We start from the raw sequence: 57098 nt of genomic DNA, 5'->3' as shown, positions 1-57098 counted from the left end.
GTCAGCAGGACGGCCTTGCCCCGGATCCTGCGCTCCCGCAGGTCGACCAGGGTCTTGGCCGTTTCGGTCCAGTCGGCGATCCGGCCGATCTCCGGGTGCAGCCGGCCGCGCTCCACGAGGCCGACCAGGGCCGCGAGATCCGAGGCGTACGGCGCGCCCGCGTAGTGGAAGTGCCGGATCGTGACGCGTTCGGGCCCGCCGAGCAGCCGGAAGAAGTCGAGCGTCACCGGGGTGCGGCTGGCCTGGCCGAACCAGACGAGCGTGCCGCCCGGGCGTACCTTCGAGAGCGCGACCGGCAGGTCCGGCCCTCCCGTGGACTCCAGCACGATGTCGAACGGCCCCTGGGCCGCCGCCACGTCGTGCACGACCCGAGCGCCCAGCTCGGCGAGCCGCTCGCCCCGCGCGGGTGTGGCCGTCACGGCGGTCACCTCGGCTCCGGCGCCCACCGCCAGCTCGGTGACGTAGTGGCCGACCCCGCCGGAGGCGCCGGTCAGCAGGACGCGCAGGCCCGCCGGCGAACCGGCCGTGCGCAGCAGGCGCAGGGCGGTGATCCCGGCCAGCGGCAGGGCCGCCGCCCGTACGCTGCCGAGGCCGTCCGGGAGGACGGCGAGGGAGTGCGTGGGCACGGCGGCGTACTCGGCCCAGCCGCCGTGCGCGGGGTGCCCGACCACGCGGGTGCCGATGGCGGGGCCCGTACCGTCGGCTGCCTCCTGCACGACGAGGCCCGCGACGTCCTTGCCCGGGAGCAGTCCGGGCCGGGGGTGTTCGAGGAGGAACGTCTCGCCGCGGTTCGGCGAGAACGCCTCGACCTTGACCAGCGCCTCACCGGGCTCGGGGACGGGCTGGGGGAGTTCGGCGAAGGCGACCGGACGCGCCGCCTCCCCCGTGGGAATCAGTCTTCGCATGGGCACGATGCAACCCCCGCGCCCGTCCCGCGGGCCAACAACAGACGGACGATGCCGACAACACTTGGTTGTCACCTATGGTGAGAGCTGTGGATCTCGACATGGCACAGGTCCGTGCCTTTGTACGCACCGCCGAGGAACTGCACTTCGGGAGAGCCGCCGGGACGCTAGGCGTCTCCCAGCAGGCGCTGTCCAAGCGGATCGCGCGGCTGGAGTCGCTGCTCGGTACCCGGCTGTTCGAGCGCGGCGGCAACGGCGTGCACCTCACCCCCGCCGGACGGCGTTTCCTCCCGCCCGCCCGGCAGGCGCTGACCGCCGCCGACAGCGCGGTCGCGGCGGCGGTGGGCGACGACCGCCCCCTGCGCGTCGATGTCTGGGGGCACCTCTACGCGCCGATGAGGACCTTGGCCCAGGTCGCGGGAGAGGCCGGGGAGTTGGTATCGGGGCACGGGCGCGACCTGCCGTCGGTGACGAACGCCCTGCTGCGCGGCGACATCGACGCGGCCTTCGGCCGGGTCCACCCTCCGCTGCACGCCGGTCTGACACACCGCCTGGTCCGCCTCGAACCGGTCGACGTCGTGCTCGGCGCGGACCACCCGCTCGCGGCCGAACCGGCGTTGCGCCCGGACCGGCTGCGCGGCAGCGTGCTGTGGGCACCCGGTGCGCTGGACCGGCTCGACTTCCTCCACCGGTTCGCCGACAGGTTCGGCATCCGCGACACGGGTACGAGTGTCAACCTGGGCCTCGCCCACCTCCTCGGCGAGGTGGCGGCGGACCCGCGGCGCTTCACGCTGCTGCCCGCCGACGTGCCCCTTCCGGAGATCCCCGGGCTCCGCTCGGTCCCGCTCGTCGACCCCACACCGCTGTACGCCTGGTCGCTGCTGTGGCGCACCGGCAGCGGGCACCCGGGGCTGAGCGGCCTCACGGCGGCCTGCGCCGCGGAAGCGGGCCGCAGCCGATGGCTCGAGTACGACCCCGCTCGCGATTGGCTGCCCGAGCCGCCCTCGTCGGCCGCGCCGGCCGCGTAAGACCGGCACTGAGCCCGGCGCTGAGCCCGGCGCTGACACCGGAGCGCTCCCGGCCCGCTGCTCGCGCACGGCTCCCTCACCGCGTCGCGACGACTCCCCGGAGCAGGGCCACGTCCACGTCCAGCAGGCTGCGGACCACGGTGCGGCGCGGCGCCGGGGTGATGGTGGTGGTGAGCGCCGGGACGGCCACGACCCCGCAGCCGGCTCCCTCCGCCGAGGCGATGCCCGTCGGGGTGTCCTCGACGGCGACGCAGGAGGCCGGGGCGGCGCCGAGGGCGGTCAGGGCCGCCAGGTAGGGGTCGGGATACGGCTTGGTGCGCGCGGTCTCGCCCGCCGCGACGGTCACCGTGAACCAGTGCCGGCCCAGCGCGTCGAGGACGGTGTCCACGACCTGCCGCGGCGAGGCCGAGACCAGTGCCGCGGGGATGCCGGCCGCGTGGATCTCCGCGAGGAGTTCCACGGCCCCGGGAAGGGGGACGACCTGCCCGCGTACGAGGTCCGTGAAGCGGCGCTCCAGCGAGTCGCCGATCGCCGCCGCCTCCCCGCGACCGTCCCCGCGGCCCTCCGCGCGGGCGGCGAGGTGCGCGGCGCAGTCCTCGACGGCGCGGCCGAGCACGAACGCGAGGTCGGCGTCCGTGAGGGCGATGCCCCGTCCGACGGCTTCCTCCTCGACCGTCCGCCGCCAGAGACGCTCGGTGTCGACGAGTGTGCCGTCCATGTCGAAGAGGACCGCTCGGAGTTCGGTGCGCACGGGCACGGGGGTGCTCCCTGGTGGTGGGCTCGGGTGAGGACGGTGACGTCCCCGCGCCCGCCCTGAGGACGGGCGCGGGGACGTACGGACGAGGATGGTGCGGTCGGTTCTCGGGGGTTTCCCTAGGCGAGCGGGCGGCACAGCAGGGCGTCGGGGACGCCGCCGTGGTTCCACTTCCAGGTGAAGGCGACGCCGGCGAGGTACTCGCCGTCGGCGCACTGGCCCTTGTAGTGGCCCGGTGCCCAGTCGCTGGCGTTCGAGCCGCCGGTGGCGGGCCGGTTGTCGCCCTGGTCGAACCAGAGCACGCGGCCGGTGGTGGGGAGGGAGGCGGTGGCGGGCGCGCACAGCAGGGCCGACATGGCGTTGTTGCGCGTGCTGTAGCCGACCGCGAAGGTGCGGTCGGGGCACTGGAGCTTGTTGTAGCCGCTCGCCCAGTCGCCCCCGGTGACGAACCGCTCGTCGGTCACGACGGTCCAGGGGCCGCTCGCCTTGGCCGGCTGCCCGGCGTCGGTGCACAGGCCCCGGCCGCCACTGCGGCCGAGGCCGACCAGCCTCTGGGTGTCCGGGCAGTTGCCCTTGCGGTTGCCCGGGGACCAGTCCGGCTTCGCCAGCATGGTGGCGGAGACGTCGTAGTCGGCGTAGTCGAGGTTGAGCATGTTCCAGCGCGGGGCAGGGGCGATCCGGCCGCTCCTGCCGGGGGCGTTCACGAGCTTGTTCCAGTCGGTGGCACGCCAGTCACCGGCGTCCATGACACCGAGCCGGGTGCCGTTCGCGCTGTAGTTGACCAGGGCCCAGTTGTCCTGCGGGATGCCGTTCGGGTCGGTCCAGCCGACGAGGGGCCAGATGGCGAAGTCGGTGTCGTTCTTGACCAGGATGTCGGTGAAGTGGGTGAACCAGGCGCGTTCCTTGGCGTCGATCTCCCCGCGCCCGGCGGCGCCGAACTCGCTGATCCACACCGGTGCGGTGAAGTGCTGGCCGGACCGGGTGACGAACAGCGCCTGGTCGTCGACGACCTGGGCGAGCTGTGCGGGGGTGAACTCCTCGTAGCGCGGGTCGTGCGTCTCGCCCGTGCCGGTGGCGCCGGTGTGGTTCGGCCCCGTGTAGCCGTAGAAGTGGGCCGCGTAGACGAGCTTGTCGGAACGGATCAGGGTGTTCGACAGGGTCGCGACGGGAGTCAACGTCGGGCGGCCGTGGGGCGTCAGGTCGGTGGGAATGCCCTGCCAGTTGATGCCCTCCATGACGACGAGCATGTCCGGGGCGGCCTGCAGGATCTTGTTGCCCGCTTCCTCCATGGCCTTGTTGAGGTCGTGGTCGTTGCCCCAGCCCCAGTTCGGGTCGTTCCAGGTGTCGCGGCGTACCTCGTTGCGCAGATCGGCTCCGACGACCCGCTTGTCCGCCTGGTAGCGCTTCACCAGGAACACCCAGTCGTCGATCCACTGCTGGGTGGACTGGCCGCTGTTCCAGCGCTCGTTGCCGTCCAGGCCGCAGCAGAAGCGGTAGCTGGTGGTGTGGTTGTTGAGGATGACGGCGAAGCCGTCGGTGGTCATGGCCGCGACGACGGCGTCGAGCACCTGGAGCGGGGTCTTGCCCTTGAGCTGGGGGTTGGCGGCCACGGCCGAGTCCGGGACGACGCTCGTGTCGCGGATCATCGCGTTGGCGAAGGGCAGCCGGATGCTGTTCAGGCCCAGGGCGTGGAAGTCGGCCAGGATGTCGGCGATCGGCTTCCGGTCCAGGCCGAGCGGGATGTTGTGCGACATCTGCCGCGCCTGGTGGTTGGCGACGTCGCCGACGTCGCCGCTGCCCTGCCAGGTGCCCTGGGCGCCGGCCCAGTTTCCGGACTTGAGCTTGAACCGGTCGCCGTCCGCGTCGACGACGTATCGGTCCCGGGTCGACAGGGGGGCGGTCCACGAGGCGGCGAGCTGGGCGCCGGTGAGGACCGGGGGCGGCGCCGTCCCCGTGTCCGCGGCGGCGTTGGGGGTGAGGGTGCCTAGGAGGAGCAAGGAAGAGGCCGCGAGGCCGGTGGCCGCGCGTCGGAACAGGGCGAAGCGGGGTGTCACAAGGACTCCTTGGAGGTGGAGGGGGGTGCCTGCCTTGTGCGTGGGGCGGGAAGGGGCTTTGAGGGAGGACGCCATGAGCGATCCCCCACAGCGGGCGCGGTGACCAAGGGCTGTGGGTGATCTCGAAACACGGGAGCAACGTAGAGCAAATAAATAACTTCTTCCAGTATTGATTAGGGAGTTGAGGTCGCTCTACGCTCAGCCCCGCCTCCGTGCCCATCACGTCAGGGGACTCCTCCGTGCGCGCCACGCTCCCGCCCGTCACCTTCGATCCCGATCTCCGCCTCGCGTCGCTGCGGACGCCGAACAGCCTGTACGCGCTGCGCGTCGGCGCCGACGGCAGCCCCCGGCACCTGTACTGGGGCGCTCCGCTCGACACCCTCGCCCTCACCGCGCTGCCCGAGGCGGCCTCCCCAGCGGCCGGCAGTTTCGAGGCCGACGCCGCTCCCGACGAACTCGCGCCGCAGACCGGGGCGCGGTTCGGACCGGCCGGAGTTCAGATCCGCTTCGCCGACGGCACCCGCGGCACGCAGTGGCGATTCGCCGGCCACACCGTGGACGGCGGGGAACTCCGGCTGCACCTCGAGGACCGGCACCGCCCCCTGCGGACGGACCTCTGTTACCGCGTCCGGCCCGACACCGACGTCATCGAGCGCTGGACGGAGTTGACCCACACCGGAGCCGCCGGCGGTCCGCCGGATCCGGTCACCGTCGGCCGGCTGGACTCGGCCGCCTGGACCGCTCCCCCGCTGTCCGAGTACCGGCTGAGCCATCTGACAGGCGGCTGGAACAGCGAGTTCCAGCTCCAGCGCGACCGTCTGCCCGTCGCCGAGACCGTGTTGACGAGCCGTCGGGGACTCACGGGTCACCATGCGAGCCCGTGGCTGGCGGTCGACGACGGCACCGCGACCGAGGAGGCGGGCGCGGTGTGGAGCACCGCGCTCGCCTGGAGCGGGAGTTGGCGGGTGACCGTCCACCGCGACCCGGTCGGCCGCACCACCTGGACCGGCGGCTTCGGTCACGAGGGGATCGCCTGGACCCTGCTGCCGGGCCAGACCCTTCGCACACCGGCGTACGCGGGCCTCTACTCCCCCGACGGCTTCGGCGCGGCCAGCCGAACCTGGCACGCGTACGTACGCCGGCATGTGCTGCCGGAGCCCGAGCGGGACCGGCCGGTGCTCTACAACTCGTGGGAGGCCACCGGATTCGACGTCGACGAGGCCGGGCAGCTCCGCCTCGCGCGGCTGGCGGCCCGTGCCGGCGCCGAGCTCTTCGTCCTGGACGACGGCTGGTTCGGCACGCGCCGCGACGACCGGTCCGGGCTCGGCGACTGGACGCCCCGCAAGGAGGCCTTCCCGGGCGGGCTGCGGCCGCTCGCCGACGAGGTGCACCGCCTGGGCATGGACTTCGGGCTGTGGGTGGAACCGGAAATGGTCAACCGCGACAGCGAGTTGTACCGGTCCCATCCGGACTGGGTCCTCCACGCCCCCCGGCTCGACGCGACGGAGCTGCGCAACCAGCTGGTGCTGAACTTCGCCCGGCCCGAGGTCGAGGAGTGGGCGCTCCGGACCCTGGACCACCTCGTGCGCGCCCACGACGTCGACTGGCTCAAGTGGGACGCCAACCGGCCCTTCACCGAGGCCGGCTGGGGCGGGCACCCCGACCCCGACCGCCTGTGGATCGACCACACCCGGGCCGTCCACCGGATCATGGACCGGCTGCGCGCCACCCATCCCGGTCTGCGGATCGAGGCGTGCGCGGGCGGTGGGGCGCGCGTCGACCTCGGCATGCTGGCTCGCACCGACCAGGCCTGGACCTCGGACAACACCGACCCGGTCGACCGGATCGGCATCCAGCACGGTTTCGGTCAGCTGTTCCCCGCCACGGCCATGGCCGCGTGGGTCACGGACAGTCCCAACCCGGCCACCGGCCGGCGGACCCCGCTGCGTTTCCGCTTCCATGTCGCCATGGCCGGGGCGCTGGGGCTGGGCGGTGACCTGACGTCCTGGTCCGAGGAGGAACTCGCGGAGGCCGCCGAGCTCGTCGCCCTGTACAAGGAGATCCGCCCGCTCGTCCAGCGGGGACACCAGCACCGGGTCGCGACGGGCGGACCGGTGACCGCCGTCCACTACGCGGCCCCGGACGACAGCGAGCACGTGATCCTCGTCTGGCGCCCCACCACCCGCTTCGGCCACCGCCCCGACCCGGTGCGGCTGCCGGCCCTCGATCCCGAGGCGCACTACCTCGACCCGGAACGGGACCACGTCCACAGCGGGGCCGTGCTGGTGCGCCGGGGCATCGACCCGCGGCTACCGGCCGGCGACTACGCCAGCGGCCTGATCCGGCTCCGCCGCGTCAGCCCCTGACCGGCCCGCTCCCCTCCCCTTTTCCTCACCTCCCTCCCATCCGCTCCACGACAACCTGGACCACTCCATGAACACTGCCACGGACACCGCCCGCGTCCTGGTGATCGGCATCGACGGCGTACGCCTCGACCTGCTCCCCGCACTCGACACCCCCCATCTCGACGGCATCGCCCGCGCGGGCTTCCTGGCGCCCGTCCAGGTGGACGACGAGACACCCACCATGTCCGGACCGTGCTGGACCACCATCGTCACCGGCGTCGGCGTCGCCAAGCACGGCGTGTGGGCCAACCGCTTCGACGGCAACCGGCTCGACCTCTTTCCCGACTTCACGACCCGCCTCGCCGCCGAGTGCGGGCGCCGGACCTTCGCCGTCGGCGGCTGGGCACCGCTCTTCCTCGCCCGGCAGGGCGGTCCGCTGTTCGTCGCCCCCACCCGGCTCGGCTACGTCGCTCCCCGCGAGGACACCCCCGAGGCGTGGGAGGAGGTGGACGAGAGGGTGACGGCCGACGCGGAACACCTCCTCGGCCTGGACGAGGAGCTCCACGCCGGCTTCGTCTATCTCGGCGCCGTCGACGAGACCGCCCACTTCCTCGGCTGCGGCGAGGAGTACCGCCGGTCGATCGAGGCCGCGGACCGCCGTCTGGGACGGCTCCTCGCCGCCGTACGCGATCGGCCCGGCCACGCGGCGGAGCAGTGGACGATCATCGTGGTGACGGACCACGGCCACCGCGACGAAGGAGGCCACGGGGGCCGCAGCGAGCTGGAGCGCACGGCCTGGATCGCCGCGAGCGGCCCCGGGCTGCCCCCCGGCGCCGTGCCGCCGGCCCTCCACCACACGGATGTCGCCGCGCATGTCTACACGGCCCTCGGGATCCCGCCCGACCCCCACTGGACCTTGGACGGCGCCGCTTTTCACAGCCCTCACCGCCGACACGTCGGGGGAAATCCGCCCGAGCGTCGGAAGTTGACAGCAGATCACTAAAAGTCAGGCATTACTGGGCGCATTGATGGATGACTCTGCTCAATCCTGAGTACAAATCCGCTCGGGAGAGTTCCGAACCGATCAAGATCGGTTCTATAGTTCCGTCGTTCAACCTTCTTCCCCCGTGTGCCTGCTCTCGAGAGTCTGGTTGATGTCGGCGTCGCCCACCCCGTTCCGCCCTGCCCTGATCGCCTCCCTGCTGACACTCGCCGCGGGTGGTGCGCTCGCCGTGGCGGCGACGACCGCGGCGCCGGCCGGGGTTCGCCCCGCGCTCGGCTGGTTCGCGGCGTGCGGAGTCCTGTTGCTGTCCGCCTCGGCCTTCGCCGTCACCTGGTACGCCCGCACGGCGCGGGTGCTCGCCCGGCGGGCGGAGGTCCTGGCCGCCGAACTCGCCTCCCGTGACGCCTACACCGGCCGGTACAAGGCCACCGCCGAGCGCGAGGCGGCGGCGCTCACGGCGCGGTACGAGGAGGAGGCCGCCGATTCGGCGGCCCGGCACACGGCGCGTACGGAGGAGCTCGTACGGTCGCACGCGTCCGAGACGGCACAGCTCCGCGCGACACTGGCGGCGGACACCGAGCGCCTCGAAGGCCGGCTGCGCCGCGCGGAGTCCGCCCGGTCCGCGGCCATGGCCGCCGCCGCCAACGCGGCCGGACGGATGCAGGCCCTGGCCACGAGCATGATGGCCGACCTCCGGGACATGGAGCACCGGCACGCCGACGAGGACGTCCTCACCGACCTCCTCCACCTCGACCACCGCACCGCCCAGGCGGGCAGGCTCGCCGACTCCATCGCCGTACTGACCGGAGCCCGTTCGGGCCGCCGCTGGACGCGCCCGATCGTCATGGAGTCGATCCTGCGCGGCGCCATGGGCCGGATCGGCGGCTACCAGCGGGTGCGGCTGCACTCCGGCAGCGAGGCGGCGGTGACCGGTCACGCCGCCGAGGGCGTCATGCACGCCCTGGCCGAGATCCTCGACAACGCCGCGAACTTCTCCCCGCCCAACGCGGAAGTGCACGTGTACGTGGAGGAGGTACCGGCGGGCCTCGTGATCACCGTCGAGGACAGCGGTCTCGCCATGAGCGACGTACAGCTGAGGCGTGCGGAGGCCGCCGTCGGCTCGGCGGCCCAGGACCTGGCCGGGCTCTCCGGCACCCGCCTCGGCCTGCACGTGGTCGGCCGGCTGGCGCGCAAGCACGGCCTGACCGTGTCCTTCCGCCCCTCTGCCCGCGGGGGCACCGGCGTCCTGCTGATGATCCCTCAGGAGCTCATCAGCCGCGTGCCCGAGGAGCGGACCGGCGCGCCCGCCGAGCCGACCCCGCCGGTCGCCGGCCGCGCGGTGACCGCCCCGGCCGCCGAGCGAACGCCGCCTTCCGCCGAACGCCCCGCACCCGCGTCCGGGCCGGCCCACGAACCCGAGACCACGCACGAGCCCGTCCACGACGGCGCCCCCGCCGCGTCCGGCGCCGAGGAGGCGCCGGACGGGATCGTCCTGCCCCGCCGCCGCCGCGGCCAGACCCTGGCCGCCCAGCTCAAGGCCGGGGAGGCGCCGGCCGAGCCGCGCCAGGAGGCACCGCGCACCGGCCCGGCCGCCGCGGCCCCGCCGCGCTTCGGCAGCTTCCACCGGGCCGTGCGCGGCGCGGGAGGCCGCGCGGCCGACGACCGGCCGGCCGACACGTCCGTACCGTCCGACCCCCAGGACCCGGCGGCCGCACCACACCCGTCGGCCTCCTCGAACTCCCCGTATTCGGAAGGCAATCCGCGATGACCGGCACCACCACCGACGAGAAGCTCAGCTGGCTCCTGGAGGGCCTGCTGGAACGCACCCCGGGCACCCGCCACGCCCTGGTGCTCTCCCGCGACGGCCTCAAGCTCTGCCGTACCTCCGAGCTCTCCGTCGACCAGGCCGACCAGCTCGCCGCGATCTCCGCGGGCATCCAGAGCCTGTCGCACGGTGCCTCCGTCGAGTTCGGCGACGGCACGGGCGGGGTCCGCTCCGCCATGGCCGAGTTCTACGGCGGCATCCTCTTCATCGTGGAGGCGGGCGACGGCGCCCACCTCGCCCTCGTGGCCGACGAGGACGCCGACGCCGGACTCGTGGGCCACAACATGACGGAACTGGTCGAGCAGCTGGGCGAGCACCTCGTCGCCAGGCCCCGGGGATGAGCCGGGCCAGGCCGGGCCGGGACGACTCGCCCGACCGCCTCTACACCGTCACCGGCGGTCGTACCCGCGCCGGGTCCGACGCCTTCGACGTGGTGACGCTGGTGGTCTCCGAGAGCGACCCGGTCCCCGGCATGCAGTCGGAGCACGCCGCGATCCTGCGCATGTGCCGGTTCCCCACGGCGGTCGTCGAAGTGGCGGCCGGGCTCGGCCTGCCCGTGTCGATCACGCGGATCCTCCTGGCCGACCTGCACGACACCGGCCGGATCAGCGCACGGCATCCCCGGCCCTCGTACCGCCTTCCCGATCACGACATCCTGGAGCAGGTGCTCGTTGGACTCCGTAGCCTCTGACATTTCTGACGTCTCCGACGTCCCTGACGTCTCCGAAGCCGCTGAATCGTCACACCGTCAGACCCTGCGCAGCACCGCCGACAACGGGCTGAAGATCGTCATCGTCGGCGGATTCGGAGTCGGCAAGACCACCCTGGTCCGCTCGGTCAGCGAGATCCGTCCGCTGAACACCGAGGAGACGATGACGCAGGCCGGCGAGCACATCGACGACACCGGCGGCGTCGCCGCGAAGAAGGCCACCACCGTGGCGTTCGACTTCGGCCGGATCTCCCTCGACGCGCGCAACGTCCTGTACCTGTTCGGTGCCCCCGGCCAGGAGCGGTTCTGGTTCCTGTGGGACCGGCTCTTCGCCGGCACGCTCGGCGCCGTCGTCCTCGTCGACACCCGGCGGCTCTCCGACTCCTGGTACGCCGTCGACCGGCTCGAACACCACGGCACCCCGTTCGTCGTCGCCTGCAACGACTTCGGCGGCCCCGCCCACACCCCCGACCAGATCCGCGAGGCCCTCGACCTCGCCGACGAGGTCCCGCTGGTCTTCTGCGACGCCCGGTCGCGCGAGTCCGGCAAGCAGGTCCTCATCTCGCTCGTCGAGCACCTGCGCACCCTCGTCACCTCGGCCCCGCGGTCGATCCCGCAGCCGATCCCGCAGACCGTTCCGGAGCCCATGCTGTGACCCACCCCGCGTACCCACCCGTCCCCCTGAGCGGCCCCCGGTTCCAGACCGACCCCGTCGAGCTGTACCGGCGGATCCGGCGCGAGCACGGCGCCGTCGCCCCGGTCGTGCTCGACGGCGACGTGCCCGCCTGGCTGGTCCTCGGCTATCGCGAGCTGCACCAGGTCACCAGCGACCCGGTCCTCTTCTCGCGCGACTCCGAGCTGTGGAACCAGTGGGACGCCATCCCCGCGGACTGGCCACTGCTGCCCATGATCGGCCGCAAGCAGCCGTCCATCCTCTACACCGTCGGCGAGCGGCACCGCGAGCGGGCCGCCGTCATCTCCGACGCGCTGGAGGCCGTCGACCCCTTCGCCCTGAAGGAACGGGCCGAGCGGTTCGCGGACGAACTCATCGACGGGCTCTGCGGCAAGGGCGCCTGCGACATCATCGCCGAGTACGCGATGCTGCTGCCGGTACGGGTCCTCGCCAGCATCTACGGCTTCGCCGACGAGCAGGGACCGGCCCTCGTGACCGCCCTCAACGACATGATCAACGGCCAGGAGGGGGCCCTGGCGGGCCAGCGCCATCTCGCCGAGTCCATGTTCGCGCTGCTCGCGGCCAAGGCCGAGACGCCCGGTGACGACGTCGCCTCGCGCATGGTCGCCAACACCGCCGGCTTCTCCGTCGAGGAGGTCGCCCAGGACCTCATGGTGATGCTGGCCGCCGGTCACCAGCCGACCGCCGACTGGATCGGCAACTCGCTGCGCCTCATGCTCACCGACGACCGGTTCGCGGCCTCCCTCTCCGGCGGCCGCCACAGCGTCGGCGAGGCGATGAACGAGGTCCTCTGGGAGGACACCCCCACCCAGAACGTCGCCGGCCGGTGGGCCTCGCGCGACACGCACCTCGGCGGGCGCCGGATCGGCCAGGGCGACCTGGTCCTCCTCGGCCTGGCCGCCGCCAACTCCGACCCCCATGTCCGGGCCGACTCCGGCGCCCTCACCGGCGGCAACAACGCCCACCTCTCCTTCGGACACGGCGAGCACCGCTGCCCCTTCCCCGCGCAGGAGGTCGCCGAGACCATCGCCCGGACGGGCATCGAGGTGCTCCTCGACCGACTGCCGGACGTGGACCTCGCGGTGGCGGAGGACGGCCTCACCCGCCGCCCGTCCCCCTGGCTGCGGGGCCTCACCGCGCTCCCCGTGACGTACACCCCGACCCCCGCCCTTGGAGCCTTCGCATGAGCTGCCCGTACGACCACACCGCCGCGCCCGACGCCGACGTGATCGTCCTCGATCCCTTCGTCGCCGATCTCGACGCCGAGAGCGCCCGCCTGCGCGAGGCGGGCCCGCTGGCCCGCGTCGTCCTGCCCGGCGGCGTGCCCTGCTGGTCCGTCACCCGCCACGCCGAGGCCCGGAAGCTCCTCACCGACGCCCGCCTGGTCAAGGACATCGACGTGTGGGGAGCCTGGCAGCGCGGCGAGATACCGATGGACTGGCCCCTGATCGGCCTGGCCAACCCCGGCAAGTCGATGCTGACCGTGGACGGCGAGGAGCACCGGCGGCTGCGCACGCTCGTCGCACAGGCGCTGACGGCGCGCCGGGTGGAGCTGCTGCGCTCGCGCATCGAGGCCCTCACGACCGAGAGCCTCGACCGGCTCGCGGAGCGGCCGGCCGGCGAGGTCGTGGACCTGAAGGCGGAGTTCGCGTACCCGCTGCCGATGAACGTGGTCAGCGAGCTGATGGGCGTCGACCAGGCCGACCACCCCGTCATGAAGGCCCTCTTCGAGAAGTTCTTCTCGACGCAGACCCCGCCCGAGGAGGTGCCGCAGATGATGGCGGACCTCGGCGCCCTCTTCTCCGGGATCGTGGCGGCGCGGACCGCGCAGCCCGGCGACGACCTCACCAGCGCGCTGATCGAGGCGTCGGAGGGCGGCGACCGGCTCAGCACGGAGGAGATCACCAACACCCTCCAGCTGATGGTGGCGGCCGGCCACGAGACGACGATCAGCCTGATCGTCAACGCGGTCGTCGCCCTGGAGACCCACCCCGAGCAGCGCGCCCTGGTACTGAAGGGCGAGGTGCCGTGGGAGAACGTCATCGAGGAGACCCTGCGCTGGTCGACGCCCACCTCGCACGTACTGATCCGGTTCGCGAGCGAGGACATCGAGGTCGGCGACCGGGTCCTGCCCAAGGGTGACGCGCTGATCGTGTCCTTCGGCGCGATCGGCCGGGACGAGGAGCAGCACGGTGCGACGGCGGGGGCGTTCGACGTGACCCGTACGCCGAACCGGCACATCGCCTTCGGCCACGGTCCGCACGTCTGCCCGGGAGCGGCGCTGTCCCGACTGGAGGCCTCGGTGGCACTGCCGGCGCTGTACGCGCGCTTCCCGGAGCTGCGGCTCGCGGTGCCGCGCGAAGAGCTGCGGAACAAGCCGGTCGTGACGCAGAACGACCTGTTCGACCTGCCGGTGTTCCTGGCCTGACCCGGCCCGGGGATTCCTTCTGTCGGGCGGGCCGCGGCCCGCCCGACAGAGGGGATGATCTGGTGTCCAAGGGGGGACTTGAACCCCCACGCCCGATAAAGGGCACTAGCACCTCAAGCTAGCGCGTCTGCCATTCCGCCACTTGGACCAGGTGAGTGTCGTGACGCGGAGTGACCCCTGCGGCGACAGAGATCAATCTACCAGCACTTCGGAGTGCTCTTCACCCACGTTTCCCGTGGTCAGAGCCGTGCGGCCACACAACCGTCCGATTACTCCACGTCATGGACGTGCTGCGGGACGTGACGGAGAGTGCTTCACTGGCGGTATGCCTTTCGCTCACTACGGTGTGCTCGCGGGAACCCTCCACCGCCACTTCCGCGACCAGCCCGACAACCAGGGCCGCTGGTTCCACATCAACCTGGAGGTGGACGCCCCCTACGGGCGCTACCACTGCGCCGTCGACGTCGACAGCCACAAGTCCAACGTGGGCGTGCAGTGGAAGAGCTTCACCGTGGACGCCGCCGCCCTCGGCCCGGCCGCGGCGCTCGCCCCGGGCTATCACGAGCTCGCCTCCGCACCCGACTCCGGCGCCCTGGACTATCTGCGCCACCCGGAGCTGACGGACCGTACGGGAGTCCTCTTCCAGCGCCGCCCGCCCACCTGGCTCCAGGAGCTCCTGGACCTGCTCGGTTCGCGACCGTGGCACGCCGGGTCCAACATCGACGCCGCCGCCGCGCTGGAGGCGGTGCTGGTGCCGGGGCAGCGGGTCCTCGTCTTCGGCGAGCCGTTCACCGACGATCCCGAAGGCGACCTCGGCATGCACAACATCCACCAGAACCAGGGTGATCCGGCGGGCTCGCAGTGGTGGCCGGAGAACGGGATCTGGCAGGACGGCGCGACGCTCGCCCGGCGCGACGACGGGAAGTACGACGTCTTCCTGAACAAGTTCTCCAGCCAGGCGGGCCACACGGACAGCGGGGGCCACCCCGTCGGGTGACCCACCGCCGAACCGCAGCTAGCGGACCCGCTCGGGCGTCGGCGCCGTGATCAGCAGTCCCGCGAGGAGGCTCGCGAGGAGCATGAGGCCGGCCCCGCACCACAGGGTGACGGAGTAGCCGCCGAGGACGGCCGCGTCCGTCTGCGCGACCACGTCCGACAGCGAATCCGGCAGGCCCTGCCCGCCGAGCAGGAACCCGTCCTTCACCGCTTCGACCAACCCCTCCGGAACGTTCGCAATGCCGTCCAGCCGGGCCGAGATGACCCAGCTGAGGATGCCGGCGGTCATCGGTGCGGCGATCCGGGCGCCCAGGTTGTGGGCGGTGAGGGCCATCGCCGCGGTCCCACCCGAGTACTCCGGGGCCGCCCCGCCCGTCGCGGTCGCGAGGAGCGGCACCAGGGCCACACCGAGACCGAGACCGACGAGGAGAAGGCCGGGCAGGACGATTCCGGCGTACGTGCTGTCGCCGTCGAGCAGGGCCAGGAGTGCCACTCCCGCCGATGCGAGCAGCAGCCCCGGGACGACCAGCAGGCGGGGTGCCAGCCGGTGCTGGAGGCGGGCGGAGATCTGCGTGGAGCCGACCAGGAGCGCGCCGGCCATGGGCAGCAGGGCCAGGCCGGTACCGGCCGGGCCGGCGAAGGCGAGCCCGACCATCAGGTACGGGTGCAGGACGAGGATCATGGTCAACGTCCCCATGCTCACGAGGGACAGGGCGAGGCGGGAGCCGACGCGCTGACGGTCCTTGATCGCGTACGCCGGGACGAGAGGGGTGCCGGTCCGGGTCTGCCACCACAGGAAGGCCAGGAACAGCGCGGTGCCGACCACGAGGAGGGCCAGGGCCAGGGGGTCGGTCCAGCCGTCGTCGCCCGCGGCCCTGTCGAGGCCGTAGACGAGAGCGGCGAGCCCGCCGGTGCCGAGCAGCAGGCCCGGTACGTCGGGACGGATGCGGGCCGCGGGGTCGCGCGCCACCTGGCTCCCGACGAGGGCCGCCACCCCCGCGAGCGCGGAGACGGCGTACAGGCACATGCGCCAGCCCATGACGTCGACCAGCCAGGCGCTCGCGAACACCCCGATCGCCAGCTCGCCGCCGACGAGCACGGCGTAGATCCCCAAGGCCCTGCCGCGTTCCTTCGGTTCGGTGAACCCCCCGCTCACCAGCGCCAGGGCGGCCGTCGAGAGCAGCGCGGCGAACGCGCCTTGCAGGGCGTGGGCCCCGATGAGCAAGGCGGCGCTGGGGACCGAGCCGGCGAGCGCGGCGGCGGCGGCGAATCCGGCCAGGCCGACGAGCAACGTCCGTTTGCGGCCCAGGAGATCGGCGAGGTGACCGCCGAGCAGCAGCAGTCCGCCGAACGCCAGTCCGTAGGCGAGGAACATCGCCAGGAGGGCGTCGACGGCCAGACCCAGGTCGTGCTGGATGACGGGTGCGGCCGCGGTCATGGTCGCCGCGCCGATCACCACCGCGACCTGGGCAAGGACCGCGGCGGTGAGTCCCCACCACCGTCCGGGGGCCGGGCCGGACGCGACGGTCGGAAACGCGGGAGGCGCCCAGGCTCCCGGCACGAGATCCGCGGGCGGCCCGAACCCCGGCGGCGGCGGGAGGTTGTCCACGGGAGTGGTGGGCGTGTAGGCAGGCGGCTGCGGCAGTCCGTGGGGTGCGGCGGGCTGCGCCTGGGCCGGGATCCGCGGATCCGGGGCGAAGTCGAGCAACTGCGCCGCACGGCGCCCGAGTTGCGCGAGGACAGAGCCCGGCAGCCACTCGTCGGCGCCGTCCGGCTCCGTGCGGGCGGCCACGTCGAGGGGCGTCGGCCGCCGCGTCGGATCCTTGTCCAGGCACGCGCGCACGAGGCCGACGAGCGACTCCGGTACGCCCGTCAGGTCGGGTTCCTCCTCCGCGACGCGGAAGAGGTGCGCGTTCAGCCCGGTCTCCGACGCGCCGAAGAGGAGACGGCCCGTGGCGGCGTACACGAGGACGGCGCCCAGGCAGAACACATCGCTGGCCGGGGTGAGTTCGAGTCCGCGGACCTGCTCGGGCGACATGAAGCCGGGAGAGCCGATCAGCATGCCCGTACGGGTGTGAAGGCTGTCCCCGGCGAGGCTGTCCATGGCCCGCGCGATGCCGAAGTCGATCACACGCGGCCCGTCGACCGTCACGAGGACGTTGGACGGTTTGAGGTCCCGGTGGATCAGACCCGCCGCGTGCACGGACCGCAGGGCGACCGCGAGCCGGTGCGCGAGAACACGGACCGAGCGCTCGGGCAGCGGCCCGAAGTCCCGGGCGACCACGGTGGTCAGGTCGGGTCCGGGGATGTACTGGGTGGCCACCCACGGCACGACCGCCTCGGTGTCGGCGTCCAGGACCGCCGCGGTCCACTCCCCTCCCACCCGACGCGCCGCCTCCACCTCGCGCGCGAAACGCCTGCGGAACTCGGGGTGTTGGGCGTGCTCGGCCTGCACCACCTTCACGGCGACCGTCCGCCCGCCCTCCGACCTTCCGAGGTACACCAGCCCCATGCCACCCGCCCCCAGGCGGCCGATGAGGCGGTACGGGCCTATGCGTGTCGGGTCTTCCGCGATCAACTGTTCCACGTCGGTAACATAGTTGAGCCGACCTCCGCCCGGCACGGGATCACCGCGAACGACCGAAGGACGGAAGACTCGTATGCACCCCGTCTTCGACGCCCACCTCCACATCGTCGACCCGCGCTTCCCCCTGATCGAGAACGACGGCTATCTGCCGCCGGCCTTCACCGTCGGGCAGTACCGCGAGCGCGTCTCCGGGCTCGACGTCCGCGGCGGCGCGGTCGTCTCGGGTTCCTTCCAGGGCTTCGACCAGGAGTACCTCCGCGACGCGCTGGCCGCGCTCGGCCCCTCCTTCGTCGGTGTCACGCAGGTGCCGGCGAGCGTGACGGACGAGGAGATCGTCGGCCTCGACGCGGCGGGGGTGCGCGCGGTCCGCTTCAACGTCCGCCGCGGCGGATCGGCCACGCTCGACCAGCTGGACCGCCTCGCCCGTCGCGTCCACGACGTCGCCGGCTGGCACACGGAGCTCTACATCGACGCCCGTGACCTGCCGGACCTGGCCACCGCCCTGGCCGCGCTGCCCGCCGTGAGCATCGACCACCTCGGTCTGCACCGCGACGGACTCCCCCACCTGCTCGCCCTGGTCGAGCGGGGGGTCAAGGTCAAGGCCACGGGGTTCGGGCGGGTCGACCTCGACCCCGCCGAGGCCATGACCGCCGTCCTGAAGACCGATCCCACCGCCCTCATGGTCGGCACCGATCTGCCGTCCACCCGGGCCCGCCGCCCGTTCGCCGACGACGACCTCGCCCTCGTCGCCCGGACCGTCGGCGAGGAACACCTCGACGCCGTGCTGTGGGACAACGCCGCCGCGTTCTACCGCCTCCCCGGCACGGCCACGAACCGGTAGGGCTCTCCCCGAAGCCCCGGGGAGGGCGCGCCTACCGCTCCGGCGTGCTGCCGCGTACGACCGGCTCCGCCGGGAGCAGCAGGCCGCTCGTCGGGGTGGCGGCGGGGTCCTCGACGGCGGTGATCAGCCGGTCGACGAGGGCGTGGGCGATGCCGGACAGCGGCAGCCGCACGCTGGTGAGGGCGGGCTGGAGCACCGTACAGAGCGGCAGGTCGTTGAAGCCCGTGACGGCGACGTCGGCGCCGACCCTGAGACCGGCGGTGCGGACGGCCTGGTAGGCGGTCAGGGCGAGCCAGTCGGTCGCGCAGACCAGGGCCGTCGGGCGGTCGGGGCCGACGAGCAGGCGCTGGACGGCGTGGGAGAGCGCGGCCGGGTCGTCGCCGGGGACGCCGACCTCGAAGGCGCCTTCGGGCGCGGCGGCCGCGGCCTGGAGCAGGCCGACCCGGCGGTCGGCGAGCCAGGGCAGGGAGGCGGCGGAGTTGACGTAGCAGATCCGGCGGTGGCCCTGGTCGAGGAGGCGGCCGACGAGGGCGGCGACGGCGGCGGCCGAGTCGATGTCGACCCAGTTCTGCGGTCGGCCGGGGGCGGTGCGGCCGAAGGCGGCGAACGGGAAGCCGGCCTCGGCGAGGACGTCGACGCGGGGGTCGTCGTGGATGACGTCGGAGAGGATGAACCCGTCGACCTGGCGGGCCGCGATCAGCCCGTTGAAGGACTTGGCGACAGCGTCGGCGCCGTGCTCGGGGTCGCAGCGGAACAGCAGGATGCGGTGGCCGACGGCGTCGGCGGCGCTCACGAGCGCCTGGAGGAAGCCGCCCATGAGGGGGTTGGGGTCGGCGGGGTTGTCGGCAGGTGCGGGATAGCCGATGACCTTGCGGGTGCCGGTGCGCAGGCTGCGGGCGGACTGGTCGGGCTGGTAGCCGAGTTCGTCGATGGCGGCGGTGACCCGGGCGAGGGTGGTGGCGCGGAGCCGGTGGGGGGCGTTGAGGGCGTTCGAGACGGTCTGGCGGGAGACGCCCGCCGTGCGCGCGACGTCCTCGATGGTCACCTGTCGAGCGGTCATCGTTCCTCTGTGTGCGGTGGTCGGCGGGCCGGGGCGGCCGCCCCGGCCCGCCGGTCGTCAGTGCTCGCGGGTCAGGGTGAGCAGGCCGCCGGTCGGCACGGTCACCGGGTTCACCCCGGCGACGAGATCGAGCACGGTCTCGGACAGGATCTCACCACGGCAGTCCTGGACGCGGGCGAGGGCCCGTTCCGGCCGCCCGGTCGTCAGGAGCACCACGGGGTCGCCGTCCGCGTTGGCGACGAGCAGGGTCCCCGGGCCGTCCGTGGCGTCCCGGTCCGGGAGGGCGACCGGGAGCGGCGCGTAGCGGGCGACGATCGTGGTGCGGTCGTCGCCGGCGCGGACCTGGGGGTAGCCGAGGTCCGGGCGGGAGGGTTCGAGGCTGCCGAGCTGGAGGACGTCGGCGTGGCGGCGGAAGACGCCGAGCCAGAAGCCCAGGGCAGCGAGCTGGTCGGGGGTCTGTGCGGCGAGGTCGACGGAGATCTGCGGCACCGAGAAGAGGGCGTTGACGAGGTGGACGGCCACGGACTCGGGCGTCTCGGCGGAGTTCCACATGATCATGTCGGCGTGGACGGCGAGCGGTCCCGCGGTGAGCCGGCAGTCGACGATGCGCTGGCGGTTCTCGGCGGGGCTGAGCGGGCAGTCGACGGTGCGGACCATGGTGGCGTACGGCCAGAGACCGGGGCTGACGTACGGCTGGCGGTGCTCGACGATCACGTCGGGCCGGGTGCGGCGCAGCCGGGCGTCGAGGTCGGCGAGGAGTCGGCGTACGCCTTCGTGGACGGTGTCGTGGTCCGCGCCGGCCGGCGCGGGCGGCGGGTCGGCGCGGGCGAAGAGGTCGATGAAGTCGAGCTTCACGCCGTCCATGCCCCACTCCTCGACGGCGCGGGAGACCTTCTCGATGAGGTAGCCGCGGACCTCGGGGTGGCGGGGGTCGAGCACGGCCGCGTCCAGTTCCGGCACCTCGCGGAGGATCATGCCCTTGAAGCGGTCCCAGGCGTCGTTGTGCCGGCCGATGAACGGCAGCGCGTACCAGAGCAGGTAGGCGAGGCCGGTCCTGTGGACCTCGGCGACGTGGGCGGCGAGGTCGGGGAAGGCCTCCGTGTGGGGCTCCCAGTCGCCGCAGTGGCCGTAGCCGCGGGTCCGGTCGGCGGTCTGCCAGCCGTCGTCGACGATGATGCTCTCGCAGCCGAGCCCCGCGGCGAGGACGGCCTGGTGTTCGACGACGGCCGCGTCGACGTTCTGGTGGAGGCTGTACCAGGTGGAGTACGCGGGCATCCGCGCCGCGGGGGCGACGCCGGGGTGGTCCAGGCCCTCGGCCCACCAGTCGGTGACGGCCCGCAGGGTGGTGGCGAAGTGCCGGCCGCTGAGGTCGATCCGCAGGCGCGCCGGCGGCCCGCCGGGGGTGAGCTCCTGCTCCACGGTGAACGCGAACTCCCCGCTCTCCTCCACCACACCGGCGCCGACGCGTACGGGCGCGGCGGTCTCCCCGGCGGCGGCCGTGCACAGGGCGCGGTCGTGGGTGCCGACGAGGGCGGCGACGGGCGCGCCCAGGGCGAGCGAGACGGTCCGCGGTGCGGTCCAGGAGGGCGGCAGCCAGCGGGAGGCGTTGGTGTCGGGGGTCCAGTAGGCGGTGGCCCCGACGCAGGGGACGCGCCATTCGGCGCGGAGGGTGACGGCCTCCGTCGCCGTGACCTCGATCAGGGCCACGCCGTCCTCGGGCAGGGTGACGGTGGACTCCCACGCGTCGCTGCCGAGCCCGGTGAGGTGGACGGTGAGGGGGTCTCCGGTGGGGTGGTGGAGACCGGTGACGACCTGCCGGTGGACGACGGTGTCGGGCAGGTCCCCGGCCGCCTCGTTGGGGCGCCAGGCGGGGACGGGCGGCTGCGGAACCGCGGTGTCCTCCGTGTTCTCGGGAGTGCCGCCCTCGGGAGTGGCGTTCGGTGGTGCGGTGGTCACGGTGGTCACTCCTTGGTGGCCCCGGCCAGCAGGCCGGAGATGAACTGGCGTTGCAGGACGAGGAAGAGGGCCATCACGGGGATGGCGGCGATGGCGCCGGCCAGCAGGACCTGCGCGTAGTTGGTGGTCGCCAGGCCCTGGAGGGTGGCGGTGGCGACGGGCAGCGTGTACATCTCGGGGCTGCGGAGCGCGATCAGTGGCCAGACGAACTGGTTCCAGCCGCCGAGGAAGACGAAGAGCGCGAGCGCCGCGATGATGGGCCGGTTGACCGGGATGACGATCCGCCACAGGACCCGCAGTTCGCCGGCGCCGTCGACGCGGGCGGCGTCGAGGAGTTCGTCGGGCATGGAGCGCAGCGCCTGCCGCATCAGGAAGATGCCGAACGGGGTGACCAGACCGGGCAGGATGACGGACTCGTAGGAGTCGATCAGACCCAGGTCCATCATCATCTGGAAGATCGGGATCAGCATCACCGTGTCGGGGATGACGAGGGTGCTGAGGAGCAGGACGAAGAAGAGGTTGCGGCCGCGGAAGTCGAACTTGGCGAAGGCGTAGCCGGCGAGGACGGAGACGACGACCGCCCCGACGGTCTGGAGGCCTGCCACCAGGAGGGTGTTGAGGAGGACGCGGGTGAGGCCGATGGACTCCTGGAGGCCCTGGAGGTTCTCCATGAGGTGGCCGCCGGGGAGCAGTTTCGGCGGCCAGGAGAAGACGTCCTTGTTGTCCTGGGTCGCGGCCATGGCGAGCCAGTAGAACGGTCCGACGCAGAGCCCGAAGGCGCCGGCGAGGAGCACGGTGAGGAGGGTGCCGCGGAGCTTCATCGGCGCTCTCCCATCAGGCGGACCTGGAGGATGCCGAGGAGGGACACGATCAGGGCGAGCGCGTAGGCGAGGGCCGAGGCGTAGCCGAAGTCGAAGTACTTGAAGCCGTTGTTGTAGAGGTACATGGTGACCGTGAGGGTGGCGTTGTCGGGGCCGCCGCCGGTGAGGACGTACGGCTCGTCGAAGAGCTGGAGGGTGCCGATGGTGGAGAGCACCACGGTGAGGAGGAGGATCGGCCGCAGCTGGGGCAGGGTGATGGAGAAGAAGCGGCGGACCGGACCGGCGCCGTCGACCATCGCGGCCTCGTACAGCTCCTTGGGGACGCCCTGGAGGCCGGCGAGGTACATCACCGCGTTGTAGCCGGTGTAGTGCCAGGTGATGACGAGGACGACGCCGACGCGGGCCCAGACGGGGCTGCCGAGCCAGTTGACCCGGTCGACGCCGAAGAGGGAGAGCACCCAGTTCAGCAGTCCCGCGTCGCGGTTGAGGATGACCGAGAACATCACCCCGGCGGCGACCAGGCCGGTCAGCGAGGAGACGAAGACGCCGAGTCGCCAGAGCGGGCGCAGCCACACCTTGGTGGAGTTGAGGCCGAGCGCCACGAGCAGGGCGAGGCCGAGCATCAGCGGCACCTGCACGACGAGGATCAGCGCGGTGTTCTTCAGCGCCGTCCAGAACAGCGGGTCGTCGAGGAGGCGTCGGTAGTTGGCGAGCCCGGTGAACTGACGCTCGTCGCCGTTCCCGGTGGTGAGGCTGATCCAGAACGAGGCGGCGATCGGGTACGCCTTGAAGATCGCGAAGCCCAGGACGGCGGGCATGATCAGCAGGTACGGGACGGATTCCCGGGTCAGCAGGCGGCGTCGGCCCTGGCGGGCTCGGCCGGTGCGCCGGGGGGTGCCGCGACCGGCGGGAATGCCGGTCGCGGTGGCGTGCGCGGCCCCGGTGGCGGGCGCGCGTTCGGACGGGGCGAGGGACATGGTCAGGCCGCCTGCTGCCGGCCGGTCTGCTGGGCGAGCTGCTTGGCCGCGGCCTTGAGGGCCTCGGCCGGATCGGCACCCTTGATCAGGACCTGGCTCTGGGCGTCGCTGGCGAGCTTGAGGGCGCGGCTGTAGTCGCCGGTGAAGTTGGTCGCGCCGGCTCCGGCGGTGAGCGAGTCGACGAAGGACCTCAGCACCTTCTGGCCGCCGTAGAAGGGGTCGGGCGCGCTGAACTTCGGGTCGGTGTAAGCCTCCTTGAGCGCGGGGAAGACGCCGCCCGAGGCGAACATCCGGTTGATCTCGGCCGGCTTGGTGAGCGCGTACTCGACGAAGCGCCAGGCGGCCTTGCGGCGCTTGCTGGTGGCGGAGACGGTCAGGAAGGTGGAGTTGACGATGGCGCTGCGGCCTCCCCCGGGGACGGCGGCGGGCGGCTGCATGACACGCCACTTTCCGCTCTGCGCGGGGAACTTGTCGGAGAGGTACTCGATGGCCCAGGCGGGGTACGGGGCGGTGGCGAGCTTGCCCTGGCCGACCAGGCGCTTCCAGGTGCCCTGGCCGGCGGTGTCGGCGAGCAGACCGGCGTCGTTGAGCCGCTTGATGACGGTGAGGGCCTGGACGGCCTCGTCGGAGGCGAGCGTGACCCTGCCCTCGGCGTCGAAGTAGAAGGCTCCCTGGAGCTGCATCAGGTTCTGGAAGAAGTCCATGTCCTGGACGGTTCCGGGCTTGTCGAGCCCGAGGAGCTGGGCGCCGGTGGCGGCGCGGATCTTCGGCCCCGCGGCGATCAGGTCGTCCCAGCTGGAGAGGGAGGCCGGGTCGACGTCGGCCTTCTCGAAGTAGTCGTGGCGGTAGAACAGACCGAGCGGGTTCACCTCCCACGGAAGGGCGTGGACGGCCTTGTCCTTGCCTATGACGGTCGGCCAGAGGCCCTCGACGAAGGCGTCCTTGTGGCGGTCGGCGCCGAGCTTGGACAGGTCGGCGAGGCCCTGGGGGAACTTCTCCATGTATCCGGGCAGGTAGTCGACACCGATGTGCAGGACGTCGGCGAGTCCCTTGCCGCCCGAGGCGAGCCCGACGGTGATCTTGTCCCAGATGGCGGGGTTGCCGAGGTCCTGGACGTCGACCGTGATGCCGGGGTTGTCCCGCTCGAAGGAGGGGACGACGCCCCGCAGGGCCTCGGCCGCGGTGGTCCAGCTCCACACGGTGATCCTGCCGCTGTCGCCGTCGGCGCCGCCGGCACCGCCCGATCCTCCGCTGCCGCTGCCGCCACAGGCGGTCAGGCCGAGTCCGGCGGCGGAGGCGGTGGCGAGCTGGAGGAGGTGTCTGCGGCTCAGGTGGTGGGACATGTCGGCTCCTGGAGGGTGAGGGTGTTGCCGGTACGGGTGCTGCCGGTGGTGAGGGTGTGCAGCGCCTCCGCGAACAGATCCACGGCGGCGGCCGGCGTGGAGGTGTGGGGAGAGAGGCGGATCCACTCGTCGCGGCGCGTGGTGATCACGCCGGCCGCTTCGAGAGTGCGGTGGACGGTCACGGGGTCGTGACCGGGGAGACGGAAGGTGCCGATGCCGGCGCGTTCCCGGTGGCCGAGCCCGTCCAGCAGGATCTCGGCGCCCGCCTGCCGGGCCCGGTCGAGCAGCTCGGCGAGGGTGGCCCGGATGCGGGCGCCCGTGGCGGCCGGGCCGCCCTCGGCGAGCAGCTCGTCGACGGCCGCGCCGATGGCCGCGGCGGCCGGGAAGTCCGGGTTGGTGGCGAGGTGGGCGGCGGCCCCGGGCAGGGGCGGGGCCGGATGCCGCGCCGCGAAGGGTTCCGCGACACCGGCCCAGCCGCCGAGCCCGGGAGCCAGGCGCTCGGCGCACCGGTCGCGGATCAGCAGCAGCGCGGCGCCCCAGCCTGCCCGCAGCCACTTCTGGCCACCGCTGACCAGGACGTCGGCGGCGTCCGTTTCGAGGGGGACGGCCCCGAGTCCCTGGATGGCGTCGACGATGAGGAGGCGGTCCGGCCCGAGGACCTCCTTGAGGGCGGCGAGCGGTGCGACGTGTCCGGTGAGGGAGTCGACGGCGCTCACCGTGAGCGCGGTGACGTCGGGGGTGAGGTTCCGGCGCAGCAGGTCGGGGGTGATGTGCCGCCGGCCGTCCGGGGCGACGAGCCGGACGGCCGGGCCGCCGCGGCCGGCGAACCGGAGCCAGGGGTAGACGTTGGCGGGGAACTCGTCGCGCGGCACCAGGACGGTGCCGGGTCCCTGGAGGCCGGCGGCGACGGTGAACAGGCCGTTGCTGGTGGACGGGGCGAGGGCGATCTCGTGGGGGCGGGCGTCGAGGAGCCGGGCCGCCGAGGTCCGCGCGGCGTCGCTGAGGGCGAAGAGCCGGTCGAGGTCGGCGGGGTCCGAGCGGGTGGCCAGGTCGGTCGCGGCGGTGAGCGCGGCGGCGGCCCGGCGGGAGAGCGGGCCGACCCTGGCGTGATCGAGGTAGCCCGCCCGCGGACCACAGGCGGGGGCCGAAACGGACGCCGCGCGATTGACGGTCTCAGGTGCCCGTGGATGAATTTGATCGTTCAAAATCTGTTCCTCAAGATGCCATCAGCATGATCTTCCCGGAATTTGAAGGTTCACATTAGAGAGCCGAGGTCTCCTCGGCAAGAGGTCGGACGAAGCGAACCGCCGCCCTTCGGGGGAACCTCCGCGGGGCGTCGCGCGGCGCCGGCGGATGCTCCCCGGGTTCGGGCTATCCATGGCCACAGCCGACGGTCGCCCGTGACCGTCACCGTCCGGGAGACCGGAAAGGTTGGGATTCCAGTGGCTGTCAAGCCCATCCCCGAGGGATACCCGCGCGTCACGCCGTACCTCTGCGTCGACGGAGCCGCGGCCGCGATCGACTTCTACGTGTCCGTGCTGGGCGCGGTCGAGCGCATGAGGATGCCCGCGCCCGGAGGGACCATCGGCCACGCCGAGCTGACCCTCGGCAACTCGGTGATCATGCTCGCGGACGAGTTCCCCAGCATGGATTTCCGCTCGCCCAAAACGGTCGGCGGCACCCCGATCACCCTCCACCTGTACGTCGAGGACGTCGACGCGGTCTTCGCCAAGGCCCTCGCGCGGGGCGCCAAGGAACTCTCGCCCGTCAAGGACGAGTTCTACGGCGACCGCACCGGGCAGCTCGAAGACCCCTTCGGCCACCGCTGGAACCTCGCCACGCACGTGGAGGACGTCCCGGAGGAGGAGATGGAGAAGCGGGCCAAGGAGGCCCTGCAGTCCGTGCAGCCGCCGTCCGACGCCGCCTGAGCGAGGGCCCCGTACGGATCGACGACGACGGGCCGCTTCGCCACGCCCCGCTCCCCTCGGGCGGGGGCGACGAAGCGGCCCGCTCCATCGGCAACACCCCTCCATGACCACATACCTGAATGTGAGTCAGAGACACGGATCCCGTCGGGAGTCTTGCGCCCCCCTCGAACTCTCCCTAACCTCCCGGCCAATGGTTAGGAAGACTTCCTGTCTTTTCGCGCACCACTCCCCCGAGGACGCCCTGTGCCACAGACACCCAGGCTCCGTCGACACCGACCGCTCCGCTCCCTGGCGGTCCTCGCCGCCCTCGCCACCGCCCTGACCCCGGTCACAGGAATCGGCGCTCCGGCCGCCGCCGCCGCGGACGCGGACGCGACGGTCACGGCGGCCGCGATACCCGACCTCACCAGCGCCAACCGCCGAGCCCCGATCCCCGGACTGCCCGACTGGAGCAGGGCCGGCTACCGGGGCGGCGCCCCGCTCCCCGGCGCCGCCGAGGCGCACCCGGACGCGGCCTGCCACATCACGGCGGCCGAACTCGCCGCGCAGTACGGCGTACGGGCCGACGGCACCGACGCGACCAGCGGGCTCCAGCGGGCCGTCGATGCTCTTCGGACGACGTGCACCCCCTCCGCCGGCTTCACGAAGCTGTCGTCCATCACCCTGCCCGCGGGGCGGATCCTCGTGACCCGCCAACTCGCCCTGGACGCCGACTACATGGTGTTACGCGGCGCCGGCATGGACCGGACCACGCTCGCCTTCCGGCCCGACGCCGACACCCGTTACGACACCCTCACCGCCGACGGCAGCGACTGGGACGAGGACGGCATGACCCACGGCGCCGGAAAGGGCGGCTGGACCTGGCCGGGCCGTGGGCTGCTGCGCGTCCAGACCCGCGAGGTCTCCCCGAAGTACGCGAGCGACCACGCTTCCGCGCCCGCCGACCGGAAGGACCTGTTCGAAGGGAGCGTGAACCAGCACTGGGCGAGCGGTGTGCCGCTGCGGGAGGGCTCGCCCATCGGTTCCACGCAGGTCAGGCTCGCCGCCGGCACCGACATGAACCGCTTCAAGGCCGGCGCCCCTCTCTGGGTCGGCGCCGCCAACACCGCGAAGTTCTACCAGCAGCAGACGATCAACGACCCGTCCACGTACGTGAACCTGCATATGCGGCAGCAGATCTTCCGGATCGCCGCCGTGGACACCGCCGGCAAGAACCTCACCCTCGACAAGCCCCTCGAGTTCGACCTGCCGCTCGACTCGACCTCCGACGGTTCGGCCGCGATCGGCGGCACCGTCTACCCGAGCCGCGTGACACCGCTCAAGGTCGTCCAGGGCGTCGGCATCGAGGACCTCGGCATCACCCAGGAACTCGACGGCATGCCGAAGCTCGGCGGCGGCACGTACGACGTCACCCCGGCCGACGCCAAGGCCAACTTCGGGAACATCGCCCCGGAGTACGCGCAGCACGGCATCGTCCTCAAGTGGGCCGCCGACGTCTGGATCCGGCGGGTCGCCACGCGGATGACCGGCTCCCACGCCGTCGTGACCGAGAACGCCAAGAACGTCCAGGTGCAGGAGTCGTCCTTCGACGGCTCCTGGAACAAGGGCAAGGGCGGCAACGGCTACTTCCGCGGCTCGCGCGTCTGGGACTCCTTGTACGCGTACAACACGAGCCGGAACCTCCGGCACTTCACCTTCCAGTGGTCGGCCTCCGGCAACGTCGCCGTCGGCAACGACTTCGACAGCGACCTGAACCTGCACGGCGGTTGGGAGCGCCGCAACCTCTTCGAGAACAACAGGGTCGCGGTCCCCTTCGAGAACTCCTCGAAGAACTGCCGCGCCAACTGCGGCGAGGAGGGCGGCGGCGGTCCCGACGGCTCGACCTGGTGGCCGATCTGGTGGGGCGCGGGTGCCAAGGCGGTGAAGTGGTCCGGCGCGACGGGCCCGCAGAACGTCTTCTACGGCAACGACCTCGGCAAGCAGACCACGGCCGGCGGCGCGTACCAGCCGTACTACCCCGACCGTCAGCGCCTGTACCAACTGGGGAGTTCGGCCGCCGACCCGTCGGTGTACCAGCACCTGACCGCGAACGGCTCGGCCATCGCCGACTGGGCGGGCAGGGAGAACCTCGACTACGGCAAGGCCCCGCACGCCGGTGTGCACGCGTCCCGGACGGACACGTCGGGCTCGCTCTTCCTGAAGTCGGCCGGTACGGATCCGGGCCCCGGCGGCCCGGAGGTGCCCCCGACGCCGGTCTCGGCGGGCAAGCCGGCGACGGCGTCCTCCGTCGAGTCGGCCGGGTTCGAGGCCGGGCGCGCGGTGGACGGCGACGCGGGCACGCGCTGGGCCAGTGCGGAGGGCGTGGACCCGCAGTGGATCCGTATCGACCTCGGCGCGCGGCACACCGTCTCCCGCGTGAGGCTCGCCTGGGAGGCCGCGTACGGGAAGACGTACCGGATCCAGGTCTCCGACGACGGGACGGACTGGACCGACATCCACTCCACCGGCGCCGGCGACGGTGCCGTCGACGACCTGACGGTCTCGGGGACGGGCCGCTACGTCCGGATGTACGGAACCGCGCGCGGCACCGCGTACGGCTACTCCCTCCACGAGTTCGAGGTGTACGGCACGCTCGCACCGGACGGCGGAACCCCGGGCGGCGGCCCGGTGGTGGACGTCTCCACCGCCGCCCAGCTCCGGAGCGCGCTGGCGGGCGCCCTGCCCGGGCAGACGATCAGGCTGGCCGCCGGCGAGTACCGGGGCGCCTTCGTCGCCCGGACGCCGGGCACCGCGTCGGCCCCGATCACCCTCACCGGGCCCGCGAACGCGGTCCTCGTCAACGACGGGCCCTCCGGTACGGCGCCCTCGTGCCCGGCCCCGGTCGCCGGCTGGGACTCCGGGTACGGGCTCTGGCTGTACGGCGCCCCGTACTGGAAGCTGACCGGGTTCACGGTGAAGGACTCCAAGAAGGGCGTCGTCCTCGACGACTCGCACCACGTCACGCTCGACGGGCTCTCCGTCCACCACGTCGAGGACGAGGCGGTGCACTTCCGGCGCTCGTCCTCCGACGGCGTGATCCGGAACTCCGCGATCAGCCACACCGGTCTGGTCCAGCCGGGCTACGGCGAGGCCGTCTACATCGGCTCCGCCGGGTCCAACTGGTCCTGCCACGGCAACACCGGCGGTGTCGACCGCTCGGACCGGATCCAGGTCCTGGACAACAGGATCGGTCCGAACGTCACGGCCGAGCACATCGACATCAAGGAGGGGACGGCCGACGGTGTCATCCGCGGGAACACCTTCGACGGTACGGGGATCAGCGGCCAGAACTCCGCCGACTCCTGGGTCGACGCCAAGGGCACCGGCTATCTGATCGAGAACAACACCGGCAGGTTCGCCCCGCCCGGCACGTTCGCCAACGGGTACGAGACCCACAACCCTTCGACGACCCCGTCCTTCCCGAACGGCTGCGGCAACGTCTGGCGGGGCAACACGTCGGACCTCGGAGGCACCGGCGCGTACGCCATCAAGATCACCTCGACGTCGAAGTGCACCGCCTCCCCGAACGTCGTCCACTCCGGCAACACCGTCACGAACGCCGTCTCGGGCCTGACGAACGTACCCGTCACGCCCTGACCGCCACCGGGCCCCCTGCCTCGTACGGCAGGGGGCTCTGCGATCCTGTTCGGCGTGACGCTCGCGCCGCCCGTCCCGGAACCCATCACCCCGGACTCACCCCACGCCCCACCCGGTCCCGGTCCTCTCCTGACCCAGTCCTGGCTCGACCTGGCGTTCCTCCACTGGCCCGTCGACCCCGGCGTGGTCGCCCCGCTGCTCCCGTCCGGGACCGTTCCGGACACCCTCGACGGTGTGACGTACGTCGGGCTCGTCGCCTTCCGGATGCACCGGGTCGGATGGTTCCGCCTCCCCGGCGTGCCCTACCTGGGCAGCTTTCCCGAGACCAACGTCCGCCTCTACTCGGTGGACGCGCGGGGCCGGCGCGGTGTGGTGTTCCGTTCGCTCGACGCCTCACGGCTCGTGCCCGTCGCCTTCGGACGGGCCCTGTTCCGGCTGCCGTACGTCTGGTCGAGGATGGCCGTCCGCCATGACGGCGCCACGGTCACCTACTCCAGCAGCCGGCGCCTGCCCGGGCCGCGCGGCGCGCACAGCCGGATCGTCCTGCGGGTCGGGGAACGCGTCGAGACCCCCACCGAGCTCGAACACTTCCTGACGGCCCGCTGGGGAATGCACACCGCCTTCTTCGGGCGCCCGCTCTACCTCCCGAACACGCACCCGCGCTGGCCGCTGCACCGCGCGGAACTGCTGGCGTGCGAGGAGAACCTGGTGGCAGCGGCGGGCTTGCCCCACCCGACCGGCGCGCCCGTGAGCGTCCTGTACTCCCCCGGGGTCCCCGTGGAATTCGGCCTCCCACCCCACCGCCCCGGCGGCATCCCCACGCCCTGAGCGGACGGAGCGGGGCCGCCCCTCAGATCATGTCGCCCCAGCCGAAGGTGGCGACGTACGCCCGCTGGAACCCGTGCCCGGCCCTGTCCCCGTCCGCGTGCACCCAGATGACGGCGACGAGGAACCAGAGCAGGACGATTCCGCCCACGACACCCAGCGCGACGAGCTCTCCGAACCACGCGAGAAGGGCCAGGGCGCTGATCACCACGGTCAGGCCGATGTGGGCTCCCCCCAGGTCGATCGGCCGTGAGTTGCGCCGGGCGCGGCGCACGGCGCGTTCCTCCGCGAAGCGCTGCTCGCGGACGTCCTGGGGTTCGTTCTCGTCGAAGTGCATCGCTACCCCCTGAGCACGACGTCGGGTCCTCGGCGCAGGACCGTTTCTGCTCAGTGAGACCCTCGCCGCCCACATGAGGTTGCCCTGGCTGTCGCACGACAATCGTCCGGACAGTCCACCGGCACCGTGCCTGTCGTGCTGCACGGTGCCGGATCGGAGGCGGGGGGCGTGTCGTCGCGCCTCGGGAGGTCGGACAGGGGCGGTCAGGTGGAGATCTCGGGGAGCACGCCCGTGACCGGTGCCGCGAGGTCGGTGAGCTGGTGGATCTGGTGCAGTTCGTTCAGTCGGCCGAGTCCGCCCAACTGACTCTCGATGCCGGGGAACTGCGCGCGGGACTCCTCGGGGATACCGGTCGTGGCGACCGCGTCGAGCTCGCTCACCGGGTTGACGGGCGGGCCGAGCGGGGTGGCGACGGAGACGGCCTGCGCCGCCGACGCGCCGAGGCACGAGAAGGCGGCGGCGACGGCGAGGACCGAGGAGATACGTCGTGTCGAAGTCATACCCCTCACAACGGAACGGCGTGCCGACGGACACGGCCGTGCCCCGGTCCCGCCCTCCGAACGGGGTAGGGGACCCCTCCCCGCTACACCCGCTTCAACCTGGCCCGCCACGGACCGTCGGCCGCCTCGAACTGCACCACGAGCGGCCCCGCCGGCAGCGGAACGGTCTCGCGTCGCTCGCCGATCTCGTTGACGAGGTTCTCGTCCTCGGGCAGGGCCGTGTGGTCGTCGTGCCGGGCGAGTTCGAAGATGTTCACGATCAGGTTGTCGTCGCCGCCGTACTGGATGGCGAGGTCGGCCACTCCCCCCGTGTGCAGCAGCACGTCGGGACCGCGGGACTCCACCTCCCCCTCCGTCAGCACGTGGGCCGCCGCCAGCGGCGACACCTCCACCCGCCACGGCCCCTCGGCCTCCAGCCTGAGGCGGAGGTTCCCCTTTCGGGGAACCGTGGCGAGCACCCTGCCCCGGAAGTCGTCCTCGGTGCTGTTGACGAGGTAGTCCTTCTCCTTGTTCTTCCAGTCGAGGACCGCCAGGCCCGTGTACCCGTCGCCCCTCACCTCGAGGTGGACGACGACCGGACCCGGAGGGAGCCCGCTCACGGTGATCACGTCGTTGTCCCGGCCGCTCTGGGTGTATGGCGCGAAGACCGGTCCGTACGACCAGGCGGGTCCGTACGCCACCGGCTCCGGCGCGACGGGGGCGGGAGGGACGACGGGGGGTGCGACCGGCGGTGCCATCGGCGGCTGCTGAGGCAGCGCGAAGGTCGGGGCGTGAGGTGCGGGCTGGGCAGGCTGGGCGGGCAGCGGCACCGACTGAGGCACGGGCGCGGACACCGGCGCCGGCATCTGCACCGCCTGTGGCACCTGTGGCACCTGTGCCGCGACCGGTCGTGCCACATCCACCCCGTGGTCCGTGGCCAGGCCCGCGAGGCCGTTCGCGTACCCCTGGCCCACCGCCCGGAACTTCCAGCCCCCGGCCCGCCGGTACAGCTCCGCCAGCACCATCGCCGTCTCGGGGCCGCCCTCCGTCACGTCGTACCGCGCGACCGACGTACCGTCGGGGGCGAAGGCCTCCACCGAAAGACCGGCGACGTCCCGCATCGTGGTGCCGTTCTCCGTCGAGCCGACCACCAGGACGCGGGTGATCCGCTCCTCGACCGTGGTGAGGGCGACGTCCAGCCACGCCGTGCCGTCGCCCGCGTCGGTCAGCCGGATCGCACCGGACGGATGCGTCGGTGCTCCGTGAAAGACGACGTCTCCGTCGCCTCCGACCGTCCCACCGTCCATGAGCAGCAGAGCCATGGCGTCCACCCCGCCGCCCCGTACGGCGATCCTCAGCGCGACGGACGGTACGAAGCTGTTCTCCCCCTTGATCATCGACCCCACGGCGCGACGGCCCTTCCCCTCGTGTCCCCACCCTTGTCGATCACAGTCCGATCCTGCATTCGAACCGCGCTCGCGGGCAAGGCCCTTCGTCGACGGGCCGTCAGGTCAGGCGCCCGCCAGCTCGGCGTTGGCACGCTCGGTGACCAGCGTCAGGACGCGGCCCGCGGTCGCGAGGTCCTCGGCGGGGATGCCGGCGTAGAGCCGGGCGGAGATCTCGGCGGACTCGGCGGAGGTGACCGCGTCCAGCTCCCGTCCGGCGTCCGTGAGCCTCAGCCGGGACGCGTCCGCCGGGTCCTCTTCCAGCACCTTGCCGGCCGTCAGTTCGTCGACGACGCCGCGTACGAACGACTCGTCGGTCTTCAGTGAGCCGTTGACCTCGACGACGAGCTCGTCGAGGCCGATGGACCCGCCCGCGACCACGACGGCCCGGAGCGTCACGCTCTGGTGGTACGTGATGCCGTGGCGGGTCAGCACGCTCTCCAGGACGGCACGCGCGGCGAAGAAGGCCAGGGCGACGACCCGGCCGTTGGCCGAGGGTGCGGGCGTGGTGGATGTGGTGGGTGTGGTGGTCATGACTGCTCCTCGTCGTTCGCGGTGTGCGGTTCAAGAGGTACGTCGAGCAGGGTCGCCAGTTCGCGGGTGAACTCCTGGGCGCGCGGGCTGTCTTGCCCCCCGAGCGGTTCCAGCAACTGGTCCAGGAGGCCCTGGACCACCCTGATGGCGCGCCGCGTGACCTCGCTCCCCTCCTCGGTGAGCGACAGCTGTACGGCGCGCGGGTCGTCGGGGTCCCGGGTGCGGGCGACGAGTCCGGCGGCCTCCAGGGCGCGGGCCAGCTTGGACACGTACAAGGGCTCGAGTCCCGTGTGGTCGGCGAGGCGGCGCTGGCTGGGCCGGAGCCCGGAGCGCGCCATGCCGTACAACGAGGCCACCAGCGCGTACTGCGCGTGGGTCAGACCCAGCGGCGCGACCGCCCGGTCGACGGCCACCCGCCACTTCATCGACAGGCGCCAGACCAGAAATCCCGCTGTGGCGCCTTCAGTTGCTCTGCTCACTCGAGATACAGTACATGGCTACTATGTACATGGCTACTATCTTTTCGCGGATGCGCGCCGTCGAGGTGGGGTGTGGGTGGGGTGGGGTGGGGTGGGGCGGCCGGAGGGAGTACGCACTCCTTGCCACTTACAACTTATAGCGCACAGGGGGGCTTGCGGCAAGGCCCCGGTCGTACCGCAGAATCTCTCTTCCAAGCCCCAGACCTGCAGAAACGGGAGATCGTTGCCCCCTCGCATCGAAGCTGATGACATGACCGCTCTCGTCACCAGTGCGTTCGACCTGCCCGACCGCCTGTCCGCCAAGGCCGACCCGGCCCTGATCGCCGACGACGAGAAGCACTTCGCGGACATCGCGGAGAGCCTCGACCAGGTGATCGCCGAACTGTCCGACCGGCTCGACGCCGAGCTCAGGGCCCCCGGTGGCGTCGGCCGTGAGGCGATGGAGCGGGACATCGAGGTCCACCGGCTGACCACCCGCCTGCGCGCGCTGCGCCGCTTCGGCCTGGACCTGTGTCTGGGACACATGGTCGCCGCGGACGGTTCCGAGCCCCTGTTCGTCGGGCGGCTCGGCCTCACCGACACCTCGGGCCGCCGACTCCTGATCGACTGGCGCTCCCCCGCCGCCGAGCCGTTCTTCGGCGCGACCCACGGCAACCCGATGGGGCTCGCGAGCCGCCGCAGGTACCGCTGGACCGGCGGCCGGATCAGCGACTACTGGGACGAGGTGTTCACCCAGGACGCCTTCGCCGGGCACGCCGCCCTCGACGACCAGTCGGCCTTCATCGCCAGCCTCGGCAACAACCGCTCGGCCCGGATGCGCGACGTCCTCGGCACCATCCAGTCCGACCAGGACGCCATCATCCGTGCGGGGTCGCGCGGCGCCCTCGTCGTCGACGGCGGCCCCGGTACGGGAAAGACCGTCGTCGCGCTCCACCGCTCCGCCTATCTCCTCTACTCCGACCCCCGTCTCGGCCACCGTCGGGGCGGCGTGCTCTTCGTCGGCCCCCACGACCCGTACCTGGCGTACGTCGCCGACGTCCTCCCCAGCCTCGGCGAGGAGGGCGTACAGACGTGCACCCTGCGGGACCTCGTCCCCGAAGGGGCGTCGGCGCCTGCCGAGGCCGACCCGGAGGTCGCCCGGCTGAAGTCGTCCGCCGGTATGGTGAAGGCGATCGAGAAGGCCGTCCGGTTCTACGAGGACCCGCCCACCGAGGCGATGACGGTCACCACGCCCTGGGCCGACATCCGGCTGAGCGCGGAGGAATGGGTCGAGGCCTTCGAGGCGCCGGGGCCGAGCACTCCGCACAACGAGGCGCGCGACCTCATCTGGGAGGAACTGGCCACGATCCTGTGGGACAAGTTCGACGCGGCCGGATACGCGGAAGGGAACGGGGACGGCGACGAGGACTCCGTGTCGCCCGAGCAGTTCCGCAGGGCGCTGCTCCACGACAAGGAGCTGGTTAGCGCGCTCCATGGCGCGTGGCCGATCCTCGAAGCCGCCGACGTCGTCGGTGACCTGTGGACGGTCCCCGCCTACCTGCGGATGTGCGCTCCCTGGCTCGACCGCGACGAGGTCCGGACCCTGAAGCGCGAGGACCCGCACGCCTGGACGGTGTCCGACCTGCCTCTCCTGGACGCGGCACGGCAGCGGCTCGGCGACCCGAAGGCCTCGCAGCGCAAGCGCCGGCACGATGCCACCGTCGCCGCCGAGCGCGAGCGCATGGCGGGCGTCATCAGCGACATCGTGGAGGCCGATGCCGACGGCGAGGGTGCGGTGACCATGCTGCGCGGCCGGGACCTCCAGGACAGCCTGATCGACGAGTCGGCGCTGCCCGGCGCCGACGTGGACCCGCTGGCCGGCCCCTTCGCACACGTCGTCGTGGACGAGGCGCAGGAGCTGACCGACGCGGAGTGGCAGATGCTGCTGCTGCGCTGCCCGTCGCGGAGCTTCACCATCGTCGGTGACCGCGCCCAGGCCCGGCACGGCTTCACCGAGTCGTGGCGGGAGCGGCTGGAGCGGGTCGGGCTCGACCGGATCGAGGTGGCCTCGCTCAGCGTCAACTACCGGACGCCGGAGGAGGTCATGACGGAGGCCGATCCGGTGATCCGCGCCGCGCTCCCCGACGCGAACGTACCGAGCTCGATCCGCAGCAGCGGCATCCCCGTGGTCCACGGATCCGTCTCGGAGCTCGACTCGGTCCTGGACACCTGGCTCGCGGAGAACGCCGACGGGATCGCCTGTGTCATCGGCGATCCGTCGTTCCCCGCGACGGCACGCGTCCGCTCGCTGACCCCGCAGCTGTCGAAGGGGCTGGAGTTCGACCTGGTCGTGCTCGTCGACCCGGAGACGTACGGCGAGGGCATCGAGGGGGCGGTCGACCGCTACGTCGCCATGACCCGGGCGACGCGGCAGCTCGTCATCCTCACGAGCTCCTGACCGCCTCCTGACGGCGGCGAGGTGACGGTGGGGCCGAGACCGGTCCCGCCGTCACCTCGCGGCGGCGCCGCCCACCCGGACGGCTGACGGCCGGTCGGGGCGTTGACCAGGCGATTCCCCCTCCAGGGCTCGTCATATAGCAGGACGAGTGGTTTACCTTCCCGTCCGTGTGAAGGCGCTGGCCCCTGGGACGCCCGTGCGTCGAGTGTGTGCGCGATGAGTACTCACGACACCCCCACTCCGGACATCAGCACTCCCTCACGGCGCTCCGTGGTCACGGCGACCGGTGCCTCGGCGCTCGCCGCCGGGCTCGCCGCCGCCTCCGCAGGGCCCGCGACCGCGTGGAGCCCGGGCACCGCGCCCTCCACGACGCCCACCGCCGTCCCCGCCGTCGCACCGCCCGGCACCGACCCGCGGGCGTACGCCACCGTCGCCCGCGCCATCGCCGTCTACGACGAGCACGACGAGCCGCTCGTCCCGGCCTATCTGAGGATCGTCGAGAACGGCCTGCCCGCCCGCCGGGCGAAGGCCACGAAGCGGGTCCTGATCATCGGCGCCGGGCCGGCCGGGCTCCTCGCCGCCGACCTGCTCAACCGGGCCGGCCACGACGTCGTCGTGATCGAGGCCAACGGCAACCGCGTCGGCGGCCGGATCAAGACGTTCCGCAAGGGCGGCCACGAGAACGGGGCGCAGCCCTTCGCCGACCCCCTCCAGTACGCCGAGGCCGGGGCGATGCGGCTGCCCGAGAGCCACCCGCTCCTCATGGCGCTGCTCGAGAAGTCCGGCCTCCCGCTCCAGGAGTTCTACCTGGTGGACGTGGAGGTCGAGGACCCCGCGAAGAAGGCCAACCGCACCTGGATCCATGTCAACGGCGTCCATGTACGCCGGGCCGACTACGAGCGGAACCCCGCCCCGGTCAACGACACCTTCGGCGTCACCGGCGACCACCGGACGAAGACCGCCGCCGTGATCCTCGCGGACGCCCTCGAACCCGCGCGCCGGCTCGTCCGGGACAAGGAGGGGACGGCCCTCGTCGAAGGCTGGATCGAGATCCTGCAGCGGTACGGCCACTGGTCGATGTACCGGTACCTCACCGAGGTCGCCGGGCTCGACACCCGCACCGTCGACCTCGTCGGCACCATCCAGAACCTGACCTCACGGCTCCACCTCTCCTTCATGCACAGCTTCCTGTCCGCCGCGCTCATCGACCCCAGGACCAGGTTCTGGGAGATCAAGGGCGGCACCGCGCTGTTCGCCGACGCGCTGTACGCGCCGGTGAAGGGCAAGGTGCGGCTCGATCGGCGCGCCGTACGGATCGAGCGGCACGGCGGCAAGGTCAGGGTGCACACCGTCTCCGAGGACCACCAGACCGGCGGGGAGGGCGTCACGGAGGTCTTCGAGGGCGACGAGGCGATCGTCACCGTCCCCTTCTCGGGACTGCGGCACGTGACGTTCGACCCGCCGCTGTCCTACGGCAAGCGCCGGGCGATCACGGAGCTGCACTACGACGCGGCGACCAAGGTGCTGCTGGAGTTCTCCCGGCGGTGGTGGGAGTTCACCGAGGCGCAGTGGAAGGAGGCGCTGGACTCCATCGAGGACGGGCTGTACGAGCGGTACCGGGCGGGCGGGGTCGCGCACGCCGAGTACCTCGGCGCGCACCGGTCCGTGAAGGACCTGGGGGTGACGATCCCCGACGCACTCAAGGACTACTACTCCGTCTTCCGGCCGGTCGCGGACCACGAACCGGAGGCATCGCACGTGCGGGGCGGCGGCACGGTCAGCGACAACGCCAACCGCTTCATGTACTTCGAACACGCGCAGCCCATGGAGGGCAGCGACGGAGGCATCATGCTCGCGTCCTACAGCTGGGCCGACGACGCCCTCAAGTGGGACGCGTTCGCCGACGAGGAGCGGTACCTGCGGGCGCTCGCCGGTGTGCAGGCCGTCTTCGGCCGCCGCTGCGAGGTCTTCTTCACCGACAAGTGCAGGACCCAGTCGTGGATGCGTGACCACTACGCGTACGGGGAGGCCTCGGTGCTCTTCCCGGGGCAGCACACCGAGCTGTTCCCGGACGTCCCCACCTCCGAGGGGCCGCTCCACTTCGCGGGGTGCCACACCTCCATCAAGCCCGCGTGGATCGAGGGGGCCCTGGAGTCCGCCGTCCGTACGGCCCTGAAGGTCCATACGGGCTGACGGAGGGGTGAGGGGCCACCGGCCCGGTCACCGGGTCCCGGTCACCGGGCCGGTGGTCCTCACCCGGGCGTGAGTTCGCCGCTGAGCTTCTCGTGGAGGGCGGCGCTGGGTTCGTTGAGGCCGATGATCTCCACGGTCTTGCCGCGCTGGGCGTACCGGGCCTCGACGGCGTCGAGCGCGGCGACGGACGAGGCGTCCCAGATGTGCGCGGCGGACAGGTCGATGACGATCTTGCCGGGGTCGGTGGCGTACGCGAAACGGCCGACGAGGTCGTTGGAGGAGGCGAAGAACAGCGCGCCGGTGACGCGGTAGACGACCGTGGTCCCGTCGGGGTCGGTGACGGCCGTGACGTCGGCGAGGTGGGCGACGCGCCGGGCGAAGATCACCATGGCGGTGACCGAGCCGCAGACGACGCCGACGGCGAGGTTGTGGGTGGCCACCACACAGACGACGGTGATCACCATGACGGCGATCTCCCCGGTGGGCAGTCGGCGCAGCGTCCTCGGGGCCAGGGAGTGCCAGTCGAACTGAGCGAAGCAGACCATCACCATGACGGCGACGAGGGCGGCCATGGGGATGTCGGAGACGACCGGGCCGAAGACGATGCACAGCACCATCAGGAACACGCCGGACAGGAAGGTCGACAGGCGGGTGCGGGCGCCGGAGACCTTGACGTTGATCATCGTCTGGCCGATCATCGCGCAGCCGCCCATGCCGCCGAAGAAGCCGGTCACGATGTTGGCGATGCCCTGGCCGATCGACTCGCGGGTCTTGCTGGAGCGGGTGTCGGTGATCTCGTCGACCAGCTTGGCCGTCATCAGCGACTCCATCAGGCCGACCAGCGCCATCGCGAGCGCGTACGGGGCGATCAGCGTGAGCGTGTCGAGCGTGTACGGCACGTCGGGCAGGCCGGGGACGGGCAGGGTGGACGGCAGGGCACCCTTGTCGCCGACCGTCGGGACCGCGATCCCGGCGGCGACGGTGACGGCGGTGAGGACGGCGACCGAGACCAGCGGGGCCGGGACGGCCGTGGTCACGCGGGGGAAGAACACGAGCAGCGCGAACCCGGCGGCGAGCAGCGGCCAGACGGCCCAGGGCACGTCCCGGAGCTCCTTGATCTGGGCCATGAAGACCAGGATCGCGAGGGAGTTGACGAAGCCGACCATCACCGAGCGCGGGACGAAGCGCAGGAGCTTCGCGACCCCGAGCGCTCCGAGGACGATCTGGAAGGCACCGGCGAGGATGACGGCGGCGATCAGGTAACCGAGGCCGTGCTCGCGGTTCAGGGGCGCGATGACGAGGGCGACGGCGCCGGTCGCGGCGGAGATCATGGCCCGTCGGCCGCCGACGACGGAGATCACCACGGCCATGGTGAAGGAGGCGAAGAGTCCGATCGCCGGGTCCACTCCCGCGATGATCGAGAACGAGATCGCCTCGGGGATCAGCGCGAGCGCGACGACCAGGCCGCCGAGCACCTCGGTACGCCAGACCCTGGGGTCGCGCAGCCAGTCCGGCTTCAGGCCGCGCAGGCGCGCGACCGGGGACACGACGGAAACGGAGGAGGACAAGGGAACGGGAACCTGTCGTGCTCGGGCACACCCGCCGTGGGCGGGCGGGGGCGTGCGGCCCCGCGTCGCGCTGGTACGCAGAGGGGGCGGGAGAAGGGAACGGGCAACTCTACCGTGGGGTCCGGACCGGGCTCCTCGGAGCCCGGCCGCGCACCTCCGGCGCCGGCTCCCCCCGCCTCCTTGTCCACCGACCGGTGGACACGAGGTTCAACCGGGCGAGCCTGTCGGCGCGATGGCGTCGGCGGCCAGGCTGGGACGCATGACGAACCCCACCGTACGCATGGCCCGGTACAGCGCCCGCCACCCCTGGCGCGCACTGATCGGCTGGATCCTCTTCGTGGCCCTCTGCCTCGGCGCGGGTCTGGCCCTCGGGGCCAACCCCGCCACCACCGAGGACTTCCGCATCGGCGAGGCCGGCCGCGCCGAGGCCCTCGCCGCGCAGGGCGGGCTCCAGCAGAAGCCGCTGGAGCGGATCATCGTCCAGGCCGCGCCGGGGACCGGCGCCTTCGACCGGGCCGAGGCGGACGCCGCCGCGCGGGACGTCGTCGCCCGGATGCGGCAGCTGCCCGAGGTACTGTCCGTGGCCGAACCGGTCGCGGACGCCCGGCGGACCGCGCTGCGGGTGGACGTCACCATGCGCGGTGCCGAGTTCGAGGGGAAGCAGCACGTCGACGCGCTGCTCGCGCAGACCGCCGAGGTCCAAGCCGCGCACCCGCGGCTGGTCGTCGAGGAGGTCGGCAGCCCCTCGATCGGCAAGGGCGTCGACAAGCTCCGCGGCGACGACCTCGCCCGTACCGAGGTCATCGCGCTGCCCGTCACCCTGATCACGCTGCTGATCGTCTTCGGCTCGGTCGTCATGGCCGTCGTACCGCTGCTGCTCGCGCTGTCCTCGATCGTGGCCGCCGTCGGCCTGTCGATGGTCGCCTCGCACGTCTTCCCGGACGCCGGGGTCGGCACCAACGTCATCCTGCTGATCGGCCTGGCGGTCGGCGTCGACTACACCCTCTTCTACCTCAAGCGGGAGCGCGAGGAGCGGGCCGGGGCCGTCGGCGGGCGGCTCGACGCGCAGGCCGTCGTGGAGCTCGCCGCGGCGACCTCGGGCCGGGCCGTGGTCGTCTCCGGGCTGGCCGTGGCCGTCTCCAGTGCCACGCTCTACCTCGCCGACGACGTCATCTTCTCGTCCATCGCCACCGGCGCCGTCCTCGTCACCCTGGTCGCCGTCCTGAGCTCGCTGACCGTCCTGCCGGCGCTCCTCGCCCTCCTCGGCGCCCGCGCCGAACGCCGCAGGGTCCGCAAGGAGGCGAAGGCCGCGGCCCGCGCCGCCGCCGGCAGGCCCGTACGCCGCCGTGTCTCCCGTCGCTCGGGCCCGGCCCGCGCCGGCGGCGGACGGATCACCGCCGCGATCCTCCGCCCCGTCGCCCGGCACCCCGCCGTGACACTCGCCGTCTCCTGCCTCGCCCTCGTCGCGCTCGCCCTGCCCGTCCTGAACATCACCATCACGGAGATGAGCCGCGAGACGCACTCCCGCGCCATTCCCGCCATGCGCGTCTACGACCGGCTGCTGACCGCGTACCCCGAGCTGAGGTCGATGCACCAGGTCGTCGTACGAGCGGACGCCGAGCAGGCCGGGGAGGTCGCCGGCGCCCTGCGGGAACTCGCCGACCGCGCCGCGGCCGAGGACCCCGCGATCGGCGGCGAGCCCGTCGTGCGCACCTCCGCCGACCGCCGCACCACCCTCCTGGAGATGCCCGTCCACCGCTCCGTGAACAGTCCCGAGGCCCGCATCTCGCTCGAACGGCTCCGCGGCGGCCTCGTCCCGGCGACCGTGGGCGCGCTGCCCGGCGCGGAGGTGGCCGTCACCGGCGAGGTCGCCCGCTACGCCGACTACCCCGCCCACCAGAAGCGCAAGCTGCCGCTCATCGTGGGGGCGCTGCTGCTGGTCACCTTCCTGATGACCGTGTGGGCGTTCCGGTCGGTGGTCCTCGGCCTCGTCGGCGTCGTCCTCAACCTGCTCTCCGCGTTCGCCTCGCTGGGCGTGCTGGTCCTGGTCTTCCAGAACGAATGGGCCGAGGGGCTCCTCGACTTCACGTCCACGGGCTCGATCGGCTCGCGGGTCCCGCTCTTCCTCTTCGTGATCCTCTTCGGTCTTTCCATGGACTACCAGGTGTTCGTGATCAGCCGGATCCGCGAGGCACGCCTCCAGGGCACCCCGACCCGGCAGGCGGTCCTCGACGGCCTGTCCTCCTCCGCCGGGGTGGTCACCAGCGCGGCCGTGGTGATGGTGACCGTCTTCGCCAGCTTCGCCGCACTGCACCTCATCGAGATGAAGCAGATCGGGTTCAGCCTGGCGGTCGCCGTCCTCCTCGACGCCTTCGTGATCCGCATCCTGGTGCTGCCCTCCCTGATGCTGCTGCTCGGCGAGGCCAACTGGTGGCCCTCGCGCGGAATGCGCCGCACCGGCGGGCCCGAGCGGACGGAGCGTCAGCCGGTGTCCGTAGGCTGATCGAATGACCGAGCGAACGGCCGAAAAGACGACCGAGGGGACGAGAGAGAGGATGGCTCAAGCGATGAGCGAGCAGACGCCCGAGCGCCCGGCGCTCACCGCCCTCCGACGCTGGTACACCGCTGCCTGGCTGCTCCTGGGCCTGATCCCCTCGGTCATCGCCGTCGGCAACGACTCGGGGCCCGCGAAGTGGGCCTCCCTCGCCCTGGTCGGCCTGGCCCTCGCCTATACGGCCGTCCATCGCGCCCGGGACCACACGCCCGTCTACCTGGGCGCCCTGGCCGCCGGTCTCGGCGTGATGGCGGCCCTCCCGGGCGGCGGCGCGGCCCTGCTGATCGTCGCGCTCCCCCAGTTCTGGTTCCAGCCCCTCGGGCGGCGGGCCGCGATCGTGTTCAGCGGGGGCGCGGCAGCGGCCACCGCGGCGGGGAGCCTCCTGCGCGACTCGCCGGGGAACGCGGTCGCGGCGCTGACCGGCTACGCGATCTCGGTCCTGGCGGGCGTCCTGCTCCACCGCCTGATCGCGGACAGCGAATCCCGCGCCACCGCACTGGCCGCCGAACTCTCCCTGGCCCAGGAGCAGTTGGCGGACGCCCATCGCCGCCAGGGAGCGGCCGACGAGCGGGAGCGCATGGCCCGCGAGATCCACGACACCCTCGCCCAGGGGTTCGCCTCCGTGATCGTCCTCGCCGAGGCGGCCCGGGCCGGTCTCGGCGGCGATCCGGAGCGCACCGCCCAGCAGCTGCGCTCCATCGAGCGGACCGCCCGCGAGAACTTCGCCGAGGCGCGGGTACTGGTGGGCAGGGCGCCGCACAGCGGGCTGACCCCCGGCTCGGTGGTGCCGACGCTGCGCCGCACCCTGGAGCGGTTCGCCCAGGACACCGGGGTCACGGTCGAGGCGGAGCTGCCCGAGGACGTCGACTGCGACCAGCAGACGCGGATCGCGTTGCTGCGCTGTACGCAGGAGTCGCTGGCGAACGTACGGAAGCACGCCGACGCGAGCACCGTCGGTGTGGTCCTCGCCCAGTTCCCGCACGCCATCGAGCTGGAGATCACGGACGACGGGCGGGGCTTCGTGGTCGAGGAGTCGAGCGGCTTCGGCCTGGACGGCATGCGCAAGCGGCTCGCCGAACTCGACGGCGAACTGACGGTGACGAGCTCGGTCGGGGACGGCACCCGCGTCCTCGCGACCTTCCACACGAACGGACAGTCCTGACATGCCCGCAGCACACGAAGCGCAGACTCCGGCGACCACGGACCCGGCCCCGATCCGGGTCGTGGTCGTCGACGACCACACCGTGATGCGCGCCGGAGTGGTCGCGCTCCTGGCGCCCGTCCCGGACATCGCGGTCGTCGGCGAGGCGGACGACGGCCGGGCGGGTGTCGCACTCGTCGAGCGGCTGACGCCCGACGTGGCCCTCGTCGACCTGCGCATGCCGGTCATGGACGGGGTCGCGGCGACCGTCGCGATCGCGTCCGGTCCGGCCCCGACCCGGGTGCTCATCCTCACCACGTACGACACCGACGTCGAGATCGAGCGGGCGGTGGAGGCCGGCGCCATCGGCTACCTGCTGAAGGACACCACGGCCGAGCAGCTGGCCGAGGCCGTACGCGGCGCCGCCCGGGGCGAGACCGTCCTCGCCCCGCGCGTCGCCGAGCGCCTGGTCGCCCGGATGCGCCGCCCCGCCCCGGTCGTCCTGACCGCGCGCGAACAGGACGTGCTGGGGGCGGTGGCCGACGGCCTGTCCAACGCCGAGATCGGCAGGCGTCTCGTCATCGCCGAGGCGACGGTCAAGACCCATCTCCTCCGTGTCTTCGCGAAGCTGGACGTCGGCGACCGCACGCGCGCGGTGGTCGTGGCCCTGGAGCAGGGCCTCCTGCCGGACCGCGAGGGGCGGGCCGGCGGGTAGGGCGGCAGGGGAAGGTGGGCGGGGTCAGCTGTCGAAGCCGAGGCCCAGGCGGTCCAGGGTGCGCAGCCAGAGGTTGCGGTGGCCTCCGGAGTGGTCCGCGCGGGTCATGGACCACTGGGTGATGCCGATGCCCACCGAGCGGACCGGTTCGGGCGGGAACGGCAGCGGCTTGCGGCGGACCAGTTCCAGCGACGTGCGTTCGGTGCGGGCGCCGTCGAGCAGGTCGAGCACGACCTCCGCGCCGAAGCGGGTCGCCCCCACGCCGAGGCCGGTGAAGCCGGCGGCGTAGGCGACCTTGCCCCGGTGGCTGGTGTCGAAGAAGACGCAGAAGCGGGTGCTCATGTCGATCGCGCCGCCCCAGGTGTGGCTGAAGCGCACCCCTTCCAGCTGGGGGAAGGTGGTGAAGAAGTGGCGGGCGAGGGTCGCGAACGTCTCGTGCCGCTGGTCGTACTCGGGGCGTACGCGTCCGTTGTAGCGGTAGATCGCGTCGTAACCGCCCCACAGGATGCGGTTGTCGGCGGAGAGCCGGACGTAGTGGAAGTGGTTGTTCATGTCCGCGAAGCCCTGCCGGTTCCGCCAGCCGACGGAGGCGAGTTGAGCGTCGGTGAGCGGTTCCGTCATGAGCGCGTAGTCGTAGACAGGGACGGTGTACGGGCGGTGGCGGCGGAGCAGGGAGGGGTAGGCGTTCGTGGCGAGGGCCACCTTGTGGGCGGTGATCCGGCCGTAGGGGGTGCGGACGTCCATCGTGTGGCCCCGCTCGTCGAGCGAGAGGGCGGGGGTGTGGTCGTGGACGCGGACGCCGAGCCGCAGGCAGACCTGCTTGAGGCCCCAGGCGAGGCGGGCCGGGTTGACCATGGCCACGTCGTGCTTGTTCCACAGACCGGCGAGGAAGGTCGGGGAGTCGATCTCGGCGCGTACGGCTTCGGCGTCGAGGTACTCGGACGCGCCGCCGTACCGGGCGACGGTCTCGGCCTCCTCCTGGAGGAGGGCGGCCTGGTAGGGCTCGGTGGCGACGGCGAGGGAGCCGGTGCGCTCCCAGTCGCAGTCGATGCCGTGGCGTACGAGGGTGTCCTCCATGGCCTGGAGGTTCTCGCGGCCGAGGCGCTCCAGGAGGCCGATCTCGTCGGGCCAGCGGGAGAGGCCGTTGTGGAGGCCGTGGGTGAGGCTGGACTCGACGAATCCGCCGTTGCGCCCGGAGGCGGCGCCGCCGGCCTCTTCGGCCTCGACGAGGACCACGTCGAGCGAGGGGTCCCGCTCCTTGGCGACGAGGGCCGTCCAGAGGCCGGTGTAGCCGCCGCCGACCACGAGGAGGTCGCAGGTGGTCGCGCCGACGAGGGCGGGCGAGGGCTGCGGCTTCTCGGGACTGTCGAGCCAGAACGGGGTCGGCCGGGCGTCCCGCAGCGAGGCGAGGGGGTCCATGACGGCGGGCTCCTTGAGATCGCGGAGGTGAGGTGGGGCCTGCGAGGTGCCGCCATGAGACCTCTCCGCACGCATCAAGGTCAATGGTGTTGACATAAGCCCTCGGCGCCGCCGTTTCCGCAGGTCGGCGGGGAGCACGGAGAGGGCGGCCGCTTCGCGCGGCCGCCCTTGCCGAGTGGGATGACGTTGCGTCAGTTGTCGCTGAAGCCCACGTAGTTCTCCGCGAGCGAGGCCGAGGCCGCGGCCGAGTTCGCGAGGTAGCGCAGGTGCGAGAGGCGCAGCGCGCGGTCGAAGTCGTTGTCGTCCGGGCTGCTGTGCAGGAGGGTCGTCATCGTGTACGAGAAGTGCTCGGCCCGCCACACACGGCGCAGGGCGGTCTCCGAGTAGGCGTCGAGCAGCGACTCGTCGCCCCGGGTGTGGTGGCGGGTGAGGGCCTGGGCGAGCAGGGTCACGTCGGCGACGGCGAGGTTGAGGCCCTTGGCTCCGGTGGGCGGCACGATGTGGGCCGCGTCCCCGGCCAGGAAGAGGCGCCCGTGGCGCAGGGGCTCGGCGACGAAGCTGCGCATCGGGGTGATGCTCTTCTCCGTGATGGGTCCGCGCTTCAGCTCCCAGTCGCCGTCGACGGCGAAGCGGGCCTCCAGTTCGTCCCAGATGCGCTCGTCCGGCCAGTTGTCCGTGGAGTCGTCCGGATCGACCTGGAGGTAGAGGCGGCTCACCTCGGGCGAGCGCATGCTGTGCAGGGCGAAGCCGCGCTCGTGATGGGCGTAGATCAGCTCGTCGCAGGAGGGCGCGACGTCGGCGAGGATGCCGAGCCAGGAGAAGGGGTAGGTGCGCTCGGTGACGGTGAGGACGTCCTCGGGCAGGGAGCGCCGGCCGATGCCGTGGAAGCCGTCGCAGGCGACGACGAAGTCGCAGTCGAGGGTGTGCTCGGCGCCGTCGTGGCGGTAGCGGACGGCGGGGCGGTCGGTCTCGATGCCGTCGACGGACAGGGCCTCGGCCTCGAAGAGGATCGTGCCGTCGGCCTCCTCGCGCAAGGCGATGAGGTCCTTCACCACCTCGGTCTGGGCGTAGACCATGACCGACCGGCCGCCCGTGAGGGACGGGAAGTCGATGCGGTGGGAGCGCCGGTCGAAGCGGAGCTCGATGCCGTGGTGCTCCAGGCCCTGCCGGTCCATGCGGGCGCCGGCGCCGGAGAGGCGCAGGACGTCGACGGTGTCCTGTTCGAGGATGCCGGCGCGCTGGCGCCGCTCGACGTAGGTCCGGTCGCGGAGTTCGAGGACGACGTTGTCGATGCCCTGCCGGTGCAGCAGGTGGGAGAGGAGGAGGCCGGCCGGTCCGGCTCCGATGATGCCGACGGTGGTGCGGGGCATGGGTGGTCTCCGTGAGCGTGAGGGGGAGGCGGATGCGGGGTCGGGCGGTCAGAGCGTGAGCGGGGTGCCGTCCTCGGTGAGGACGCGCTGCGCGGTGGCGAAGGCGGAGTTGGCCGCGGGCACCCCGCAGTAGACGGCGGAGTGCAGCAGCACCTCCTTGATGTCCTCGGGGGTGAGCCCGTTGCGGATCGCGGCGCGGACGTGCATGGCCAGCTCCTCCTGGTGCCCGTGGGCGATCAGGGCGGTGAGGGTGAGGCAGCTGCGGGTGCGCCGGTCGAGGCCGGGCCGGGTCCAGATCTCGCCCCAGGCGCACCGGGTGATGTAGTCCTGGAAGTCGGCGGTGAAGTCGGTGGTGCGGGCGACGGCCCGGTCGACATGGGCGTCGCCGAGGACGGCCCGGCGGACCGCCATGCCCTCGGCGTACCGGTTGTCGTCAGAGTCGGAGTCGGAGTCGGAGTCGGGGGCGACGAAGTGGCCGAGGAGCGCGGAGAGGACCGCTTCGGGGCGTTCGGCGGGGGCGAGGTGGGCGGCGCCGGCGAGTTCGAGGAGGCTCGCGTCGGGGATGCCGTCGGCGAGTTCGCGGGCGTGCGCGGGGGGCGTGGCCGTGTCGGCGCGCCCGGCGAGGACCAGTGTGGGCGCGGCGATGCGGGGCAGTGCGGCGCGGAGGTCGTACGCGGCGAGGGCGTCGCAGCAGGCCGCGTACCCCTCGGCGTCGGCGGCGCGCAGGTCGTCCAGGAGGCGGTCGGCGGTGTGCGTGCCCGCGAAGTCGGGGGTGAACCACCGCGCGAGGGCCCCGGGCGCCACGGCGTCGGTGCCCTTCTCGCGTACGAGGGCGGCCCGCTCGTGCCAGCCGGCGGGCTCGCCGAAGCGGGCGGAGGAGCAGACGAGGGCGAGACGGGTGACCCGCTCCGGGTGGTGGGCGGCGAGGTGGGCGCCGACGGCGCCGCCGAGGGAGATCCCGGCGTAGGCGAACTGTTCGGCGCCGAGGTGGTCGGCGAGGGCGAGGACGAGGGCGGCCAGGTCGGCCACGCGGGTGGCGCCGGGGGCGGTGTCGGCCGGGGCCCCGGCGAGGGTGCCGCCGTGGCCGGGCAGGTCGTAGCGGACGACCCGGTGGCGGCGGGCGAGGGCGGGGACCTGGGCGTCCCAGACGGCGAGCGAGGTGCCGAGGGACGGGCCGAGGATCAGGACGGGCGCGTGGGCGGGGCCGTCGATCCGGTGGTGGGGAAGCGTGGTCACGGGCGGCCTTCCGGGTCGGCGGAGGGCTGCCTCCGCAGGGCGTGGTCGACGAGCAGGGGGGCCGCGCCGGTGGCGCAGGCCGGGTCCGCGAGAGTGCGGAGCCGCTCGGAGGTGATCCGGCCGATCAGCTCGGGGGCGGCCACGAGGAGCTCCGCGAGCTCTCGGTCCTCCTCCGCCGCCCGCCGGGAGAGCCGGTCGAGGAGGGCGCGGGCCTCCGCCCGGCCGAGGACGTCCGCCAGGGCGGCGGCGAGGCGTTCGCTCGTGACGAGCCCGCGGGTGCGGTGCAGGTTCTCCAGCATCCGGTCGGGACGGACGCGGAGTCCTTCGGCGAGTTCGGCGGTGTGGTGGGCGGCGGAGCCCGCGAGCCTGAGCAGGTCCCGCAAGGGCTGCCATTCGGCGTGCCAGGCGCCGGCGGGCCGCTCGTCCTCGGCGGCGAGCGAGCCGAGGAGTACGGCGGCGAGCGCGGGGGCCTGGCGGGCGGCCGAGGCGACGAGGGTGGCGCGGACGGGGTTGCTCTTGTGCGGCATGGCGGAGGAGCCGCCGCCGCTGCCCTCGGCGAGTTCTGCGGTCTCGGTGCGGGCGAGCAGGAGGACGTCCGCGGCGGGTTTGCCGAGGGCTGCGGTGGTGAACGCGAGCGCCGTCGCGAGGTCGGCGATCGGGGTACGCAGGGTGTGCCAGGGCAGGACGGGTGCGGCGAGTCCGAGTTCGGCCGCGTAGCGCTCGGAGAGCTCGGGGCCGCTGTCGGGCGCGCCCGCCAGGTACGCGAAGGCGGCCAGGGTGCCCGCCGCGCCGCCCAGTTGGGCGGGGAGGCGCAGCGCGGTGAGCCGGTCGGCCGCGTCGAGGGCGAGATGGCGCCAGCCGGCGGCCTTGAGCCCGAAGGTGGTGGGGACGGCGTGCTGGCCCAGGGTGCGGCCTGCCATGGGGGTGTCCCGGTGGGCGGCGGCGAGGCGCCCGAACGCCTCGGCGGCCCGGTGCAGTTCGGCGGTGATCAGGGGGAGGGTACGGGCCGCGACCAGCATCGTGGCGGTGTCCAGGACGTCCTGGCTGGTCGCGCCCCGGTGGACGTACGGCGCGGCGTGCGCGGGGACGGCGGCCGTGAGCGCGGTGACGAGCGGGATGACCGGGTTGCCGCCGGCGCGGGCGCGCAGCGCGAGGTCGCGTGTGTCGAACCCGTCGGCTCGGGCCGCCTCCGTCACGGCCTCGGCCGCCGGGCCGGGGGCGTGGCCGAGGGCGGCCTGCGCCCGGGTCAGGGCGGCCTCGGCGTCGAGCATCGCCTGGAGGAAGGCGCGGTCGCCGGTGGCGCGTTCGGCGGCGGTGCCCGCGCTGACGGGGGCGAGGAGGCCTACGTCGTACCCGTCGGTGCCGAGGCCCGTGTCGTACCCGTGGGTGCCGGGGGGCTCAGCGGAAGTCAAGGAACACCGTCTCTTCGGCGCCCTGGAGGCGGATGTCGAAGCGGTGGACGCCGGGCCTGTCCTCCGTGGCGAGGAGGGTCGCGCGCCGCTCGGGTGCGAGGCCCGCGAGCAGTGGGTCGGCGTCGGTGGCCGGGCCCGGCAGGTAGATCCGGGTGTACAGGTGGTGGAGCAGGCCCCGGGCGAAGACGCAGACGGAGAGGTACGGGGCTCCGCCCGGCGGGAGGGTCCTGACGGCCCAGTGTCCGTCGGCGTCGGTGGCGATCCGCCCGAAGCCGGTGAAGGTGACGCCGTCGCGGCCCGCGTACCCGCCGGTGACGGGGTCGCGCCGGAGGGAGCCGGGGGCTCCTGAGCGGTCGCCGTCGGGGCCGGGCTGCCAGATCTCCACGATCGCGTCGGGGATCGGGGCGCCGTCGCCGTCGTACACGTGTCCGTGGACGGTGAGGGTGTCGGGGTGTCCGGCGGGTGCGATGTCGGGGCCGCCGGGGAAGGGCAGGGCGTAGCCGTAGAAGGGCCCGACGGTCTGCGAGGGCGTGGGGAGGACGGTCCGGGGGTCGCGGCTCATCGGCCTTCCTCGATCCAGGTCGCGGCGGGACCGTCGAGGACGATGTCCCAGCGGTAGCCGAGCGACCGCTCGGGGGTGGACAGGTCGTGGTCGTAGGTGGCGACGAGCCGCTCGCGCGCCGCGTCGTCGGTGACGGACTGGAGGATCGGGTCGTAGGCGAAGAGCGGGTCGCCGGGGAAGTACATCTGGGTGACGAGCCGCTGGGTGAACGCGGTGCCGAAGAGCGAGAAGTGAATGTGCGCGGGGCGCCAGGCGTTGTCGTGGTTGCGCCAGGGGTAGGCCCCCGGCTTGATGGTGGTGAAGGAGTACGCGCCCCGGTCGTCCGTCAGACAGCGTCCGAAGCCGGTGAAGTTCGGGTCGAGCGGCGCCGGGTGCTGGTCGCGGAGGTGGGCGTAGCGGCCGGCGGCGTTGGCCTGCCACAGCTCGACGAGCTGGCCTCGGACGGGCCGTCCGGCGCGGTCGAGGACGCGGCCGGTGACGGTGATCCGCTCGCCGAGCGGCTCCCCCGTGTGGGCCAGGGTGAGGTCGGCGTCTGTCTCGGTGACGTCGGTGACGCCGAAGACCGGTCCGGAGAGTTCGACGGCCTCGGGGTCGTGGACGGTGACCGGCGGCCGGAGGGGGTGGCGCAGCGCGCTGCTGCGGTAGGGGGCGTAGTCCCGGGCGGGGTGGTGGCGCACCTGGCCGGCGGCGAGGTAGTCCTGCCGCTCGCCGTCGATCTCTCGCGAGATGTCCTGCTGTGTCGGTGTCATGACGTCCTGTCACCTTTCCAGTACGAGGGCGAGCCCCTGGCCGACGCCGATGCAGAGCGTGGCGAGGCCGGTGCCTGAGCCGAGCGCTGCGAGCCGGTGGGCCACGGTTCCGGCGAGGCGGGCTCCGGAGGAGCCGAGGGGGTGTCCGAGGGCGATGGCCCCGCCCTGGGGGTTGACGAGGGCGGGGTCGAGCTCCGGCCACTCGGCGAGGCAGCCGAGGGCCTGGGCGGCGAAGGCCTCGTTGAGCTCCAGGGTGGAGAGGTCGGCGAAGGTGCGGCCGGCGCGGGACAGCGCGCGCCGGGTGGCTTCGACGGGGCCGAGGCCGAAGTACTGCGGTTCGATGCCGCTGACGGCCGAGGCGGTGATCCGGGCGAGGGGTTCGCGGCCGGTGGCGCGCAGGCCTGCCTCGTCGGTGATCAGGAGGGCGGAGGCACCGTCGTTGAGGGGGGAGGCATTGCCCGCGGTGACGGTGCCGTCCTCGCGGAAGACGGGCTTGAGGCGGGCGAGGGCGGCGAGGGAGCTGTCCTCGCGGACGGACTCGTCGCGGTCGAGGCCGGTGCCGGCGACGGGGACGACCTCGGCGTCGAAGGCGCCGCGGGACCAGGCCTCGGCGGCCTTGGCGTGGCTGGCGAGGGCGTAGGCGTCCTGTGCCTCGCGGCCGATGGCGTGCTTCTCGGCGACGAGTTCGGCGCCCTCGCCGAGGGAGACGGTCCACTCGGCGGGCATGCGCGGGTTGACCATGCGCCAGCCGAGGGTCGTGGAGTGGAGCTCCTGGTGGCCGGCGGGGTAGGCGCGGTCGGGCTTGGTCAGCACCCACGGGGCGCGGCTCATCGACTCGACGCCGCCGGCGAGGACGACGGAGGCGTCGCCGACGGCGACGGCGCGGTAGGCCTGGATCACGGCCTCAAGACCGGAGCCGCAGAGGCGGTTCACGGTGACGCCGGGGACGGTGACGGGCAGTCCGGCGAGGAGCGCGGCCATGCGGGCGACGTCCCGGTTCTCCTCGCCGGCGCCGTTGGCGTTGCCGAGGATCACGTCGTCGATCCGGGCCGGGTCGAGCGCGGGCGTACGGTCGAGCAGGGCGCGCAGGACGTGGGCGGCGAGGTCGTCCGGGCGGACGCCGGCGAGCGCGCCGCCGTAGCGGCCGACGGGGGTCCGTACGGCGTCGACGATGTAGACGTCCTTGGTCACGGGGTCTCCTCCAGGGGGACGGTCGTCGCGGTGGCGGGTGCGGTGAGGGCCGGGGGTACGGAGACGGGCGCTCCGGTGCGGCGGACGATCTCGTCCACGCTCACGCCGGGTGCGGTCTCCACGAGGACCAGGCCGTCCTCGGTGACGTCGAGGACGCCGAGGTCGGTGATGATCCGGTGGACGCAGGCACGGCCGGTGAGCGGCAGCGTGCAGGTGTCGACGATCTTCGGTGAGCCGTCCTTGGCGGTGTGCTCGGTGAGGACGACGACCCGCCGGACGCCGTGGACGAGGTCCATGGCGCCGCCCATGCCCTTGACCATCCGGCCGGGGACGGCCCAGTTGGCGAGGTCGCCGCGGGCGGAGACCTGCATGGCGCCGAGGACGGCGATGTCGATGTGGCCGCCGCGGATCATCCCGAAGGAGAGGGAGGAGTCGAAGAAGGAGGAGCCAGGCAGGACGGTGACGGTCTCCTTGCCGGCGTTGATCAGGTCGGGGTCGACCTCGTCCTCGTAGGGGTACGGGCCGACGCCGAGGAGGCCGTTCTCCGACTGGAGGACGACGTCGACGCCCTCGGGGAGGAAGCCCGGGACCCGGGTCGGCAGTCCGATCCCGAGGTTGACGTACGAGCCGTCGGTCAGCTCGCGGGCGGCGCGGGCCGCCATCTCGTCCCTGGTCCAGCTCATCGTGTGCGTACCGTCCTTCGCTCGATGCCCTTGGCGGCGGCCTCTTCGGGGGTCAGTGCCACGACCCGCTGCACGAACACACCGGGCAGGTGGATCGCGTCGGGGTCCAGTTCGCCCGGCTCCACGAGCTCCTCGACCTCGGCGACGGTGATCCGGCCGGCCATGGCGGCGAGCGGGTTGAAGTTGCGGGCGGAGCGGCGGAAGACGAGGTTGCCGTGGCGGTCGCCGCGGGCGGCGCGGACCAGGGCGAAGTCGGTGGTGATGCCGTGTTCGAGGACGTGGGGGCGGCCGTCGTACTCGCGGATCTCCTTGGGCGGGGAGGCGACCGCCACGCCGCCGTCGGGGGCGTACCGCCAGGGCAGTCCGCCGTCGGCGGCCTGGGTGCCGACGCCGGCGGGGGTGAAGAAGGCGGGGATGCCGCAGCCGCCGGCGCGGAGCCGCTCGGCGAGGGTGCCCTGCGGGGTGAGCTCCAGCTCCAGTTCGCCGGCGAGGTAGCGGCGGGCGAACTCCTTGTTGTCGCCGATGTAGGAGCCCGTCACACGGACGATGCGGCCGTCGGCGAGGAGGATGCCGAGACCGCCGCCGTCGACGCCGCAGTTGTTCGACACGACGCTCAGCCGGCCGGCGCCCTGGGCGTGCAGGGCCCGGATGAGGACGTCCGGCACCCCGCTCAGCCCGAAGCCTCCGACGGCGAGTGAGGCGCCGTCTCCGATGTCCGCCACCGCGTCTGCGGCGGATGTCACCACTTTGTCCATGTAACGACCCGTTTCACTGAGGATTGACGGCGCATGCGTTCGCCTGGTGAACTTATGTTCATCAACGAACGCGGGGTGAGTGTCGGCCCACGCTTCGGGCCGTGTCAACGGGGCCGGGTACGGTTTCCGCGTCGTGACCCGACATCGTGACCGGCTCGCGACCAACAGGAGGAGGCCAGACGATGGCGCAGCGCACGGAGTCGGACGAGCCCCCGGAGGAGCTCGTCGGGCCGCTGGGGCGTGGACTCGCCGTCCTGCGCGCGGTGGCCGCCGGACCGGGGAACCGCCACCGCCCCGGCGATCTCGCCCGCGCCACGGGGCTCGCCCGGTCGACCGTCGACCGGGTCGCCACGACGCTCCTGCGGCTCGGGTACGTCCGCGCCGAGGAGCGCGACCTGCTGCTCGCGCCGCGCGCGGCGGAGCTGGGCAATGCCTACCTGTCCTCGACCGGGCTCCCGGAGGCCGTCGGGCCGCACGCCGTCGCCCTCGCCGACGCGCTCGACGAGTCCGTGTCCGTCGCTGTCCCCGACGGGGACGGGGTGCGCTTCGTGGCGCAGGCCGCGCGACGGCGCGCCATGGCCATCTCCTTCCGCGCGGGGGACGTGCTCCCGGCCGAACGCTGCGCGCCCGGGGCGCTGTTCGCCGCCGACTGGTCGGACGCGGAGTGGGAGGCGTGGCGGGCCCGGCACCGGGAGGACCCGCTGGACTCCGCCTTCCCGGCCGTCCCGCCCCGTACGCCCTCCGGGACCGACGGGAGCGAGGGCGGCGACGGGTCGACGGACGCCGTGGAGGCCGGCTTCCGCGCCCGCGCGGACCGAAGCCGTACGGACGGCTGGGCCGCCGACGACCAGCTCATCGAGGCCGGACTGATCGCCGTCGCCCTGCCCGTCCACGACAAGGCCGGGGCCGTCGTCTGCGCGGTCAGCGTGGTCAGCCACACGAGCCGTCACGACATCGACTCCCTCGCCGCCGTCGCCCTGCCGCCGCTGCGCGCGGCCGTCGCGGCCATGGAGGGCGCCCTCGCCGCGGTCTCCTCGGCGGAGCGGGGCGAGCCGCCCGCCGGTCCCGGTACGGCGGCGCTCAAGGAGGAGTTGGGCGCGGGGTTCCTGCAGTCGCTCGCGCGCGGCCTGGACGTCCTGTGCGCGTTCGGCGCGGTCCGCGGCCCGGCCAGGCTGTCCGAGCTCGCCCGGTTGACGGACCTCCCCCGCGCCACCGCCCGGCGGGCGCTGATCACCCTGTGCCACCTCGGCTACGTGCGGGAGGACGAGGACGGCTTCCGCGTACTCCCCCGTGTCCTGGAGCTCGGTCACGCCCGCGTGTCGGGCCTCACGCTCGTCGAGATCGCCACCCCGCACCTCGCCGAACTGGTGGTCCGGGTCCACGAGTCGGCGTCCGTCGCGGTCCTGGACGGGGAGGACATCCGCTACGTCGCCCGCGTCGCGAGCTCGCGGATCATGCACATCGACATCAGGGTGGGCACCCGCCTGCCCGCCTACGCCACCTCGATGGGCCGGGTCCTGCTCGGCGCCCTGCCCGAGGAGGAGCGCGCGGCGGCCCTCGCGAGCCTGCGGCCGGAAGCGCTGACGCCCCGCACGGTGGCGACACCCGAGGCACTGGCCGAGGCCGTCGCCGAGACCGCGCGGCGCGGCTACGGATGGGTGGAGCAGGAGCTGGAGGAGGGGCTGCGCTCGCTCGCGGCGCCGGTGACGGACGGCCGGGGCCGGGTGGTCGCCGCCGTGAACGTGGCGCTGCACGCGGGCCGCTGCCCCGCGGAGGAGAGCCTCGCCGAGCTGCTCCCCCACCTCCTCGGGACGGCGGCCGCGATCAGCGCCGACCTCGCCGCGGTGAGCCGGTGGTCCCCCGTACGCGTCTCGTGAGGCTCGGGCGCCCACCGGCGGCGGGGGCCGGGGTCAGTCGCTGACCGCGAGGCGGACGGCGAAGGCGCCGATGACGGTGCCCGTGACCCGGTCGAGGATCCGCCGGGACCGGGGCCTGCGCAGCCAGGTGCCCAGGGCGGTCGCGGAGGCGATCAGGACGGTGGACCAGATCGTGCCGAGGACGATGTGGACGCCGGTCAGGAGCAGGCCCGTGGTGAAGTGGCGTGCCTCGGCGGGGATGAACTGCGGCAGGACGGCGACGTAGAAGACGCCGACCTTGGGGTTGAGGAGATTGGTCAGAGTGCCCTGTCGCCAGCCGCCCGAGAACGTGTCGGCCTCTCCGCCGCCGGCCGCCTCCTCGGGGGCCTCGCCCCGCCCGCGGAAGGTGTCGCGGACCATGCGGACCGCCATCCACAGCAGGTAGGCCGCACCGGCCCAGCGCAGGATCTCGTACGCGAGCTGCGAGGCGGTGAGGAGCGCGGTGACGCCGAGGGAGGTGAGGGCGCCCCAGACGAGGGTGCCGGTCTGGACGCCGAGGACCACCCCCCACGCGCGGGTGCGCCGGCCGAGGGCGGCGGTGCGCAGGATGACGGCCGTGTCGAGGCCCGGGGTGAGAGTGAGGAGCCCTACGACGAGGGCGAACGACCACAGCGCGGTACTCATAGCCATGGAAGGCCACCGTATCGTAAGGAGCGTGGCGGGCCGGAGCCACGGACCTGTCACGCGGCGGCACATGAGCACAGAGGCGAGCGCACGGAGGCAACCCGTCGCGCGGATTCCGCGTCCTTCCGCACGGAGGGCGTCGGCCGGTACGACGCCTCTCGCCCACGGCCACCGGGAACAGGGAACAGGACACGCGATGAGCGACAAGGCCCGCATACTCTTCGACGCGCTCGACCTCGACCACGACGGCACCCTCACCCTCGCCGAGGTCGTCGGCGCCCTCCGGTCCAAGGGACCGACGCTCGCCGCGCAGGGGGTCATCCCCGTCTGGGGCGTGGGGGGCGACGAGGACTCGGCAGCCCTCTTCGACGCCGCCGACCAGAACGGCGACAAGGTCCTGACCTTCGAGGAGTTCGCCGCCGTGGTCGACCGCCGCTTCGGCTGGTGACGCCCGGCCCGGTCACGGGCTCCCCGGCGGCCGCCGCGTAGAGTGTGCGCGGGCGCGCTGTGATCATGAGGAGAACGATGACCGCGGTGAGCCTTGAGCACACTCATGTCCCCGCCGACTCCGGCGAGGTGACCCT

Annotated in this window: 48 protein-coding genes and 1 tRNA gene (2 of these 49 only partly in view); 22 read left to right on the top strand and 27 right to left on the bottom strand. The window is 72.8% G+C overall.

Going from position 1 to position 57098, the window contains the following annotated elements:
* Positions 1–905, bottom strand: partial view of a zinc-binding dehydrogenase gene (locus SGA01_RS15665; protein WP_141297107.1) — the 5' portion only. 16 nt of this gene lie to the left of the window's left edge; 905 of the gene's 921 nt are visible here — the first part of the coding sequence; it begins with the start codon at positions 903–905; its stop codon lies off the left edge, out of view.
* 89 nt (positions 906–994) lie between these two features.
* Between SGA01_RS15665 and SGA01_RS15660 the strand changes: the two genes are divergently transcribed.
* The gene (locus SGA01_RS15660) at positions 995–1933 is read left to right on the top strand and encodes a LysR family transcriptional regulator (RefSeq protein ID WP_141297106.1); all 939 of its coding nucleotides are present in this window, start codon (positions 995–997) and stop codon (positions 1931–1933) included.
* 76 nt (positions 1934–2009) lie between these two features.
* Here SGA01_RS15660 and SGA01_RS15655 read toward each other — a convergent pair whose 3' ends face one another.
* Together SGA01_RS15655 and SGA01_RS15650 are read right to left on the bottom strand one after the other, a co-directional pair.
* Complete coding sequence (locus SGA01_RS15655) at positions 2010–2690, bottom strand: HAD family hydrolase (RefSeq protein WP_229918466.1); 681 nt, start codon at positions 2688–2690, stop codon at positions 2010–2012.
* A 116-nt stretch (positions 2691–2806) separates the two neighbouring features.
* Positions 2807–4741 carry a glycoside hydrolase family 5 protein gene (locus tag SGA01_RS15650; protein WP_229918465.1) on the bottom strand — a complete coding sequence of 645 codons (1935 nt, stop codon included), beginning with the start codon at positions 4739–4741 and terminating at the stop codon, positions 2807–2809.
* A 239-nt stretch (positions 4742–4980) separates the two neighbouring features.
* Here SGA01_RS15650 and SGA01_RS15645 point away from each other — a divergent pair, with 239 nt between their 5' ends.
* The 8 genes from SGA01_RS15645 to SGA01_RS15610 all read left to right on the top strand — a co-directional run bounded on the left by SGA01_RS15645 (position 4981) and on the right by SGA01_RS15610 (position 13745).
* The gene (locus SGA01_RS15645) at positions 4981–7107 is read left to right on the top strand and encodes an alpha-galactosidase (RefSeq protein ID WP_141297135.1); all 2127 of its coding nucleotides are present in this window, start codon (positions 4981–4983) and stop codon (positions 7105–7107) included.
* 67 nt (positions 7108–7174) lie between these two features.
* Positions 7175–8089 (top strand): alkaline phosphatase family protein, encoded by a 915-nt coding sequence (locus SGA01_RS15640; protein WP_141297104.1) that lies wholly within the window; start codon positions 7175–7177, stop codon positions 8087–8089.
* 151 nt (positions 8090–8240) lie between these two features.
* Positions 8241–9857: an ATP-binding protein gene (locus tag SGA01_RS15635; RefSeq protein WP_141297103.1), complete on the top strand. Its 1617-nt coding sequence runs from the start codon at positions 8241–8243 to the stop codon at positions 9855–9857.
* Positions 9854–10255, top strand: a complete 402-nt coding sequence (locus SGA01_RS15630) for a roadblock/LC7 domain-containing protein (RefSeq protein ID WP_055639735.1) — start codon at positions 9854–9856, stop codon at positions 10253–10255. The genes SGA01_RS15635 and SGA01_RS15630 overlap by 4 nt, the downstream gene beginning before the upstream one ends.
* Positions 10252–10605 (top strand): DUF742 domain-containing protein, encoded by a 354-nt coding sequence (locus SGA01_RS15625; protein ID WP_024757394.1) that lies wholly within the window; start codon positions 10252–10254, stop codon positions 10603–10605. Before SGA01_RS15630 ends, SGA01_RS15625 begins: the two co-directional genes overlap by 4 nt.
* Before the next feature lie 64 nt (positions 10606–10669).
* Positions 10670–11278, top strand: a complete 609-nt coding sequence (locus tag SGA01_RS15620; RefSeq protein ID WP_229918471.1) for a GTP-binding protein — start codon at positions 10670–10672, stop codon at positions 11276–11278.
* Positions 11275–12504 carry a cytochrome P450 gene (locus tag SGA01_RS15615; protein ID WP_141297102.1) on the top strand — a complete coding sequence of 410 codons (1230 nt, stop codon included), beginning with the start codon at positions 11275–11277 and terminating at the stop codon, positions 12502–12504. Before SGA01_RS15620 ends, SGA01_RS15615 begins: the two co-directional genes overlap by 4 nt.
* A complete protein-coding gene (locus SGA01_RS15610) occupies positions 12501–13745 on the top strand; it encodes a cytochrome P450 family protein (RefSeq protein WP_141297101.1) in 1245 nt (414 codons plus the stop codon). Before SGA01_RS15615 ends, SGA01_RS15610 begins: the two co-directional genes overlap by 4 nt.
* 60 nt (positions 13746–13805) lie before the next feature.
* Here the strand turns inward: SGA01_RS15610 and SGA01_RS15605 are convergent.
* Positions 13806–13893: transfer RNA gene (locus tag SGA01_RS15605), tRNA-Leu, on the bottom strand.
* A gap of 177 nt (positions 13894–14070) precedes the next feature.
* Here SGA01_RS15605 and SGA01_RS15600 point away from each other — a divergent pair.
* Positions 14071–14742 carry a DUF2278 family protein gene (locus tag SGA01_RS15600; protein ID WP_141297100.1) on the top strand — a complete coding sequence of 224 codons (672 nt, stop codon included), beginning with the start codon at positions 14071–14073 and terminating at the stop codon, positions 14740–14742.
* 18 nt (positions 14743–14760) lie between these two features.
* Here the strand turns inward: SGA01_RS15600 and SGA01_RS15595 are convergent, their stop codons facing one another.
* On the bottom strand, positions 14761–17328 hold the full coding sequence (locus tag SGA01_RS15595) for a bifunctional serine/threonine protein kinase/MFS transporter (RefSeq protein WP_141297099.1): 2568 nt from the start codon (positions 17326–17328) through the stop codon (positions 14761–14763).
* A 73-nt stretch (positions 17329–17401) separates the two neighbouring features.
* Between SGA01_RS15595 and SGA01_RS15590 the strand changes: the two genes are divergently transcribed.
* On the top strand, positions 17402–18169 hold the full coding sequence (locus SGA01_RS15590; RefSeq protein ID WP_141297098.1) for an amidohydrolase family protein: 768 nt from the start codon (positions 17402–17404) through the stop codon (positions 18167–18169).
* 31 nt (positions 18170–18200) lie between these two features.
* Here the strand turns inward: SGA01_RS15590 and SGA01_RS15585 are convergent, their stop codons facing one another.
* From SGA01_RS15585 to SGA01_RS15560, 6 genes are read right to left on the bottom strand one after another with little or no spacing between them, the layout of a single operon-like run.
* Positions 18201–19229 carry a LacI family DNA-binding transcriptional regulator gene (locus SGA01_RS15585; RefSeq protein WP_141297097.1) on the bottom strand — a complete coding sequence of 343 codons (1029 nt, stop codon included), beginning with the start codon at positions 19227–19229 and terminating at the stop codon, positions 18201–18203.
* Positions 19230–19286: 57 nt separating this feature from the next.
* Positions 19287–21185, bottom strand: coding sequence for a glycoside hydrolase family 36 protein (locus SGA01_RS15580; RefSeq protein ID WP_141297096.1), 1899 nt, complete (start codon positions 21183–21185; stop codon positions 19287–19289).
* A gap of 5 nt (positions 21186–21190) precedes the next feature.
* Complete coding sequence (locus SGA01_RS15575; protein ID WP_141297095.1) at positions 21191–22006, bottom strand: carbohydrate ABC transporter permease; 816 nt, start codon at positions 22004–22006, stop codon at positions 21191–21193.
* Positions 22003–22983, bottom strand: a complete 981-nt coding sequence (locus tag SGA01_RS15570) for a carbohydrate ABC transporter permease (RefSeq protein ID WP_141297094.1) — start codon at positions 22981–22983, stop codon at positions 22003–22005. The genes SGA01_RS15575 and SGA01_RS15570 overlap by 4 nt, the downstream gene beginning before the upstream one ends.
* Positions 22984–22985: 2 nt before the next feature.
* Positions 22986–24326 carry an ABC transporter substrate-binding protein gene (locus SGA01_RS15565; RefSeq protein ID WP_141297093.1) on the bottom strand — a complete coding sequence of 447 codons (1341 nt, stop codon included), beginning with the start codon at positions 24324–24326 and terminating at the stop codon, positions 22986–22988.
* Entirely contained in the window at positions 24311–25531 is a 1221-nt protein-coding gene (locus tag SGA01_RS15560) for an aminotransferase class V-fold PLP-dependent enzyme (RefSeq protein WP_229918463.1), read from the bottom strand. The genes SGA01_RS15565 and SGA01_RS15560 overlap by 16 nt, the downstream gene beginning before the upstream one ends.
* A 237-nt stretch (positions 25532–25768) precedes the next feature.
* Here SGA01_RS15560 and SGA01_RS15555 point away from each other — a divergent pair, with 237 nt between their 5' ends.
* The 3 genes from SGA01_RS15555 to SGA01_RS15545 all read left to right on the top strand — a co-directional run bounded on the left by SGA01_RS15555 (position 25769) and on the right by SGA01_RS15545 (position 30718).
* Positions 25769–26254 (top strand): VOC family protein, encoded by a 486-nt coding sequence (locus SGA01_RS15555; RefSeq protein WP_141297092.1) that lies wholly within the window; start codon positions 25769–25771, stop codon positions 26252–26254.
* A gap of 243 nt (positions 26255–26497) precedes the next feature.
* Entirely contained in the window at positions 26498–29890 is a 3393-nt protein-coding gene (locus SGA01_RS15550; RefSeq protein ID WP_229918462.1) for a discoidin domain-containing protein, read from the top strand.
* 54 nt (positions 29891–29944) lie between these two features.
* On the top strand, positions 29945–30718 hold the full coding sequence (locus SGA01_RS15545) for a YqjF family protein (RefSeq protein WP_141297091.1): 774 nt from the start codon (positions 29945–29947) through the stop codon (positions 30716–30718).
* Between the two features lie 22 nt (positions 30719–30740).
* On the opposite strand, the gene SGA01_RS15540 is transcribed toward SGA01_RS15545, so the two are convergent.
* The 5 genes from SGA01_RS15540 to SGA01_RS15520 all read right to left on the bottom strand — a co-directional run bounded on the left by SGA01_RS15540 (position 30741) and on the right by SGA01_RS15520 (position 33989).
* Entirely contained in the window at positions 30741–31052 is a 312-nt protein-coding gene (locus SGA01_RS15540) for a hypothetical protein (protein ID WP_141297090.1), read from the bottom strand.
* A gap of 203 nt (positions 31053–31255) precedes the next feature.
* A complete protein-coding gene (locus tag SGA01_RS15535; RefSeq protein WP_141297089.1) occupies positions 31256–31552 on the bottom strand; it encodes a hypothetical protein in 297 nt (98 codons plus the stop codon).
* Positions 31553–31635: 83 nt separating this feature from the next.
* Positions 31636–32928, bottom strand: coding sequence for a TerD family protein (locus SGA01_RS15530; protein ID WP_167534110.1), 1293 nt, complete (start codon positions 32926–32928; stop codon positions 31636–31638).
* A 114-nt stretch (positions 32929–33042) separates the two neighbouring features.
* Entirely contained in the window at positions 33043–33510 is a 468-nt protein-coding gene (locus tag SGA01_RS15525; RefSeq protein WP_141297087.1) for a winged helix DNA-binding protein, read from the bottom strand.
* On the bottom strand, positions 33507–33989 hold the full coding sequence (locus SGA01_RS15520) for a MarR family winged helix-turn-helix transcriptional regulator (protein ID WP_141297086.1): 483 nt from the start codon (positions 33987–33989) through the stop codon (positions 33507–33509). Before SGA01_RS15520 ends, SGA01_RS15525 begins: the two co-directional genes overlap by 4 nt.
* A 250-nt stretch (positions 33990–34239) precedes the next feature.
* On the opposite strand from SGA01_RS15520, the gene helR reads away from it, so the two are divergent.
* Together helR and SGA01_RS15510 are read left to right on the top strand one after the other, a co-directional pair.
* Positions 34240–36426 carry an RNA polymerase recycling motor ATPase HelR gene (gene helR, locus SGA01_RS15515; protein ID WP_141297085.1) on the top strand — a complete coding sequence of 729 codons (2187 nt, stop codon included), beginning with the start codon at positions 34240–34242 and terminating at the stop codon, positions 36424–36426.
* A gap of 216 nt (positions 36427–36642) precedes the next feature.
* Complete coding sequence (locus tag SGA01_RS15510; RefSeq protein WP_141297084.1) at positions 36643–38619, top strand: flavin monoamine oxidase family protein; 1977 nt, start codon at positions 36643–36645, stop codon at positions 38617–38619.
* A 59-nt stretch (positions 38620–38678) separates the two neighbouring features.
* Here the strand turns inward: SGA01_RS15510 and SGA01_RS15505 are convergent, their stop codons facing one another.
* A complete protein-coding gene (locus SGA01_RS15505) occupies positions 38679–40166 on the bottom strand; it encodes a SulP family inorganic anion transporter (protein ID WP_141297083.1) in 1488 nt (495 codons plus the stop codon).
* Positions 40167–40446: 280 nt separating this feature from the next.
* Between SGA01_RS15505 and SGA01_RS15500 the strand changes: the two genes are divergently transcribed.
* The 3 genes from SGA01_RS15500 (at position 40447) to SGA01_RS15490 (ending at position 44597) form a co-directional block, all read left to right on the top strand.
* Positions 40447–42690 (top strand): MMPL family transporter, encoded by a 2244-nt coding sequence (locus SGA01_RS15500; protein ID WP_141297082.1) that lies wholly within the window; start codon positions 40447–40449, stop codon positions 42688–42690.
* Positions 42691–42754: 64 nt separating this feature from the next.
* Positions 42755–43903 (top strand): sensor histidine kinase, encoded by a 1149-nt coding sequence (locus tag SGA01_RS15495; RefSeq protein WP_141297081.1) that lies wholly within the window; start codon positions 42755–42757, stop codon positions 43901–43903.
* A gap of 1 nt (position 43904) precedes the next feature.
* Positions 43905–44597 (top strand): response regulator, encoded by a 693-nt coding sequence (locus SGA01_RS15490; RefSeq protein ID WP_141297080.1) that lies wholly within the window; start codon positions 43905–43907, stop codon positions 44595–44597.
* A gap of 24 nt (positions 44598–44621) precedes the next feature.
* Here the strand turns inward: SGA01_RS15490 and SGA01_RS15485 are convergent, their stop codons facing one another.
* The 9 genes from SGA01_RS15485 to SGA01_RS15445 all read right to left on the bottom strand — a co-directional run bounded on the left by SGA01_RS15485 (position 44622) and on the right by SGA01_RS15445 (position 53974).
* Positions 44622–46016, bottom strand: a complete 1395-nt coding sequence (locus SGA01_RS15485) for an NAD(P)/FAD-dependent oxidoreductase (RefSeq protein WP_141297079.1) — start codon at positions 46014–46016, stop codon at positions 44622–44624.
* A 191-nt stretch (positions 46017–46207) separates the two neighbouring features.
* Positions 46208–47386: a 4-hydroxybenzoate 3-monooxygenase gene (locus tag SGA01_RS15480; protein ID WP_141297078.1), complete on the bottom strand. Its 1179-nt coding sequence runs from the start codon at positions 47384–47386 to the stop codon at positions 46208–46210.
* Between the two features lie 48 nt (positions 47387–47434).
* A complete protein-coding gene (gene pcaDC / locus SGA01_RS15475; protein ID WP_141297077.1) occupies positions 47435–48622 on the bottom strand; it encodes a bifunctional 3-oxoadipate enol-lactonase/4-carboxymuconolactone decarboxylase PcaDC in 1188 nt (395 codons plus the stop codon).
* Complete coding sequence (pcaB, locus tag SGA01_RS42070; protein WP_229918461.1) at positions 48619–50034, bottom strand: 3-carboxy-cis,cis-muconate cycloisomerase; 1416 nt, start codon at positions 50032–50034, stop codon at positions 48619–48621. Before pcaB ends, pcaDC begins: the two co-directional genes overlap by 4 nt.
* Positions 50021–50596 carry a protocatechuate 3,4-dioxygenase subunit alpha gene (pcaG, locus tag SGA01_RS15465; RefSeq protein WP_141297076.1) on the bottom strand — a complete coding sequence of 192 codons (576 nt, stop codon included), beginning with the start codon at positions 50594–50596 and terminating at the stop codon, positions 50021–50023. The genes pcaB and pcaG overlap by 14 nt, the downstream gene beginning before the upstream one ends.
* Positions 50593–51345 (bottom strand): protocatechuate 3,4-dioxygenase subunit beta, encoded by a 753-nt coding sequence (pcaH, locus tag SGA01_RS15460; protein ID WP_141297075.1) that lies wholly within the window; start codon positions 51343–51345, stop codon positions 50593–50595. The genes pcaG and pcaH overlap by 4 nt, the downstream gene beginning before the upstream one ends.
* Positions 51346–51354: 9 nt before the next feature.
* Positions 51355–52536, bottom strand: coding sequence for a thiolase family protein (locus SGA01_RS15455; RefSeq protein ID WP_141297074.1), 1182 nt, complete (start codon positions 52534–52536; stop codon positions 51355–51357).
* Positions 52533–53219: a 3-oxoacid CoA-transferase subunit B gene (locus SGA01_RS15450; protein WP_141297073.1), complete on the bottom strand. Its 687-nt coding sequence runs from the start codon at positions 53217–53219 to the stop codon at positions 52533–52535. The genes SGA01_RS15455 and SGA01_RS15450 overlap by 4 nt, the downstream gene beginning before the upstream one ends.
* Positions 53216–53974 (bottom strand): CoA transferase subunit A, encoded by a 759-nt coding sequence (locus tag SGA01_RS15445; RefSeq protein WP_141297072.1) that lies wholly within the window; start codon positions 53972–53974, stop codon positions 53216–53218. Before SGA01_RS15445 ends, SGA01_RS15450 begins: the two co-directional genes overlap by 4 nt.
* 182 nt (positions 53975–54156) lie before the next feature.
* On the opposite strand from SGA01_RS15445, the gene SGA01_RS15440 reads away from it, so the two are divergent.
* Positions 54157–55851 (top strand): IclR family transcriptional regulator domain-containing protein, encoded by a 1695-nt coding sequence (locus SGA01_RS15440; RefSeq protein ID WP_141297071.1) that lies wholly within the window; start codon positions 54157–54159, stop codon positions 55849–55851.
* 33 nt (positions 55852–55884) lie between these two features.
* Here SGA01_RS15440 and SGA01_RS15435 read toward each other — a convergent pair whose 3' ends face one another.
* Positions 55885–56520 (bottom strand): LysE family translocator, encoded by a 636-nt coding sequence (locus SGA01_RS15435; RefSeq protein WP_141297070.1) that lies wholly within the window; start codon positions 56518–56520, stop codon positions 55885–55887.
* 190 nt (positions 56521–56710) lie between these two features.
* Between SGA01_RS15435 and SGA01_RS15430 the strand changes: the two genes are divergently transcribed.
* Together SGA01_RS15430 and SGA01_RS15425 are read left to right on the top strand one after the other, a co-directional pair.
* The gene (locus SGA01_RS15430) at positions 56711–56962 is read left to right on the top strand and encodes an EF-hand domain-containing protein (protein ID WP_141297069.1); all 252 of its coding nucleotides are present in this window, start codon (positions 56711–56713) and stop codon (positions 56960–56962) included.
* Positions 56963–57039: 77 nt separating this feature from the next.
* Positions 57040–57098, top strand: partial view of an antibiotic biosynthesis monooxygenase gene (locus SGA01_RS15425; protein ID WP_055639767.1) — the 5' portion only. Its footprint extends 520 nt past the window's final position; the window shows 59 of its 579 coding nt (coding positions 1–59); its start codon is at positions 57040–57042; the stop codon falls past the right edge of the window.

This window comes from Streptomyces gardneri (assembly GCF_006539185.1).
Taxonomy (GTDB): domain Bacteria; phylum Actinomycetota; class Actinomycetes; order Streptomycetales; family Streptomycetaceae; genus Streptomyces; species Streptomyces gardneri.
The sequence above is the reverse complement of the archived record's forward strand: the minus strand, read 5'-3'. Positions and strand labels throughout refer to the sequence as shown.

What these genes read in the sequence shown, in the direction of transcription:
- SGA01_RS15430 (WP_141297069.1), top strand. Translation starts at nt 56,711, where the DNA reads ATGAGCGACAAGGCCCGCATACTCTTCGACGCGCTCGACCTCGACCAC.
- SGA01_RS15525 (WP_141297087.1), bottom strand. Translation starts at nt 33,510, where the DNA reads ATGACCACCACACCCACCACATCCACCACGCCCGCACCCTCGGCCAAC.
- SGA01_RS15440 (WP_141297071.1), top strand. Translation starts at nt 54,157, where the DNA reads ATGGCGCAGCGCACGGAGTCGGACGAGCCCCCGGAGGAGCTCGTCGGG.
- pcaG (WP_141297076.1), bottom strand. Translation starts at nt 50,596, where the DNA reads ATGAGCCGCGACCCCCGGACCGTCCTCCCCACGCCCTCGCAGACCGTC.
- SGA01_RS15590 (WP_141297098.1), top strand. Translation starts at nt 17,402, where the DNA reads ATGCACCCCGTCTTCGACGCCCACCTCCACATCGTCGACCCGCGCTTC.
- SGA01_RS15570 (WP_141297094.1), bottom strand. Translation starts at nt 22,983, where the DNA reads ATGTCCCTCGCCCCGTCCGAACGCGCGCCCGCCACCGGGGCCGCGCAC.
- SGA01_RS15495 (WP_141297081.1), top strand. Translation starts at nt 42,755, where the DNA reads ATGAGCGAGCAGACGCCCGAGCGCCCGGCGCTCACCGCCCTCCGACGC.
- SGA01_RS15635 (WP_141297103.1), top strand. Translation starts at nt 8,241, where the DNA reads ATGTCGGCGTCGCCCACCCCGTTCCGCCCTGCCCTGATCGCCTCCCTG.
- SGA01_RS15510 (WP_141297084.1), top strand. Translation starts at nt 36,643, where the DNA reads ATGAGTACTCACGACACCCCCACTCCGGACATCAGCACTCCCTCACGG.
- SGA01_RS15490 (WP_141297080.1), top strand. Translation starts at nt 43,905, where the DNA reads ATGCCCGCAGCACACGAAGCGCAGACTCCGGCGACCACGGACCCGGCC.
- pcaH (WP_141297075.1), bottom strand. Translation starts at nt 51,345, where the DNA reads ATGACACCGACACAGCAGGACATCTCGCGAGAGATCGACGGCGAGCGG.
- SGA01_RS15435 (WP_141297070.1), bottom strand. Translation starts at nt 56,520, where the DNA reads ATGGCTATGAGTACCGCGCTGTGGTCGTTCGCCCTCGTCGTAGGGCTC.
- SGA01_RS15565 (WP_141297093.1), bottom strand. Translation starts at nt 24,326, where the DNA reads ATGTCCCACCACCTGAGCCGCAGACACCTCCTCCAGCTCGCCACCGCC.
- SGA01_RS15540 (WP_141297090.1), bottom strand. Translation starts at nt 31,052, where the DNA reads ATGCACTTCGACGAGAACGAACCCCAGGACGTCCGCGAGCAGCGCTTC.
- SGA01_RS15585 (WP_141297097.1), bottom strand. Translation starts at nt 19,229, where the DNA reads ATGACCGCTCGACAGGTGACCATCGAGGACGTCGCGCGCACGGCGGGC.
- SGA01_RS15530 (WP_167534110.1), bottom strand. Translation starts at nt 32,928, where the DNA reads ATGATCAAGGGGGAGAACAGCTTCGTACCGTCCGTCGCGCTGAGGATC.
- SGA01_RS15625 (WP_024757394.1), top strand. Translation starts at nt 10,252, where the DNA reads ATGAGCCGGGCCAGGCCGGGCCGGGACGACTCGCCCGACCGCCTCTAC.
- SGA01_RS15640 (WP_141297104.1), top strand. Translation starts at nt 7,175, where the DNA reads ATGAACACTGCCACGGACACCGCCCGCGTCCTGGTGATCGGCATCGAC.
- SGA01_RS15630 (WP_055639735.1), top strand. Translation starts at nt 9,854, where the DNA reads ATGACCGGCACCACCACCGACGAGAAGCTCAGCTGGCTCCTGGAGGGC.
- SGA01_RS15610 (WP_141297101.1), top strand. Translation starts at nt 12,501, where the DNA reads ATGAGCTGCCCGTACGACCACACCGCCGCGCCCGACGCCGACGTGATC.
- SGA01_RS15575 (WP_141297095.1), bottom strand. Translation starts at nt 22,006, where the DNA reads ATGAAGCTCCGCGGCACCCTCCTCACCGTGCTCCTCGCCGGCGCCTTC.
- SGA01_RS15450 (WP_141297073.1), bottom strand. Translation starts at nt 53,219, where the DNA reads ATGAGCTGGACCAGGGACGAGATGGCGGCCCGCGCCGCCCGCGAGCTG.
- SGA01_RS15500 (WP_141297082.1), top strand. Translation starts at nt 40,447, where the DNA reads ATGACGAACCCCACCGTACGCATGGCCCGGTACAGCGCCCGCCACCCC.
- SGA01_RS15600 (WP_141297100.1), top strand. Translation starts at nt 14,071, where the DNA reads ATGCCTTTCGCTCACTACGGTGTGCTCGCGGGAACCCTCCACCGCCAC.
- SGA01_RS15535 (WP_141297089.1), bottom strand. Translation starts at nt 31,552, where the DNA reads ATGACTTCGACACGACGTATCTCCTCGGTCCTCGCCGTCGCCGCCGCC.
- SGA01_RS15480 (WP_141297078.1), bottom strand. Translation starts at nt 47,386, where the DNA reads ATGCCCCGCACCACCGTCGGCATCATCGGAGCCGGACCGGCCGGCCTC.
- SGA01_RS15445 (WP_141297072.1), bottom strand. Translation starts at nt 53,974, where the DNA reads ATGGACAAAGTGGTGACATCCGCCGCAGACGCGGTGGCGGACATCGGA.
- helR (WP_141297085.1), top strand. Translation starts at nt 34,240, where the DNA reads ATGACCGCTCTCGTCACCAGTGCGTTCGACCTGCCCGACCGCCTGTCC.
- SGA01_RS15485 (WP_141297079.1), bottom strand. Translation starts at nt 46,016, where the DNA reads ATGGACCCCCTCGCCTCGCTGCGGGACGCCCGGCCGACCCCGTTCTGG.